This is a genomic window from Nocardia colli (assembly GCF_008704205.1).
Taxonomy (GTDB): domain Bacteria; phylum Actinomycetota; class Actinomycetes; order Mycobacteriales; family Mycobacteriaceae; genus Nocardia; species Nocardia colli.
The window spans coordinates 281,700-337,751 of sequence record NZ_VXLC01000001.1 but is presented as its reverse complement, the minus strand read 5'-3'; the positions used below and the strand labels follow the sequence as shown (position 1 = coordinate 337,751).

General features: G+C 67.6%; 56 protein-coding genes and 1 riboswitch (2 of these 57 running past the window's edge). Of the genes, 33 read left to right on the top strand and 23 right to left on the bottom strand.

What is annotated here, in order from left to right; all coding sequences use genetic code 11:
* From F3087_RS01700 to F3087_RS01675, 6 genes are all read left to right on the top strand, one after another.
* Positions 1-44, top strand: the end of a protein-coding gene (locus F3087_RS01700; protein ID WP_150399971.1) for a GlsB/YeaQ/YmgE family stress response membrane protein. Its footprint begins 229 nt before the window's first position; the window shows 44 of its 273 coding nt (coding positions 230-273); its start codon lies beyond the left edge, outside the window; it ends in the stop codon at positions 42-44.
* Positions 45-146: 102 nt separating this feature from the next.
* Positions 147-881, top strand: a complete 735-nt coding sequence (locus tag F3087_RS01695) for a phosphatidylserine decarboxylase (protein WP_150399970.1) — start codon at positions 147-149, stop codon at positions 879-881.
* Entirely contained in the window at positions 881-1,783 is a 903-nt protein-coding gene (locus F3087_RS01690) for a CDP-alcohol phosphatidyltransferase family protein (RefSeq protein WP_150400844.1), read from the top strand. The genes F3087_RS01695 and F3087_RS01690 overlap by 1 nt, the downstream gene beginning before the upstream one ends.
* 63 nt (positions 1,784-1,846) lie before the next feature.
* Positions 1,847-2,926: an RNA polymerase sigma-70 factor gene (locus tag F3087_RS01685; RefSeq protein WP_150399969.1), complete on the top strand. Its 1,080-nt coding sequence runs from the start codon at positions 1,847-1,849 to the stop codon at positions 2,924-2,926.
* Positions 2,927-3,020: 94 nt separating this feature from the next.
* Positions 3,021-4,109, top strand: coding sequence for an NAD(P)/FAD-dependent oxidoreductase (locus F3087_RS01680; RefSeq protein WP_150399968.1), 1,089 nt, complete (start codon positions 3,021-3,023; stop codon positions 4,107-4,109).
* Positions 4,110-4,163: 54 nt separating this feature from the next.
* Positions 4,164-4,892: a Clp protease N-terminal domain-containing protein gene (locus F3087_RS01675; RefSeq protein ID WP_150399967.1), complete on the top strand. Its 729-nt coding sequence runs from the start codon at positions 4,164-4,166 to the stop codon at positions 4,890-4,892.
* A 159-nt stretch (positions 4,893-5,051) separates the two neighbouring features.
* Here the strand turns inward: F3087_RS01675 and F3087_RS01670 are convergent, their stop codons facing one another.
* Both F3087_RS01670 and F3087_RS01665 read right to left on the bottom strand, forming a co-directional pair.
* On the bottom strand, positions 5,052-5,726 hold the full coding sequence (locus tag F3087_RS01670; protein ID WP_150399966.1) for a suppressor of fused domain protein: 675 nt from the start codon (positions 5,724-5,726) through the stop codon (positions 5,052-5,054).
* Between the two features lie 68 nt (positions 5,727-5,794).
* Positions 5,795-7,852, bottom strand: coding sequence for an NAD(+) synthase (locus F3087_RS01665; RefSeq protein ID WP_150399965.1), 2,058 nt, complete (start codon positions 7,850-7,852; stop codon positions 5,795-5,797).
* 159 nt (positions 7,853-8,011) lie between these two features.
* On the opposite strand from F3087_RS01665, the gene F3087_RS01660 reads away from it, so the two are divergent.
* A complete protein-coding gene (locus F3087_RS01660; RefSeq protein ID WP_223884768.1) occupies positions 8,012-8,233 on the top strand; it encodes a hypothetical protein in 222 nt (73 codons plus the stop codon).
* A 208-nt stretch (positions 8,234-8,441) separates the two neighbouring features.
* Complete coding sequence (groL, locus tag F3087_RS01655) at positions 8,442-10,067, top strand: chaperonin GroEL (protein WP_150399964.1); 1,626 nt, start codon at positions 8,442-8,444, stop codon at positions 10,065-10,067.
* Positions 10,068-10,220: 153 nt separating this feature from the next.
* Here groL and F3087_RS01650 read toward each other — a convergent pair whose 3' ends face one another.
* Positions 10,221-11,240: an SMP-30/gluconolactonase/LRE family protein gene (locus tag F3087_RS01650; RefSeq protein WP_150399963.1), complete on the bottom strand. Its 1,020-nt coding sequence runs from the start codon at positions 11,238-11,240 to the stop codon at positions 10,221-10,223.
* Positions 11,241-11,364: 124 nt separating this feature from the next.
* On the opposite strand from F3087_RS01650, the gene F3087_RS01645 reads away from it, so the two are divergent.
* From F3087_RS01645 to F3087_RS01600, 10 genes are all read left to right on the top strand, one after another.
* Entirely contained in the window at positions 11,365-11,829 is a 465-nt protein-coding gene (locus F3087_RS01645; protein ID WP_191093733.1) for a MarR family winged helix-turn-helix transcriptional regulator, read from the top strand.
* A 156-nt stretch (positions 11,830-11,985) separates the two neighbouring features.
* Positions 11,986-12,101, top strand: a riboswitch (SAM riboswitch).
* 157 nt (positions 12,102-12,258) lie between these two features.
* Positions 12,259-13,410, top strand: a complete 1,152-nt coding sequence (locus F3087_RS01640; RefSeq protein ID WP_150399962.1) for an ABC transporter substrate-binding protein — start codon at positions 12,259-12,261, stop codon at positions 13,408-13,410.
* Positions 13,410-15,245, top strand: coding sequence for an ABC transporter permease (locus F3087_RS01635; RefSeq protein WP_150399961.1), 1,836 nt, complete (start codon positions 13,410-13,412; stop codon positions 15,243-15,245). The genes F3087_RS01640 and F3087_RS01635 overlap by 1 nt, the downstream gene beginning before the upstream one ends.
* A complete protein-coding gene (locus tag F3087_RS01630; protein WP_150399960.1) occupies positions 15,226-16,119 on the top strand; it encodes an ABC transporter ATP-binding protein in 894 nt (297 codons plus the stop codon). The genes F3087_RS01635 and F3087_RS01630 overlap by 20 nt, the downstream gene beginning before the upstream one ends.
* Positions 16,106-16,852, top strand: coding sequence for an ABC transporter ATP-binding protein (locus F3087_RS01625; protein WP_150399959.1), 747 nt, complete (start codon positions 16,106-16,108; stop codon positions 16,850-16,852). The genes F3087_RS01630 and F3087_RS01625 overlap by 14 nt, the downstream gene beginning before the upstream one ends.
* On the top strand, positions 16,849-17,853 hold the full coding sequence (locus F3087_RS01620; protein WP_150399958.1) for a putative FMN-dependent luciferase-like monooxygenase: 1,005 nt from the start codon (positions 16,849-16,851) through the stop codon (positions 17,851-17,853). The genes F3087_RS01625 and F3087_RS01620 overlap by 4 nt, the downstream gene beginning before the upstream one ends.
* 5 nt (positions 17,854-17,858) lie before the next feature.
* Entirely contained in the window at positions 17,859-18,314 is a 456-nt protein-coding gene (locus F3087_RS01615) for a CMD domain protein (RefSeq protein ID WP_150399957.1), read from the top strand.
* Complete coding sequence (locus F3087_RS01610; RefSeq protein WP_150399956.1) at positions 18,307-18,903, top strand: alkylhydroperoxidase domain protein; 597 nt, start codon at positions 18,307-18,309, stop codon at positions 18,901-18,903. Before F3087_RS01615 ends, F3087_RS01610 begins: the two co-directional genes overlap by 8 nt.
* Before the next feature lie 442 nt (positions 18,904-19,345).
* Positions 19,346-19,978, top strand: a complete 633-nt coding sequence (locus F3087_RS01605) for a TetR/AcrR family transcriptional regulator (RefSeq protein WP_223884767.1) — start codon at positions 19,346-19,348, stop codon at positions 19,976-19,978.
* A gap of 50 nt (positions 19,979-20,028) precedes the next feature.
* A complete protein-coding gene (locus F3087_RS01600) occupies positions 20,029-20,889 on the top strand; it encodes an alpha/beta hydrolase family protein (RefSeq protein ID WP_150399955.1) in 861 nt (286 codons plus the stop codon).
* Here the strand turns inward: F3087_RS01600 and F3087_RS45800 are convergent.
* From F3087_RS45800 to F3087_RS01585, 3 genes are all read right to left on the bottom strand, one after another.
* Positions 20,886-21,533: a TetR/AcrR family transcriptional regulator C-terminal domain-containing protein gene (locus F3087_RS45800; protein WP_191093732.1), complete on the bottom strand. Its 648-nt coding sequence runs from the start codon at positions 21,531-21,533 to the stop codon at positions 20,886-20,888. The genes F3087_RS01600 and F3087_RS45800 overlap by 4 nt on opposite strands.
* 77 nt (positions 21,534-21,610) lie before the next feature.
* Positions 21,611-23,668: a prolyl oligopeptidase family serine peptidase gene (locus tag F3087_RS01590; RefSeq protein WP_150399953.1), complete on the bottom strand. Its 2,058-nt coding sequence runs from the start codon at positions 23,666-23,668 to the stop codon at positions 21,611-21,613.
* A gap of 41 nt (positions 23,669-23,709) precedes the next feature.
* On the bottom strand, positions 23,710-24,255 hold the full coding sequence (locus F3087_RS01585; RefSeq protein ID WP_150399952.1) for an AMIN-like domain-containing (lipo)protein: 546 nt from the start codon (positions 24,253-24,255) through the stop codon (positions 23,710-23,712).
* Positions 24,256-24,385: 130 nt separating this feature from the next.
* Between F3087_RS01585 and F3087_RS01580 the strand changes: the two genes are divergently transcribed.
* Positions 24,386-25,360, top strand: coding sequence for a dipeptidase (locus F3087_RS01580; RefSeq protein ID WP_150399951.1), 975 nt, complete (start codon positions 24,386-24,388; stop codon positions 25,358-25,360).
* On the opposite strand, the gene F3087_RS01575 is transcribed toward F3087_RS01580, so the two are convergent.
* The 3 genes from F3087_RS01575 to F3087_RS01565 form a co-directional block, all read right to left on the bottom strand.
* Complete coding sequence (locus F3087_RS01575) at positions 25,357-25,695, bottom strand: MmcQ/YjbR family DNA-binding protein (protein WP_150399950.1); 339 nt, start codon at positions 25,693-25,695, stop codon at positions 25,357-25,359. The genes F3087_RS01580 and F3087_RS01575 overlap by 4 nt on opposite strands.
* A 92-nt stretch (positions 25,696-25,787) precedes the next feature.
* The gene (locus tag F3087_RS01570) at positions 25,788-26,828 is read right to left on the bottom strand and encodes an NADP-dependent oxidoreductase (protein WP_150399949.1); all 1,041 of its coding nucleotides are present in this window, start codon (positions 26,826-26,828) and stop codon (positions 25,788-25,790) included.
* A gap of 236 nt (positions 26,829-27,064) precedes the next feature.
* The gene (locus tag F3087_RS01565; protein ID WP_150399948.1) at positions 27,065-28,111 is read right to left on the bottom strand and encodes an AraC family transcriptional regulator; all 1,047 of its coding nucleotides are present in this window, start codon (positions 28,109-28,111) and stop codon (positions 27,065-27,067) included.
* 144 nt (positions 28,112-28,255) lie between these two features.
* Between F3087_RS01565 and lpdA the strand changes: the two genes are divergently transcribed.
* Positions 28,256-29,659, top strand: a complete 1,404-nt coding sequence (gene lpdA / locus F3087_RS01560; protein ID WP_150399947.1) for a dihydrolipoyl dehydrogenase — start codon at positions 28,256-28,258, stop codon at positions 29,657-29,659.
* Positions 29,660-29,764: 105 nt separating this feature from the next.
* Positions 29,765-30,469 (top strand): polysaccharide deacetylase family protein, encoded by a 705-nt coding sequence (locus tag F3087_RS01555; protein WP_150399946.1) that lies wholly within the window; start codon positions 29,765-29,767, stop codon positions 30,467-30,469.
* Here F3087_RS01555 and F3087_RS01550 read toward each other — a convergent pair whose 3' ends face one another.
* Together F3087_RS01550 and F3087_RS01545 are read right to left on the bottom strand one after the other, a co-directional pair.
* Positions 30,470-30,886, bottom strand: coding sequence for a PPOX class F420-dependent oxidoreductase (locus F3087_RS01550; protein ID WP_150399945.1), 417 nt, complete (start codon positions 30,884-30,886; stop codon positions 30,470-30,472).
* Positions 30,887-30,932: 46 nt separating this feature from the next.
* Positions 30,933-31,331 carry a winged helix-turn-helix transcriptional regulator gene (locus F3087_RS01545; RefSeq protein ID WP_150399944.1) on the bottom strand — a complete coding sequence of 133 codons (399 nt, stop codon included), beginning with the start codon at positions 31,329-31,331 and terminating at the stop codon, positions 30,933-30,935.
* A gap of 99 nt (positions 31,332-31,430) precedes the next feature.
* Between F3087_RS01545 and F3087_RS01540 the strand changes: the two genes are divergently transcribed.
* A complete protein-coding gene (locus F3087_RS01540) occupies positions 31,431-32,282 on the top strand; it encodes an SDR family oxidoreductase (protein WP_150399943.1) in 852 nt (283 codons plus the stop codon).
* 73 nt (positions 32,283-32,355) lie between these two features.
* On the opposite strand, the gene F3087_RS01535 is transcribed toward F3087_RS01540, so the two are convergent.
* Positions 32,356-32,733 carry a VOC family protein gene (locus tag F3087_RS01535; protein ID WP_150399942.1) on the bottom strand — a complete coding sequence of 126 codons (378 nt, stop codon included), beginning with the start codon at positions 32,731-32,733 and terminating at the stop codon, positions 32,356-32,358.
* Positions 32,734-32,861: 128 nt separating this feature from the next.
* Here F3087_RS01535 and F3087_RS01530 point away from each other — a divergent pair, with 128 nt between their 5' ends.
* Complete coding sequence (locus tag F3087_RS01530) at positions 32,862-33,671, top strand: TetR/AcrR family transcriptional regulator C-terminal domain-containing protein (protein WP_150399941.1); 810 nt, start codon at positions 32,862-32,864, stop codon at positions 33,669-33,671.
* 21 nt (positions 33,672-33,692) lie between these two features.
* Here the strand turns inward: F3087_RS01530 and F3087_RS01525 are convergent, their stop codons facing one another.
* Positions 33,693-34,226 (bottom strand): carboxymuconolactone decarboxylase family protein, encoded by a 534-nt coding sequence (locus F3087_RS01525; RefSeq protein WP_150400841.1) that lies wholly within the window; start codon positions 34,224-34,226, stop codon positions 33,693-33,695.
* 193 nt (positions 34,227-34,419) lie between these two features.
* On the opposite strand from F3087_RS01525, the gene F3087_RS01520 reads away from it, so the two are divergent.
* Positions 34,420-35,292, top strand: coding sequence for an NERD domain-containing protein (locus F3087_RS01520; protein WP_150399940.1), 873 nt, complete (start codon positions 34,420-34,422; stop codon positions 35,290-35,292).
* 3 nt (positions 35,293-35,295) lie between these two features.
* Here the strand turns inward: F3087_RS01520 and F3087_RS01515 are convergent, their stop codons facing one another.
* The 6 genes from F3087_RS01515 to urtA all read right to left on the bottom strand — a co-directional run bounded on the left by F3087_RS01515 (position 35,296) and on the right by urtA (position 40,867).
* A complete protein-coding gene (locus F3087_RS01515) occupies positions 35,296-36,000 on the bottom strand; it encodes a GntR family transcriptional regulator (protein WP_150399939.1) in 705 nt (234 codons plus the stop codon).
* A gap of 10 nt (positions 36,001-36,010) precedes the next feature.
* Positions 36,011-36,703 carry an urea ABC transporter ATP-binding subunit UrtE gene (gene urtE / locus F3087_RS01510; RefSeq protein WP_150399938.1) on the bottom strand — a complete coding sequence of 231 codons (693 nt, stop codon included), beginning with the start codon at positions 36,701-36,703 and terminating at the stop codon, positions 36,011-36,013.
* The gene (gene urtD, locus F3087_RS01505) at positions 36,703-37,530 is read right to left on the bottom strand and encodes an urea ABC transporter ATP-binding protein UrtD (RefSeq protein ID WP_150399937.1); all 828 of its coding nucleotides are present in this window, start codon (positions 37,528-37,530) and stop codon (positions 36,703-36,705) included. The genes urtE and urtD overlap by 1 nt, the downstream gene beginning before the upstream one ends.
* Entirely contained in the window at positions 37,527-38,675 is a 1,149-nt protein-coding gene (urtC, locus tag F3087_RS01500; RefSeq protein ID WP_150399936.1) for an urea ABC transporter permease subunit UrtC, read from the bottom strand. Before urtC ends, urtD begins: the two co-directional genes overlap by 4 nt.
* Complete coding sequence (urtB, locus tag F3087_RS01495; RefSeq protein WP_150399935.1) at positions 38,672-39,556, bottom strand: urea ABC transporter permease subunit UrtB; 885 nt, start codon at positions 39,554-39,556, stop codon at positions 38,672-38,674. Before urtB ends, urtC begins: the two co-directional genes overlap by 4 nt.
* 72 nt (positions 39,557-39,628) lie before the next feature.
* On the bottom strand, positions 39,629-40,867 hold the full coding sequence (gene urtA, locus F3087_RS01490; RefSeq protein ID WP_150400840.1) for an urea ABC transporter substrate-binding protein: 1,239 nt from the start codon (positions 40,865-40,867) through the stop codon (positions 39,629-39,631).
* Positions 40,868-41,236: 369 nt separating this feature from the next.
* Between urtA and F3087_RS01485 the strand changes: the two genes are divergently transcribed.
* Positions 41,237-43,063, top strand: a complete 1,827-nt coding sequence (locus F3087_RS01485) for an acyl-CoA dehydrogenase (protein WP_150399934.1) — start codon at positions 41,237-41,239, stop codon at positions 43,061-43,063.
* Between the two features lie 11 nt (positions 43,064-43,074).
* Here the strand turns inward: F3087_RS01485 and F3087_RS01480 are convergent, their stop codons facing one another.
* A complete protein-coding gene (locus F3087_RS01480; protein ID WP_223884765.1) occupies positions 43,075-43,920 on the bottom strand; it encodes a TetR/AcrR family transcriptional regulator in 846 nt (281 codons plus the stop codon).
* Positions 43,921-43,995: 75 nt separating this feature from the next.
* Here F3087_RS01480 and F3087_RS01475 point away from each other — a divergent pair, with 75 nt between their 5' ends.
* Positions 43,996-45,231 (top strand): MFS transporter, encoded by a 1,236-nt coding sequence (locus F3087_RS01475; protein WP_150399933.1) that lies wholly within the window; start codon positions 43,996-43,998, stop codon positions 45,229-45,231.
* A gap of 85 nt (positions 45,232-45,316) precedes the next feature.
* Here the strand turns inward: F3087_RS01475 and ramB are convergent, their stop codons facing one another.
* Positions 45,317-46,723: an acetate metabolism transcriptional regulator RamB gene (gene ramB / locus F3087_RS01470; protein WP_150399932.1), complete on the bottom strand. Its 1,407-nt coding sequence runs from the start codon at positions 46,721-46,723 to the stop codon at positions 45,317-45,319.
* A gap of 93 nt (positions 46,724-46,816) precedes the next feature.
* On the opposite strand from ramB, the gene F3087_RS01465 reads away from it, so the two are divergent.
* The 6 genes from F3087_RS01465 to F3087_RS01440 all read left to right on the top strand — a co-directional run bounded on the left by F3087_RS01465 (position 46,817) and on the right by F3087_RS01440 (position 52,114).
* A complete protein-coding gene (locus tag F3087_RS01465) occupies positions 46,817-48,328 on the top strand; it encodes an ATP-dependent DNA ligase (RefSeq protein ID WP_150399931.1) in 1,512 nt (503 codons plus the stop codon).
* Between the two features lie 197 nt (positions 48,329-48,525).
* Positions 48,526-49,761, top strand: coding sequence for a lipase family protein (locus F3087_RS01460; protein WP_150400838.1), 1,236 nt, complete (start codon positions 48,526-48,528; stop codon positions 49,759-49,761).
* Between the two features lie 112 nt (positions 49,762-49,873).
* Complete coding sequence (locus F3087_RS01455; RefSeq protein ID WP_223884764.1) at positions 49,874-51,139, top strand: inorganic phosphate transporter; 1,266 nt, start codon at positions 49,874-49,876, stop codon at positions 51,137-51,139.
* Between the two features lie 11 nt (positions 51,140-51,150).
* A complete protein-coding gene (locus F3087_RS01450) occupies positions 51,151-51,435 on the top strand; it encodes a hypothetical protein (protein ID WP_150399930.1) in 285 nt (94 codons plus the stop codon).
* Positions 51,436-51,445: 10 nt separating this feature from the next.
* Positions 51,446-51,781 carry a DUF3349 domain-containing protein gene (locus F3087_RS01445; protein ID WP_150399929.1) on the top strand — a complete coding sequence of 112 codons (336 nt, stop codon included), beginning with the start codon at positions 51,446-51,448 and terminating at the stop codon, positions 51,779-51,781.
* An 18-nt stretch (positions 51,782-51,799) separates the two neighbouring features.
* On the top strand, positions 51,800-52,114 hold the full coding sequence (locus F3087_RS01440; protein ID WP_150399928.1) for a DUF3349 domain-containing protein: 315 nt from the start codon (positions 51,800-51,802) through the stop codon (positions 52,112-52,114).
* 467 nt (positions 52,115-52,581) lie between these two features.
* Here F3087_RS01440 and F3087_RS01435 read toward each other — a convergent pair whose 3' ends face one another.
* Positions 52,582-52,932 (bottom strand): DUF4254 domain-containing protein, encoded by a 351-nt coding sequence (locus F3087_RS01435; RefSeq protein WP_223884763.1) that lies wholly within the window; start codon positions 52,930-52,932, stop codon positions 52,582-52,584.
* A 607-nt stretch (positions 52,933-53,539) separates the two neighbouring features.
* On the opposite strand from F3087_RS01435, the gene F3087_RS01430 reads away from it, so the two are divergent.
* The gene (locus F3087_RS01430; protein WP_150399926.1) at positions 53,540-54,400 is read left to right on the top strand and encodes a helix-turn-helix domain-containing protein; all 861 of its coding nucleotides are present in this window, start codon (positions 53,540-53,542) and stop codon (positions 54,398-54,400) included.
* Positions 54,401-55,369: 969 nt separating this feature from the next.
* Here F3087_RS01430 and F3087_RS01425 read toward each other — a convergent pair.
* Positions 55,370-56,052, bottom strand: the 3' portion of a protein-coding gene (locus F3087_RS01425) for an endonuclease domain-containing protein (protein ID WP_150399925.1). Its footprint extends 184 nt past the window's final position; only the last 683 of its 867 coding nucleotides appear in the window; the start codon falls outside the window, past its right edge — the gene reads right to left on this strand; its stop codon occupies positions 55,370-55,372.

Sequence of the window (56,052 nt, the reverse complement as noted above, 5' to 3'; positions counted from 1 at the left end):
TGTTCCTGGTCGGTCTGGTGACGGGCCGTCGAGTCCGAAGCTGACGACACCGTGCCACAGGCTCCTTTCCCGTAAGGTGTGAACGCTTGCGCCGGTCCGCTCGTTGACGGCGCGATCCGACTGCATCTAGCACGAAAGAGGAGCCTGTGGCCCGCCGTCCCACGCCGCCCGGAACGCCTGACCGCACCGGAGTCGGCCACGTCGCCGACCTGGTTCGCAACGCGATCCCCCCGCTGCACCCCGCCGGGCTTCCGTTCGTCGCCGCACCCCTGGCGGTCGCCGTGCTCGGCGGCAAGCGCAAGTGGGTCCGCCGGACGGGCCTGCTGGCCGCCGCCGCGTGCGCGACCTTCTTCCGGCACCCGAACCGGGTGCCGCCGAACCGGCCCGGCGCCGTGGTCGCGCCCGCCGACGGCGAGGTCGCCCTCGTCGACACCGCCGCGCCCCCTGCGGAATTGGGCCTCGGCGACCAGCCGCTGCCCCGGGTGAGCATCTTCCTGTCCGTACTCGACGTGCACGTGCAGCGCACGCCGGTCTCCGGCATCGTGCGCTCGGTCCAGCATCAGCCGGGCCAGTTCCGGTCCGCGGATCTGCCCGAGGCCAGCGCGGTGAACGAGCGCAACACCATGGTGCTGGACACCCCGGCCGGCGATCAGCTGATCGTGGTGCAGATCGCGGGCCTGCTCGCCCGGCGCATCGTGTGCGACGCCCAGGTCGGCGACGTGCTGAGCATCGGTGACACCTACGGCCTGATCCGCTTCGGCTCCCGGGTGGACACCTACTTCCCGGCGGGCACCGAGCTACTCGTCGAACCGGGACAGCGCACCATCGGCGGCGAGACCGTCCTGGCGGTGCTCGGGTCCACCCAATCCGTCGTTTCATGATGGAGGCGGCTGCTCCGACCCAGGGACGGCGGCGCCGCTCCATTCGGCTGCTGCCGAGCGTGGTGACCATCCTCGCGCTGTGCTCCGGACTGTCCGCGGTGAAGTTCGGCCTGGACAACCGGCTCGATCTCGCGCTGGCGATGATCGGCGCCGCGGCCGTGCTGGACACCCTCGACGGCCGGCTGGCCCGAATGCTGGACGCCACCAGCAAGATCGGCGCGGAGCTGGATTCGCTCTCCGACGCCATCTCGTTCGGCGTCGCGCCCGCGCTCGTGCTCTATGTGACGCTGCTGCACTCGGAGACCGCGGGCTGGATCATCGCGCTGCTGTTCGCGGTGAGCATCGTGCTGCGGCTGGCCAGGTTCAACACCCTGCTGGACGACGACACCCGGCCGGAATGGTCGCGCGAGTACTTCGTCGGGGTGCCCGCGCCCGCGGCGGCGCTCATCGCGATGGCGCCGGTCGCGTTGTTCGTGCTGTTCGGCGACGGCTGGTGGGTCGGCTTCTACGCGGTCGCCGCGTGGACCGTGCTCGCGGCCGCGCTGGCGGTCAGCACCGTGCCGACGCTGGCGATGAAGTCGGTCTCGGTGGCGCCGCAGGCGGCGGCCGGGCTGCTGGTGCTCGTCGCGCTGGCCGCGGCGCTGCTGGTCACCTATCCGACCGTGCTGCTGCTGATCTTGATCGCGCTGTACCTGGTGCACATTCCGTTCGCCTGGCATTCCCAGCGCTGGGTCGCCGCGCGCCCGGAGACCTGGACGCACAAGCCGGCCGAGCGGCGCGCGCAGCGCCGGGCGCAGCGGCGGCCGGTGATCCGCCGCCCGGCCATCCGCGGCTCCACCGCGCGACTGCGTTTGCGCAGGCCAGGCGGCAAGCGGCGGGACAGCAACGACCTGTCCCGCTGAAGCTTGTTTCCTACTGGGATTTCTTAAGGTCTTGGAAAGCCAAGGCGACAAAGCTCTCGGAGCATGGGCACTCTGGCGGCAGTGGGTGGCTTCGACTTCGGTGGGTGGGGGATCGGTGGCTTCGGCGCTACCCGATTCGGCCTGAAGCGATTGCTCGGTATCGCGGATTCCGCGCGCGATGAACATGGTCGGCTGTCCGACCGTGCGAGCGGTACGGTCATATCCGGCGGGCGGGCGCGGAAGAAGGTAGTGGTGGAGCCGGACGGGTTGGGCGTATTCGTGACGCATCGTCCCCGGCTGTTCGCACTCGCCTACCGGATGCTCGGATCGGCCGGGGAAGCCGAAGACGCCGTGCAGGAGACCTATCTGCGCTGGGCCGCCGCCGATCGGACCCGGATCCGGTCCGCCGAGGCCTGGCTGACCACCGTGCTGGTGAATCTGTGCCGCACCTGGCTGGTTTCGGCGCGGGCGCGCCGGGAGACCTATGCCGGGCCGTGGCTGCCCGAGCCGGTGTCCACCGAACGCGGCGAGCTCGGTCCGCTGGAGACCGTCGAGGAACGCGAGCTGGTGTCGTTCGCGCTGCTGACCGCGCTGGAACGACTGTCGCCGGTCGAGCGGGCGGTGTTCGTGCTGCGCGAGGCGTTCGGTTACGCGCACCGCGAGATCGCCGACATGCTCACCATCAGCGAGGCCAACTCGCAGCAGGTCTACCGCCGGGCCGGGGTGCGGGTGCGCGAAGGCCGGGCGCGCTTCGACATTCCGAGCGAGTACGCCGGCGAACTGATCAAGCGGTTTCTGAAGGCGGCACGGACCGGGGACATCGAGTCGCTGGAGCAGCTGCTGACCGCCGACGTGGTCTCGATCGCGGACGGGGGCGAGCAGGTCAACGCGGCCCGGCGCCCGGTGGTCGGGGCGAAGAAGGTCGCGCGGTACCTGTCCGGGCTGTTCCGCTGGGAGGTGCCCGGCATGGAGATCCTCATCGAGCAGGTCAACGGCGCGCCCGCCGCGGTGGCCAGGGTCGACGGCATGCCGGTCGCGGTGGTCGCGGTGGAGCTGGTCGACGGCGCGGTCGCGACGTTGCGGCTGGTCGTGAACCCGGAGAAACTGGCCTATTTCGCCAGGTCGGCGGTGCCTTCCCCGTAGCCGCGAGCAACCGTGACGTGGTTCACGGCCGCCGATTGTCAGGAATGGCGGGGCTGTTCGGTCTGAAGGGTGTCGACCGAAAAGGAGCCACATCATGACCGGACAGCATCGGATCGTCGTTCTCGGCGCCGGATACGCGGGCCTGGCGGCAGCGGGTCGCCTCGCGAGCAAGGCGCGCGGGGCCGAGATCACCGTCGTCGACGCGCGCGATCGCTTCGTCGAACGGGTACGGCTGCATCAACAGGCGGCCGGGCAGCGGATTTCGGCCTGGGATCTGCGGGAGCTGCTGGAAAGCAAGAAGATTCGCTTCGTCCGCGCTCGCGCGACGGAGATCGACACCGTGGGCAAGCGGGTATTGCTCGACACCGCAACGGATCTCGAATACGACACCCTGGTGTACGCGTTGGGCAGCGTTGCCGATCCGAACAGCGTGCCGGGCGTGGCCGAGCATGCCTACTCGGTGTCGACATCCGACGACGCGGATCGCTTCGAGTTACCCAAGGGTGCCGTCGCGATCGTCGGCGCCGGCGCGACCGGGATCGAGCTGGCCGCGGAACTCGCTGAATCGCAACCTGATTCGCGGGTGGTGCTGCTCAGTCCGGACGAGCCGGGTTCGTGGCTTTCCGGGCGGGCGCAGGCGCACATTCGCCGCGTGCTCGAGGAACTCGGTGTCGAGATCCGCGCGGATGCCAAGGTCATCGAGGTGACCGCGGATGGAGTCCGGCTGGCCGACGGTTCGCTGCTCGAGGCCGCCGCGACCGTGTGGACCGCAGGCTTTGCCGTACCGGATCTCGCTGCGCGAGCGGGCCTTTCGGTCGACGGCACGGGCCGGGTGCTGACCGACGCGTCGCTGCGATCGGTTTCGCACCCGGACGTCTACGCCGCCGGCGACAGCGCCGTGATCGCCGGTCCCGGCGGCCGGGAGCTGCGCATGGCCTGCGCGACCGCGCTACCCACCGGCAAGTACGCGGCCGACGCCGTGGCTGCCCGGCTGCGCGGCGCCGAACCAGGGGAGCTGCGGTTCCGCTATGTCCTCCAGTGCCTGAGCCTCGGCCGGCGCGATGGCCTGATTCAGGTTCTGCGCGCGGATGATTCGCCGGGACGCATCGTGCTGACCGGCCGGACCGCGGCCTGGGTGAAGGAGCTGATCGTGCGCGGCGCGGGGTGGGCGGCCCGCCCCTGACATTGCCGTCAACCCAGGGTTGACGCCGGTAAATCGTCAACCTATCGTTGACGCATGACGATTCCCTACCGCCTCGACGATCTGATCGACGGCATCAAGAAGGCCCGCCCCGACAACGTGCTCGACCAGCTGTCCGACGCAGTGGTCACCGGAAATCACCTCGGCGAACTGGCCGATCATCTGATCGGCCACTTCGTCGACCAGGCCCGCCGGGCCGGCGCCTCGTGGACCGACATCGGCGCCAGCATGGGCGTCACCAAGCAGGCCGCGCAGAAGCGGTTCGTGCCGAAGGGACCCGGCGGCGTGGCCGAAGCCGCCGTGATGGATCCCAACGCGGGCTTCGCCCGGTTCACCGACCGGGCACGGTCGGTCATCGTGGCCGCGCAGGAATCCGCGCGCACCACGAACCATCAGGAGATCAAGACCCCGCACCTGGTGCTCGGCCTGCTCGCCGAACCCAACGGCATCGGCGCGAAAGAGATCCTCACCAGCGGCATCACCCTGGACGCGGTGCGCGCCGCCGCGCTCGCCGCGCTCCCGACCGGCGAAGGTGATGTGCCCCCGCTCATTCCGTTCGATCCGGAGGCCAAGAAGGTCCTCGAACTGACCTTCCGCGAGGCACTTCGCCTGGGCCACAACTACGTCGGCACCGAGCACATCCTGCTCGCGCTGCTCGAGCAGGAGAACGGCAACGGCCTGCTCACCGGGCTCGGCATGGACAAGGCGAAGACCGAGGCGCACATCGTCGAACTGCTCGCCGCATTCGTCGCCGACAAGCAGTGATGCGTGCGCGGGTGATGTCCGTTCGCGGACGGATTCGCCGCGCGCGCTATGGATTTCGCGCGGCCAATGCCGCACGGATACGCCGGCGGCGGATGCTCCGCGCCCTGATCGGACGGCAGGCCGGGCAACGCCCGCTCGACCTGCCGCGGGCCGCCTGAACTAGGCGCGCCCGCGCAGCCCGCCACCCCAACGCGGCCACTGCGCTTGGGGTTTCGGCTCGGAGACCAACGGGGCCCGCTCGATATCGGTGACGTACAGCGGCAGCTGTGGCGCCAGTTCTTCCAGCAACGCCAGCGTCTTTCCGCCCTGCGCCGCCCGGTACTCGAGCAGAGTCAGCCCGACCAGTTGCAGGAATCGCATACTCCCGTGCGGAGTTTCGATGGTGCCGAGTTCCGGGTCGACGGTGAAGCCGACGGCCTGGATGGTGCAGTTCGGCCGGTCGGCGGCGATCGGTCCGTTCGACTTGATCGTGTGCCCGGGCTCGAACCACTTGCCGGACTGGAACACATAGCGGGCGAGATTCTGCAGAAAGTTCACCGGCCACACCGGCGGCTCGGTGTCGGCGGGCTCGCGGACCAGCCGGAAGGTGAACTCGAAGCCCCAGCCGGACTCGTCGGGGTTGTCCCACTCCTTCTCATAGAGCTCGGTCATGCCGTAACTGATGTAGTGCCAGTGCGGTACCGGCTCGGTGCGTGAGTACGCGCTGATCCCGTCGAGCGGGTCGGCCCCGCCGAGCGACCAGGGGTGATCGGTGGCCCAATGGAAAGGTTCGAGCTCGCCGTACCACGGCCGCAGCGCGTCGTCGATGGCGGTCCAGCCGGGTGCTTCACTCACCAGATCACCTTAGGCAGGTCCGGTACCCCCTCGCCGCGCGAGTCGGATTGCCTTGGCGGACAGCCGGGTCAGTCCGCCGGCACGTTGCGGGCGAGTTCGTCCAGCCAGGCCGCGGCCGACGCGTCGCTCGGTGCGCGCCAATCACCGCGCGGCGAGAGCGAGCCGCCGGAACCGACCTTCGGCGCGTTGGGCAGCGTCGAGCGTTTGAACTGGCTGGTCTGGATGAACCGGCGCAGGAACTCCGCCAGCCAGTGCTTGATCGTGGCGAGGTCGTAGGCGTTGCGCTGGTCGGCGGGAATCAGCTCCGGCCAGTCCCCGCGGCTCGGGTCCGACCACGCGTGCCTGGCCAGATAGGCGATGCGACTGGGGAGGTAGCCGAACCGCAGCAGATAGTAGAGGTGGAAATCCTGGAGTTCGTACGGCCCGACGGTGGCCTCGGAACTCTGGCTGGGCGCGGACGAATCGGTGTCCGGCACCAACTCCGGCGAGATCTCGGTGCGCAGGATCGACGCCAGCACCTCGCCCGCGGCGGGCCCGAACTGCGCGGTCTCCACCGACCAGGCGATCAGATACTTGATCAGCGTCTTCGGCACCGACGCGTTCACGCTGTAGTGCGCCATGTGGTCGCCGACGCCGAAAGTGCACCAGCCCAGGGCGAGTTCGCTGAGATCGCCGGTGCCGATGACGAGCGCGTTGTGCTGGTTGGCCAGCCGGAACAGGTGCGAGGTGCGCTCGCCCGCCTGCACGTTCTCGTAGGTGATGTCGTACTGCGGCGTGCCGTCGGCGGCCGGATGGCCGAGGTCGCGCAGCATCTGGGTGGCCGACGGGCGGATGTCGATCTCCTGCGCGCTCACCCCGAGCGCGTCCATCAGCCGGTGCGCGTCGGTGCGGGTCCTGGTGCTGGTCGCGAACCCGGGCATGGTGTACGCCAGCACATTTGCGCGCGGCAGCCCGAGCCGGTCCATCGTTTCCGCGGCGACGATCAAGGCCAGCGTGGAATCCAGCCCGCCGGAAACGCCGATGACCACCCGCTCGATCCCGGTGGCCCGCATCCGCGTGCTCAGCCCCTCCACCTGGATGTGCCGCACCTCGGCGCAACGCTCGTTGCGCACCGCGGAATCGGCGGGAACGTAAGGGAAGCGCTCGATTTCGCGCCGGAGATCGACAACGCCCGCCGGAATCGGCAGTTCCACCTCGATCCGGCGCAGCCGCGCCAGCCGATCCCGGTGGTCGTGCACATTGTCAGCAAAGCTGGTGGTGCGCAGCCGATCCGCGGCCAGCCGGCGCAGGTCGAGGTCGGCGGTGACCAGTTGCGGATGGTCGGCGAAGCGTTCGCCCTCGGCGAGCAGATCGCCGTTCTCGCAGACCAGCGCCTGTCCGTCCCAGGCCAGGTCGGTCGTCGATTCCCCGTGTCCCGCAGCCGAATACAGGTAGGCCGCGAGGTAGCGCGCCGAATGCGACGTGCACAGCGCCCGGCGATAGTCGGCCTTGCCGATGACGATATTGCTCGCCGACAGGTTGACCAGCACCGTTGCCCCGGCCAGCGCGGCATAACCGCTGGGCGGCAACGGAACCCACCCGTCCTCGCAGATCTCCAGATGGAACACGAACCCGTCGAGATTGCTCGCCGTGAACAGCAGATCGGCGCCGAACGGCACCCGCTGCCCGGCGATCGTGACGTGCGTTTCCAGGTTCTCCCTGGCCGCCGCGAACTGGCGCTTTTCGTAGAACTCCCGATAGTTCGGCAGATAGCTCTTCGGCACCGCCCCGAGCACCACGCCCCGGCAGACCGCGACGGCGCAGTTGAACAGCCGTCCCTGGGTCCGCACCGGCGCGCCGACGACCAGCACCGTATCGATATCGGCGCTCGCCGCGACCACCTGCGCCAGCGCCGTCTGCACCGCGTCGTCCAGCGCGTCCTGATGGAACAGGTCGTCGGCGGTGTAGCAGGAAAGTCCCAGTTCAGGGAACACGGTCAGGACGACCGAGTCGGCGGCTGCCTGCCGGGCGAGCAGCAGCGTCTGCTCGACGTTGTATGCCGGGTCGGCGACCCGCACGCGCGGCACGGCCACCGCCACCCGCGCGAAGTCGTGCCGGTAGAGCGAGCCGAAGGGCAGTTCACGCACTGCCGTCCCCCTTCGCCGAGGCTGCGGAGTTGATCATGATTTCCCCTCCGGAACCTACCCTCGATGGTTGCCCGCTAAGCTATAGCAATGGCGGATGAAACGGATTCCGACCTAATCGCGGGGGAACGACGCGCCGATCTGCTGCGTGCGCTTTCTTATGTGTCCACAGAGTCACAGCCGGACGGCAGCTACGTCGTCAACGGCGACCTTCCCCCCGAGGTGGCGCCCCCATTTATTCGGGCGATCATGCGGGTCGAAGCGGAGTTGTTGTTGCACGATGCCGAGCTGGTGACCGTGGAGGGCGGCGAGCCCCGATCTCCGGAGGAACGGCGGACCGACGCGTTCGTCGCATTGGTCCTGCGCGTCGACGATCGGGCCTAGGGCCGGACCTTGCACTCGGCACCCCCGAGTGCTAGAAATGGCTTTGGCACTCTGTACCTGTGAGTGCCAGGTCGGGACGGTGAGACCGGGTTCCATCGACACCCTCGGTCGTCCGTCGCGGGCACCGAACCTGGCCAGCGTAATGGGGCGATCCAACCTGCGGTCGTCCTGTGTGTCAGCCATACACATGGAGGATCTCAACAACGCCATGGCCAAGACAATTGCGTACGACGAAGAGGCCCGTCGCGGTCTCGAGCGGGGCCTCAACGCCCTCGCTGACGCGGTCAAGGTGACGCTGGGGCCGAAGGGTCGCAACGTTGTCCTGGAGAAGAAGTGGGGCGCCCCCACGATCACCAACGATGGTGTTTCCATCGCCAAGGAGATCGAGCTGGAGGACCCGTACGAGAAGATCGGCGCCGAGCTGGTCAAGGAAGTCGCCAAGAAGACGGACGACGTCGCGGGCGACGGCACCACCACCGCCACCGTGCTCGCCCAGGCGCTCGTGCGTGAGGGCCTGCGTAACGTCGCGGCCGGCGCGAACCCCCTCGGCCTGAAGCGCGGCATCGAGAAGGCCGTCGAGGCCGTCACCGCCAAGCTGCTCGACACCGCCAAGGAGATCGACACCAAGGAGCAGATCGCTGCTACCGCTGGTATCTCCGCCGGCGACTCGTCCATCGGTGAGCTCATCGCCGAGGCCATGGACAAGGTCGGCAAGGAAGGTGTCATCACCGTCGAGGAGAGCAACACCTTCGGGCTCCAGCTGGAGCTGACCGAGGGCATGCGCTTCGACAAGGGCTACATCTCGGGTTACTTCGTCACCGACCCGGAGCGTCAGGAAGCGGTCCTCGAGGATCCGTACATCCTGCTGGTCGGCTCGAAGATCTCGACCGTCAAGGACCTGCTGCCGCTGCTGGAGAAGGTCATCCAGGCCGGTAAGCCGCTGCTGATCATCGCCGAGGACGTCGAGGGCGAAGCCCTGTCGACCCTGGTGGTCAACAAGATCCGTGGCACCTTCAAGTCCGTCGCCGTCAAGGCGCCGGGCTTCGGTGACCGCCGCAAGGCGCAGCTCGCCGACATCGCCATCCTCACCGGTGGCGAGGTCATCAGCGAAGAGGTCGGCCTCTCCCTGGAGACCGCCGGTGTCGAGCTGCTCGGCCAGGCGCGCAAGGTCGTCATCACCAAGGACGAGACCACCATCGTCGAGGGCGCGGGCGACGCGGAGGCCATCAAGGGCCGCGTGCAGCAGATCCGTGCCGAGATCGAGAACTCGGACTCGGACTACGACCGGGAGAAGCTGCAGGAGCGTCTGGCCAAGCTGGCCGGCGGTGTTGCGGTGATCAAGGCCGGCGCCGCGACCGAGGTCGAGCTCAAGGAGCGCAAGCACCGCATCGAAGATGCCGTGCGTAACGCGAAGGCTGCCGTCGAAGAGGGCATCGTCGCCGGTGGTGGCGTTGCGCTGCTGCAGTCGGCGCCCGCGCTGGACGACCTGAAGCTCGAGGGTGACGAGGCGACCGGTGCCAACATCGTGCGCGTCGCGCTGTCGGCTCCGCTGAAGCAGATCGCCTTCAACGCCGGCCTCGAGCCGGGCGTTGTCGCCGAGAAGGTTTCCAACCTGCCCGCAGGCCACGGCCTCAATGCCGACTCCGGCGTGTACGAGGACCTGCTCGCGGCCGGTGTCGCCGACCCGGTGAAGGTCACCCGCTCCGCGCTGCAGAACGCGGCGTCCATCGCGGCTCTGTTCCTCACCACCGAGGCCGTCGTCGCCGACAAGCCGGAGAAGTCCGCCGCACCTGCCGGCGACCCGACCGGTGGCATGGGCGGCATGGACTTCTGAGTCCAGCCACCCGGCAACACTTCTAAAAACCGAAAGCCGGTCCACCCTCGGGTGGACCGGCTTTCGGCTGTCTGCGGAGTCCCTTCCGCTTGCTTCGAATCCGACTGTACAGGTTAGGCTAACCTATCTACAAGTCTGGTTCAGGAACGGCGCTCAGATGCCTTCGACGGCGACGATGGTGAACGGTTTCGGGGTGCCCGGTCCCATCGGCCCGCCCTTGTCGAATTGTGAAGCGACGACCAGGTTCTGGTTGTTGCTGTGCACGGAAGTGGTTGGCAGGCCCAGGGATTCGTCGGTGATGCGCTGATCCATGGTCGCGGTGACGCCGTCCTCGCCGATGCTCCAGCGGGCGATGGCGTTGTCGGTGTTCTGCACCACCCACAGGGTGTTGTCCCGCAGTTCCAGTCCGTCGCCGTGAATCAGGTTGCCGCCGTTCAGGTTCACCTTGCGGATCGGGTCGGCGGCGTTCGGGGTGAGGGCGATGCGGAACAACTCGCCCGCGTTCATGTCGACGACCAGCAGGTAGCGACCGGCGGCGTCGGCCACGATGCCGTTCAGGGTGAAGGCGTCGGCCGCGTGCGGCGCGACCACCGAGGCCAGGTCGAAGGCTGTGGTCAGCTCGGCCCGTCCGCCGTGCGCCGCGGCGTCGGCCACCTGTGCGGCGGTGACGCGGTAGACGATATTCCGGCTGGAGTCGGTCAGGTATGCGGTGCCATCCGGCGTGATGGCGATGTCGTTGACGAAGCGCGGCGCGGGGCCGGGCACCTCGAACCGGGCGATCAACGCGCGAGTCGCGATGTCGTACACCGCAACTCCGGCGGTCGAGTCGGTCACCCACAGCCGCCCCGCCGGATCGACCCGCAGGCCGTTGGCGGTCTTGCGGCCGTCGGCGCCGGCCGGCAGGAAGACCTCGGCCTGCTTGGTCCCCGGCGTCGCCCGGTAGACGGCCCCGGTGGCGTACGAGCCGACGTAGGTGTCGCCGGTCCGCGGGTCGGCGGCGATGCCCTCGGGATAGACGCCGTCGCCCGGCAGGTCGTAGGCGGTGCTGATCCGCACGGACTGCGCGGCCGGAGCCGGTTGCGCGGTGGTCTCGGTGGTGCTGCTGGCCGCGGCTGCGGTGCAGGTCAGCGCGATCGCGATGGTCGCCATGCGGCGGCGCGGTGCGTGGGACATGGTCGTGCCTCTCATCAGGTCTACCGCTTAGATGTGCTCACATCTAAGAATGAATACGAAGATAGATTAGAGTTCTAACATCAGTCAATAGTCTTACGTTCGATCGGGCAGATACCATGCGGTAATGACGTCCTTGCACTCCTCCGAGCGCGTCGGCTCGTACGTGAAGCGCGCCGAGCAGGCGCTGCAAACGGCGAAACATGCCGCGCTGAAGCCCGCGGGCGTCACCGTTCCGCAGTACGCCGCACTGCTGTTCCTCGACGAGAACCCGGGCATCTCGGCCGCCGCGCTCGCTCGCCTCTGCGGCGTGACGCCGCCGACGATGAACGCGCTGCTGACCAACCTGCAGGAGCGCGGTCTCATCGAGCGCACCCCGCACGCCTGGCACAAGAACATCCTCGAAACCCGCCTCACCGAGGCCGGCGCCGCCGTGATGCGGGACGCCGACGCCCGCGCGGTCCGGGTGGAGCAGGCGGTGGCGGAGGGGTTCACCGACGCCGAACGCGCCACGCTCGAGCAACTGCTCACCCGCTGCGCGGAGCTCTACGACGCCGTCCGTCCCGAAACCCCGGCCGCCTCAAAGAAATAAGCCGATCGTCATTTCGGTCAACCTGATCGAAATAGCGATGCCATTGCGCGGTGGGGGAAATGCCCAGTTCGGCGCCGTCGGCCCGGCGCGATAGGGGTGTAGGCCGGCCCGGATCGGTACGGAACCGCAGGTCCAGCCTGTTACGGTCTTCTCTACGGTCACGAGTATCAGCGTTGTGAGCCCCGGCTCGCTGATCGGCAACCCTCGCTCGCGGTGGGGTGCCCCGGGTGACGACCAGGCGACTATTCAGCGGAATAGCGCAAGCGCCGAAGATTGGGAAAGACACTATGCACCAGTGCTGTACGCGTAATCGTCGATAACTCTGCGCTTTGGGGGAATTCGCGCGTTCGACGATTCGGCCGTGCCACAAACGGTGTCTTCGATGTGCCGGAATGATCCGGCGGTTTTGATGTTAGGAAGCAACGAGTAATGAGTAAGTCCACGTCCCGCCGACGGCTCCTCGCGGGTGTCATCGTATTGTCCGCGACGATCGGCCTCGCCACCGCGTGCAGTGATCGGGGCGGCAGCGAATCCTCCGGCGACACCGTGTATTTCGGTGTGTCGGGCCCGCGGACCGGCACCTCCGCCGAATACGGCAGGCTGTGGCAGCAGGGCTTCGACCTGGCTCTGGATCAGATCAACGCGGCCGGCGGCATCAACGGCAAGAAGGTCGCGCTGAAGTGGGAGGATTCGCAGTCCGACCCGAAGCAGACCGTGCCGATCGCGACCAAGTTCGTGGACGACAAGTCGATCATCGCCGAGCTCGGCGACTTCTCCTCGCCCGCCTCGATCGCCGCGTCACCGATCTACAACCGGGGCAAGCTGGTTCAGTACGGCTTCACCAACTCGGCGGTGGAATTCACCAAGGGCGGCGACTATTCGTGGAGCCCGTCGATCACCCTCGACGTGTTCCAGGAGCGCAACACCGAGTGGGTGCTGAAGAAGGCCAAGAAGGTCTCCGTCGTCTACCTCGAAACCGACTGGGGCAAGCAGGCTTTCCAGTACTTCGACAAGTTCGCCAAGCAGAAGGGCATCGAGATCGCCTACTCCTCGGCGATCCTGCCCGACTCCACCGACGTCAAGCCGATCCTGATCAAGGCGCGCGAGGCGAACCCGGAGGCCGTGGTGCACCTGGGCTACGGGCCCGATGGCGCGCTGGTGGCCAAGCAGCTGCGCGACGTCGGCTTCACCGGACCGTATTTCGGCGGCCAGAACACCCCGCAGTTCATCGCGCTGGCCGGCGCCGCGGCCGACGGTGACATCGTCAACGGCATCTTCAGCCCGGCCGACCCGGACCCGAAGATCCAGGACTTCGTCGCCAAGTTCCGCGCGAAGTTCAACACCGACCCCGGCGACTTCAATGTCTACGCCTACGACGCGCTGAATGTCGTTGTGCAGGCGGCGAAGAAGGGCGGAGCCACCCGCGCCGGCGTGCTGGAAGGCTTGAAGAAGGAAACCCAGTTCTACGGAATCGGCCTCGGCACCTTCGCTTTCGACCAGCAGACCCGGCGCCCGCAGGGCGTCACCCCGCGTGAGCTGGTGCTGAAGAACGGTCAGTTCGTGCCGACCGGCAACCGCTGATGTTCGACACCTTGGTCGCGGGCCTGGTGCACGGCAACGCGTACGCGCTGCTGGCCGTGGGCATCACGCTGATCTTCGGCGTCACCAATGTGATCAACTTCGCGCACGGCGCGGTCTTCGCGCTCGGGTCGATCCTCGGCTGGTGGCTGATCGCCGAGCAGGGTGCGCCGCTGTGGCTGGCCATCGTGCTCGTCGTCGCGGTGACCAGCCTGGTGGGCATCGCCATCGACGTCATCGCGGTGCATCCGCTGCGCAAGGCGCCTGCGATCGCCGCGTTGCTGGCCACCGTGGCGGCCGGGTTGATCATCGAGAACCTGGTCCAGATCGTCTTCGGGCCGGACACCCGTCCGTTCCCACAGGTGTTGCCCACCAACAACTTCCAGCTCGGCGGCGTCCGCTTCGGCACCTCCGACCTGGTGATGTTCGCGATCACGCTGACCGTGATGCTCGGCCTGGCCGGGTTCCTGCGGTTCAGCAGATACGGCCTGGCCATCCGCGCCACCGCGCAGGACCCGGACGCCGCCGCACAGATGGGCATCGGCGTGGCGCGCATCCAGGTGCTGGCGTTCGCGATCGCGTCCGGGCTCGGTGGTCTCGCGGGAATCTTTGTGGGGCTGTACAACTCGAACATCTCCCCGACCAGCGGCACGCTCGCCGGGCTGACCGGTTTCGTGGCGGCCACCATCGGCGGCCTCGGTTCCATCCCTGGTGCGGTGATCGGCGGGCTGCTGCTCGGCCTGGTCGAGGCGTACGGCATCTACATCTTCGGCGACGGCTACCGCGACCTGATCACCTTCGGCGTGCTCGTCGCGTTCCTGGTGCTGCGGCCGGGCGGCCTGCTCGCCAAGGTGCCCTCGATCGCCGCCGAGCCGCTCACCGGGACGTTCCTGGCCGCAGGCCGGCATCTGCGAGTGCGCTGGTGGCATGCCGTCCTGGTGTTCGCCGCGGCCGGCATCGCAGTCCCGTTGGTGGCCAGCAATTACGCCATCGTGGTCGGCACCCAGATCATCGCCTACGCCATCGTCGCGGTCTCGATGACGCTGGTCGCGGGCAACGCCGGGCAGCTGGTGATCGGCCAGGCCGGTCCGATCGCGATCGGCGCGTACACCTCGGCCATCCTGACGATCAACCATGGCTGGCCGTTCCTCGCCGCCGTGCTCGCGGCCGGAGTCGTTGCCGCCGTGCTGTCGTCGATCCTGGCCGCGCCGCTGTGGAACCTGAACGGGCACTACGTCGCGATCGCCACCCTCGGCATCGGGATCGTGACGGTCGCGGTGATCCGCAACTGGGAATCGCTGACCCGCGGCAGTTACGGCATCTTCGGCATTCCGGTGCCTACCGTCTTCGGTCACGAATTCGCCGACGGCACCGAGGTTTTCCTGCTCGACCTGGTGTTCCTGGCGATCACCCTGGCGGTGGTCGTCGGCATCCAGCGCTCCCGGCTGGGCACCGCGCTGCGGGCGGTCGGCGCGGACGAGATCGCCGCGCGCTCATCGGGTGTGCCGGTGCGCGACTACAAGGCGCTGGCCTTCGCGATCAGCGCGCTGTTCTCGGGTATCGCCGGCGCGCTGCTGGCGCATCAGTACAGCTATATCGATCCGACGGTGTTCAACCTGTCCATGTCGCTGCTGATCGTGACCATCCTGGTGCTCGGCGGCACCGGCTCGCCGTACGGCGCGGTGCTCGGTTCGGTGGTGCTGATCGGGGTGCCGGAGGCGTTGCGGCTCGCGCCCGAGGCCCGAATCCTGTTGTACGGCGTGGCATTGCTGCTGATCATCCGGTTCCGGCCGCAAGGCCTTCTCGTGAGGAGCGATCGTGTCCGCGCCACCGCCTGAACCGGTGCTCTCGGTCACCGGACTGCGCAAGTCGTTCGGCGGCGTGCACGCGGTGGCCGGCCTCGACTTGTCCGTCGCCGCCGGCGAATTCGTGTCGATCATCGGGCCGAACGGTTCCGGCAAGACCACGACCGTCAACCTGATCTCCGGCGTGCTGCGCCCGGACCTGGGCGAAATCCTGGTCCGTGGTCAGAAACTCCGGCAGGGCAGTCAAGAGGCCGCGGCGGCCGCGGGTATCGCCCGCACCTTCCAGAACGGCCGGGTGTTCGGCAACCTGACGGTCCGGGAGAACGTCGAGGTCGGCCTGCACACGACGGTGCGCGCCGCGCGTCCGCTGCAACGGCTTTCGCGCTATCCGATCGTGCGCTGGCTCCCGCTGCTCGCGGAGCTGTTCCTCGCCCTGGCGCCGACACCGGCGGTGCGCGCCGAGCGGCGCCGGACCGCAGCACTGGTCGACGCCCAGCTGGCCCGATTCCCCGAACGCCTGGTCCCGCGCGCCGGCGACAACGCCTACACCCTGTCCTACGCGAACCGCCGCCGCACCGAGATCGCCAGGGCGCTGGCGCTGCGGCCGCTCGTGCTGCTGCTCGACGAACCCGCCGCCGGCATGAATCAGACCGAAACCGCCGAGGTGGGAAGGCAATTGGCCGAGTTGAAGGCGGCCGGGCAGACCATCGTGCTGGTCGAGCACAAGCTGGAGCTGGTGAACACGCTGTCCGACCGGGTACTCGTGCTCGACGAGGGCCGGATCATCGCCGAGGGCACGCCCGCCGAGGTGCAGCAGGACGAGCGGGTGATCGAGGCGTATCTCGGTCGCCGGCGCGCCCGCGCCGTGCCGGACGAAGGGAAGGTGAACGCCGGTGCCGATCGATGACACGGCCACCCCGATCCTCGAATTCGACGATGTCACCGTGCATTACGGACCGTCGAAGGCGTTAGACAAGATATCCCTCGTGGTTCGACCCGGCGAGATCGTTTCGCTGTTGGGCGGCAACGCATCCGGCAAGTCGACCACGATGAAGACCGCGCTCGGCCTGCTCCGCCCGAGTTCGGGCACGATCCGCATCGACGGCGACGACGTGACCGGTAAGCCGCCGTCCGCCCGGATCGCGGCCGGCCTGGCCTCGGTGCCGGAGGCCAGGCGGGTCTTCCCGGCCATGACCGTCGAGGAGAACCTGCACGTCGGCGGCTATATCCGCAAAGAACGCCGGGCCGTACTCGCGTCCCGCGCCGCCGAACTCTACGAGCACTTTCCACGCCTGCGCGAGCGCCGCCATCAGCACGCGGGCACGTTGTCCGGCGGCGAACAGCAGATGCTGGCCTTCGCCAGGGCGCTGATGAGCAAGCCGCGATTGATCTGCATGGACGAGCCGACCATGGGCCTCTCGCCGCTGTTCGTCGATCGGGTGCTCGACGAGATCGCCCGGCTCAACCGGGAATTGGGGCTGGCCATCCTGATCGTCGAGCAACAGGCCGAACTCGCGCTGTCGATCGCGCACACCGGAAACGTGTTGCGCGGCGGTGCGATCGTGTTGCGCGGCACCGCCGACGAACTGCTGGACAATCCGGCCGTCCGCGACGCCTACCTCGGAAAGGTGACCACATGACGAAACGTCTCGGCCTGTTCACCCGCCTGGTCCGCCACGACGACACCCAGACCGCGGCGGAGGTCTATCGAGACGCCCTCGAACAGATCGACCTCGCCGAACGGCTCGGCTACGACGTCGCCTGGGTGGCACAGCATCACGTCGATCCCGCCGAGGGCGGGCTGCCGTCGCCATTCGTGTTCCTCGCGCACGCCGCCGCGCGCGCCACCCGGATCCGGCTCGGTACCGCGATCGTGACGCTCGGCTTGGAGGACCCGATCCGGGTCGCCGAGGATGCCGCCGTGCTGGACACCCTCTCCGGCGGCCGGCTCGAATTGGGTTTCGGCAGTGGCGGTTCCAAGAGTTCGTTCGATCTGTTCGGTGTGCCCGGCGATGACCGGCAGCGGGTGTACGCCGCGAAGCTGGCCTCGGTCACCGCGGCGCTGAACGGCGACGAGCTGACCCCGGGCAGGCGACTGCATCCACCGGCCGGGCAGCTGCGCGAACGCGTCTGGCAGGCAACGTTTTCCGCTTCGGGTGCCGAGCGGGCCGGTCGAGCGGGAGCGGGTTTGCTGCTCTCCCGCACCCAACCCCGGGATCCCGCGGCCCCGCAGGCGCGCCTCGACGAGATCCAGCGCCCGCTGATCGACGCCTACCTGGACGCGCTGCCGTCCGATGTCGAACCGCGAATCGGCGCGTCCCGCAGCGTATTCGTGGCCGACGACCGCGACGAAGCGCTGCGGCACGCGCATCGCGGCGCACTGCGTTTCCTCGACCACCTGCGCGACGCGGGCATCCCCGAGGTCGCCGAAACCGTGGACGACGTGCTGCGCGACTCCTACATCGGCACCCCCGACGACGTGGCCGGGCAGCTCACCGCCGATCTCGCCGCCGCGCATGCCGACGACCTCATCGTCCAGATCCATCCCATCGATCCGGACCGGCAGGCCACCCTGCGGTCGATCGAGCTCATCGCCACAAAGGTTGCGCCGCAACTGGGTTGGCACGTCAGCGAGAGGTGAACCCCGTGACCGACGTCATCGATGCGGTGCTCGGCGGCGAACGCGCCGCCGCCGTGCGCGCCGTCCGGCAGGCCAGGCCCGCCGTGGTCGAACACACCCAGGGCGTGCACGACGCGCTGTTCGACGGCCCCGGTGGCCGGGCCTTCGGCCGGGCCCGGCTGGCGGCGATCGCGGCCGACATCGCCACCAGGTCCGACGCGAAAGAGCTTGCGGCACACTACAACGAGCTGGCGGGCGAGGCGGCGGACGCGGCGGGCGACCCGGTGCTCGCCGCCGCACTGGCGCACGCCGCGCTGCTCACCACCGCGCCGGCGACGGCCACGCACGCGCATATCGACGCGCTGTACGCGGCGGGTCTCACCGAACGGGGCGTGGTCACGGTGACGCAGCTGGTCGGTTTCGTGCACTACCAGATCCGGCTGCTGGCCGGTCTCGAGCTGATCGGAGATGCCCATGAGTGAAGTACGCGACGTCGAATCAGCCTGGCAGCCGCGCGGTTTCACGCAGGAGACGCTCGACTGGGTGCCGTGGGTGGAGCCGATCACCCTGGCCGACGCGGATGAGCGGCAGCGTCCGCTGCTGGAGGGGCAGCGCGGCGAGAGCCCCTATTTCCGGCTGCTGGCCCGCAACGCGGAGGTGCTGGCCCAGCGCAGCGCCAACGACAAGGAAATCTTCTACGGCCGCGACGGATTGTCCAGGGCCGAACGGGAACTCGCCGCCACGGTCACCTCGCGGCACAACGGCTGCGTGTACTGCGCCTCGGTGCACTCCCGGTTCACCACGCAGCTGTCCAAGCGCGGCGCGGACGTGCAGCGCCTGCTCGACGAGGGCAATGCCGTCCGGATCGACGAACGCTGGGACGCCGTCATCGATTTCGTCACCGCGCTGGCCGCTCAGCCGCCGCGGGCCGACCCGGAACACGTCGCCCGGCTGCGCGCTCTCGGCTACACCGAGACCGAGATCCACGACCTCGTGCTGTCCACCGCCTCGTTCTCCTGGGCCAACCGGATGATGCTCAGCCTCGGCGAGCCCGAACTGCCCGCGGACTGATCAACTGCGCCAAGGAAGTAGGCAGACGGCCGTCCATGTCCTTTATTCGACGGCCTATTCGCCCACTGTCCAGCGGTCCGCGAACTCCCTTGGCGGACAGGACGAATCAGACGTAACCAGCGGTCCAGTTCGGTTGAAAATTATTCTACGAATTCCCGTCAAAATCGCGTACCGGTAGTACTGTCAGTCGGTATCGTCCGTTTCGGCAAACTGTCAGTGACAATGGATTTGCCCGGTACGAACCGTAACTCGCGACGGTTTCGACCCCTATCGGTCGACCATACGAACCTGCGGTCAGCGCGATGCGAGGTAACACTCATTGCCGTTCGTCGAGTCGGTAACAACTCTGCCAACTTTCGGCAAACGCCTGGTCAGTTGCGGGTTGATACCAAGGCCCCGATCCATGTCAGGGGCTTCTCGGGCTTCTGTATTGTCTGGCCCAATGTCACAGGATGCGAATACGGGTCGAATGTATGCCGGGCAACCCGTCGAGGACCGGCAACGTCAGCGGCGTGCGCGTTTTCTGGAATCGGGCCTGACGGTCTTCGCGCGCGACGGTTACGCCAATAGTTCGGTCGGCGCCATCTGTAAGGACGCCGGTCTCTCCTCACGACAGTTCTACGAGGAGTTCACCGGCCGCGAGTCCCTACTACTAGAGCTCTACGAGCAGATCGATCGCGAGTCGCGCGACGCGGTCGCCAAAGCCCTGGAAAGCAAGGCCGAGGCGGGCGTGCTCGAGATCATCGACGCGTCCGTGCGCGCCTATGTCGAATCCATCGGATCGGATCCGCGCAAGGCGCGCGTTGCCCTGGTCGAGGTGGTCGGGGCGGGCCCGAAGGTGGAGAAGTTCCGGCTCGAGTTGCGCCGGATCTGGGGTTCGCTGCTCACCGGGGTCGCGGAGGACGCGGCCATGCAGGGCGAGATCCCGACCGGCGACTACGAGATGCGCGTGCTCGCGGTGATCGGCGCGGTCAACTATGTCGTGGATTCCTGGAGCGGATCGGACCCGCGGCCGCCACTCGACGAGGTGATCCGGGTGCTGAGCAGGGTGATCATGGGGGCGGTCGGGGCCTGACCGGCGAGCGGCCGGGGCACGGTACGCGGGCGAACGGTAGCGTGCCCAGGATGGAGACGGTTCCGATCCAGATGCCCGACGGCAGCACCGTTCCGGTGCGGCTGATCCCGGCCAGTGGCACGCATCGGCATCCGGTCACGCCGGACGCGCCGCGCCCGGTGCTGGTGATCGTGCCCGGGCTCGGCGTACCCGCCGGGTACTACGAGCTGTTCGCCACCAAGTTGGCGGCGCGCGGGTTCGATATGGCGATCGGCGAGCTGCGCGGCAACGGCGACAGCACGCCGAAACCCAGCGCCGCCAGCACCTTCGGCTACCACGAGCTGGTCTCGGTCGACTTCCCGGCGATCTTCTCGGTGGTGCGCGACCGGTTCCCGGCCAGCACGCCGTATCTGCTCGGGCACAGCATGGGCGGCCAGTTCTCCGTCATGTACGCCGCGCGCATCCGCGGCCGGCTCGGCGGGCTTATCCTGGTTGCCTCCGGAACGCCGTATTACCGTGGCTACCCGGGACTTTCGAGTCCGGGGATCCTGGTCGGCACGGCGGCCGCGTCGCTGACCGCGAGTCTGGCCGGCTTCTGGCCCGGCGACCGGATCCCGGCCGGCGGCTTCGGCCGCCAGTCCAAGGTGCTGATCGCGGACTGGGCGCGGCTGGCCCGCACCGGCCGGTTCCAGCCGGTCGGGGCGGACATCGACTACGAGGAGCGGATCTCCCGGCTCGAGTTGCCCGTCCTGTCCATCACCATGACCGCCGACGACCTGACCCCGCCCGGCTCTGCCGAACACCTACTGGAAAAGCTACCCAAGGCCGACATCACCACCTGGCATCAGCCGGAACCGTTGGGGCACAACGGCTGGATCCGCGAGCCAGGCACCACCCTCGACCAGATCGAGAAGTGGCTGCGCGACCGCTAACTGTGCCGCCCGAGGTCGAGATGCTTGCCGAAGCCGTCCAGCATCGCGTCCAGCCCGATGTCGAAATGATCTGTGTCGGTGAGCTGTTCGGGTCCGTCGGGGCGTTGCGCCGCCACCGCGGCGATGGCTTGACCGAGGATGTGCCCGATCGCGTACTCGCGCAGACAGCGGGTCAGCTGCGCCGCGACCGTCGCCGAAAAGCCCGCGCCCTGAAGGTGTTCCACCATCCAGCTACCGGTCTCGACGGCCAGCTCACTGCGCACCTGACGGGTCGCGAAGACCGGCACCGCGTTCGGGTGCTTGCGCAACGTGGAGCGCAGCCGATACGCGTAGGCGCGCATCAGATCGCGCCAAGGTTCCTGCCACGGCAGGGATTCCATGTCCAGTTCGGCGAACATCGCGGCCGCGATGCCGTCGAACAGCTCCTGCTGATCGGTGAAGTGCCGGTAGGCGGCCATCGGGTCGGCGCCGAGCGCGCCGCCGAGTTTGCGCATGGAGAATCCGTCGACACCGGTCCGATCGATGAGGCTCAGCGCTACCGCGGCGATATAGTCGCGGTTCAATGTGGTGCGATTCGTCGGCGCCGGACTCGCCCGCCGGGCGCGCCGCGCGCGCGTCACCTCGACGGTGTTGTCGGAATCCACGACGACTCTCCTCCCTGGTCCAGGTCTACGACGTAGACGATATCTACACCGTAGGCCCGGAACCCTGGAACCAGCGGTTATCCGCGCCGCTCGATCAGCATCTGGGTGAAGAACTCGTAGATCAATCCGGCCTGGAATGCCGACTGCTTGTTGTCCGCGGCGCCGCCGTGGCCGCCCTCGATGTTCTCGTGGTACCAGAACTCGTGGCCCTGCTCTTCCAGCAGCGCGGCCATCTTGCGGGCATGACCGGGGTGCACGCGGTCGTCGCGGGTGGAGGTGGTGAGCAGGATCGGCGGGTAGGCGACGTCGGCCTTCGCGTTCTGATACGGCGAGTACTTGCTGATGTACTCCCACTCTTCGGGCTTGTCCGGGTCGCCGTACTCGGCGATCCAGGACGCGCCGGCCAGCAGCAGGTGGTAGCGCTTCATGTCCAGCAGCGGCACCTGGCAGACGATGGCGCCGAACAGCTCCGGGTAGCGGGTCAGCATCACGCCCATGAGCAGGCCGCCGTTGCTGCCGCCCACCGCGCCGAGCTGATCGGCGGTGGTGATGCCGCGGGCGACCAGGTCCTTCGCGATCGCGGCGAAGTCCTCGTACACCTTGTGCCGGTTGGCCTTCTGCACCGAGGTGTGCCACTGCGGGCCGTATTCGCCGCCGCCGCGGATGTTGGTCATCACCCAGGTGCCGCCGCGTTCCAGCCAGCCCATGCCGGACGCGCCGCTGTAGGCGGGCGTGCGCGAGACCTCGAAGCCGCCGTAACCGGACATCACCGTCGGGCCGGGCGTGCCCTTGCGATCGCGATGCCGAATCACGAAGTACGGCACCAGCGTTGCGTCGTCGGAGGTGGCGAAGAACTGCTCGGTCTCGATGCCGTCGGCGTCGAAGAAGCCCGGTTCCTGCTTGAGCTGCTCGGTGTCGCCGCCGACCGAGCTGGCCAGCAGCGTGGCGGGCGTGGTGAATCCGCTTGTGGTGAGCATGAATTCGTCGCCGCCCTCGAGCGGGTCGAGGTTCATCACGCTGGTGGTGGCCATCGGCGGGGTGTCGGCCAGCGACTCGCGCCGCCAGCCGTCCGCGCTCGGCGTCACCACGTAGAGCTTGGTCTGCACGTCTTCCAGCGTGATCAGCAGCAGGTGGTTCTCGGTCCAGCCGTAGCCGTGCAGCGAGGTGTGCGCGTCCGGGGTGAAGATCACCTCGAATTCCCTTGCGCCGGAAAGGAACTTCTCGAAGTCGATGGCCAGTAGCGCGCCCGCCGGGTAGGCGTTGCCGCCGACCTCCCACGGCGACTTCAGCCGGACCAGCAGCCAATCCTTGTACCAGGACTCGCTGGCGTCGGTCGGCACGTCCAGATGCCGTAGCGTGCCGTCGGTTTCGAGCAGATAGACCTCTTCGTTGAAGAAGTCGGTGGCGCGGCCGATGTAGTGGCGCTCGTAGCCGGGGGTCCGGTCGTAGCCCGCGGAGACCGCGACGTCACCGGCCTCGCCTTCGAAAACGGTGACCGCGTCGGCCAATTCGGTGCCGCGCTGCCAGCGCTTGGCGATGCGCGGGTAACCGGAGTCGGTCAGCGAGCCGGGGCCGAAGTCGGTGCCGAGGTACACCGCATCGATGTCGATCCAGCGGATCTCGGACTTCGCCTCGGGCAGGAAGAACCCGCCGTCCGCCGGATCGATGAACTTCCTTGTCGCCATGTCGAACTCGCGCACCACCTTGGCGTCCGCACCGCCCCGGGACAGGCTGATCAGCGTGCGTGACTGGTCCGGGCGCAAGACCGCGGCGCCGCCCCACACCCAGTTCTCGTCCTCGGCGGTGGCCAGCGCGTCCAGGTCGATCAGCACGTCCCAGTCGGGGGACTCCTTGGCGTACTCGGCGAACGTGGTGCGCCGCCACAACCCGCGCGGATGCTCGGCGTCGCGCCAGAAGTTGTAGAGCCAACTGCCGCGCCGCCCGGGGTAGGCGATCTTGGTGTCGGTGTCGAGCATGTCCAGAATGCGCTGTTCGAGCTCGCGGAACCGGTCGGAGGCGGCGAATTGCTCGACGACCACGCTGTTGTGCGCGCGGGCCCAGTCGAGCGCCCGCTCGTCGGTCACTTCTTCGAGCCAGAGGTAAGGATCGGTCACATTCTGCTCAACGCCGCTCATGCTCACATTGTTGCCGACCAGCGCAAATCAGGGCGTGGGGGCTACCAGTAGTGCGCGACGTCCACCACGACGCGCGAACCGTTGCCCGGTCCGTCGAGGGTGAAGACGCGCATCGGCAACCGGCCGCGCACGCCGAGACCGACCGTGGTCTGTCCCTCGAACGATCCGGCCCAGGCGATCTGGCGGAAGGTCTGATACCCGCTGACGTCGACCAGCTCGGACCGGTTCCCCGGCTGGTAGGTCGCCTGCCCCGCGTCGTTGTACGCGGGCGCGTAAACGACGACCTGAAGGAACGCACCCCCGCGCAGCGGCACCGGCGCACCCGAAGCGTCCATCGACACCGCATCGACGTACCCGACGCGATAGCCCGCGGCCGGACCGGCGACATCGACGACCAGCCGATCGAAGCATTCGTGTTCGCCGGACCGGATACCGGTGATCGGCGCGGCGGTCATGGGCTTGCTCGTCTTGTCGAACGAACCCCACACCAATCCGCAATACGAGGGTGAAGCCGCGGCGGGCCCGGGAATGATCCAGAGGCCGGCCAGCGCGACGACGGAGGCAATGAGAACAATTACGCGACGCATGTCGCACCGCCTTCTGGCAGTAAGAATGAAGCACTTGGTGAATCGGGCGAATGGGACACGTCGTTACGGCGGAACGTGACTCGGCTCAGTAGGATCGCGGGTTCGAGGCCGATCCGACCAGGAGGTTTTCTTGCCGTCGTTTCTGTGGGAGCAGCACTGCTGTCTGCCGTTGGTGCCGTCGGCGCGGATCGCGGAGCTCACGCGTTATCCGCTCGGGTCCTATCTGTCGGTGAATGTCGGGTATTCGCCGCATTCGACCGAGGATTCGCTGAAGCTGATCCGGCAGTATCGCGCGGACGCGCTCGCCGACGGGCGATTTCGCCTGGTGCACAGCCACTCCGAGATCGGCGATCCGGAAACCATCGCGCTGGCCTTCGATTTGGAAGACTCGGGCCCGCTCGGTGGCGACCTGGACAATGTGGAGTTGTTCTACGAGTTGGGCGTTCGCTCCATGCTGCCGACCTACAACAGCGCGAACAAGGCGGGTTGCGGCTGCCTCGACGCCGACGACACCGGGCTCACCGGCTTCGGCCAGGACCTGGTGCGCAGGCTCAACGAGGTCGGCATGTTCGTCGACGGATCGCACTGCTCCCGGCGCACCGGGCTCGACCTGGCCACGCACACGCGGGTGCCGATGATCTACAGCCATTCCAATTTCGCCGCGCTGTGGGAGCATCCACGCAACATCACCGATGAACAGGCGAAAGCGTGTGCCGCCACCGGCGGGGTGGTCGGACTGAACGGCGTGGGTATCTTTTTGGGCCACAACGGAATCGATGACGCCGTCGCCCGCGTCGAGGCGATGGCGGATCATGTCGAATACGGCGCGGAGCTGGTCGGCATCGAGCACATCGGGATCGGCTCGGACTACTCGTTCGACGCCGAGGACTTCAACGGCATGCTCGCCGACCACCCGGAACTGTTCCCCGAGTCGTACACCAAATGGGGCCCGCTGCAATGGGTTCCACCGGAGGACCTGCTCGGGACGAGCCGGGTGCCCGGGCTCGACGAGGTGCTGGCGCGGCGCGGATTCAGCGCGGAGGATCGCGCCGCGGTGTTCGGCGGCAACTTCTCCCGCATCGCGCGGCAGGTCTGGCGCGACTAGCCGAGGTGTTCGGCGGCCACCCGCTTGGGCACACACATCCGCCACGCCTCGACGATCAGCTCGGTCAGCTCCGCCTCGTCGATGGCGTCCAGCCGTACTCGAACCCAGTTGTACCGCTCGTCCGCCGGCCTCGGCATCATGAACTTGTCCGGCTCGGCCTCGACCAGCGCCACCCGCTCGGCCTTGGGAAACGCGAAACCCATCCGGGTCTCGTCCGCGGACAGGGCCAGATAGACGATCCGGCCGATCCGGTATTTCACCCGGTCCCGGACCAGCGCCTCGGTCGTTCGCGGCAGGCTCATCGCGATCCGCCGCACGTCATCAGCTGTCACCACCCGCCGAGTATCGCGCGGGGGTACGACAACCGGCCGGGGCGGAAAACAGGTGTGGCGCGACCGAATCGGTCGCGCCACCCACCCGGGTCGGTTCAGCCGAGGCGGACCAGCATCTTGCCGGTGTTCGCGCCGGACAGCACGCCGAGGAACGCGGCAGGCGCCTGCTCGAGCCCCTCGTACACCGTCTCCGTGGTGCGGATCGTCCCGTCCGCCAGCCAGTCGGCCGCCTTGCCGATGTACTCGCCGAAGATCGGGAAGTAGCTGTTCACCAGCATCCCGCGCAGCGAAACCTCCCGCGTCGCGGCCTTGAACAGATCCGGGCCCGGCTCGGCGCTGTCCCCGTTGTAGCCGCTGATCGCCCCGACCAGCGCGATCCGGCCCTTCGGGCGGATGGCCTCGACCGCGACTCGCAGGTGCTCGCCGCCGACGCTGTCCAGGTAGACGTCGATGCCCGCGGGCGCGGCCGCGGCCAGCTGGCCGGCCAGGTCGCCCGCCCGGTAGTCGATGGCGGCGTCGAAGCCGAACTCGTCCAGCAGCAGCCGGGTCTTGGCCGGCCCGCCCGCCGAACCGATCACCTTCGCCGCGCCGAACGCCTTGGCCAGCTGCCCGGCGACGCTGCCAACCGCGCCTGCCGCCGCCGAAATGAACACGGTGTCACCGGGATTCACCCGCGCCACGTCGGTCAGCGCCGCGTAGGCGGTGAGGCCGGTGGTGCCGAGCGCGCCGAGGTAGTGGTGCGCCGCGGCGAGCGTGGTGTCGATCGGGGTGACCGCGGCCGCGTCGAGCACCGCGTACTCCCGCCAGCCGGCGAAATGGGAAACCGTGCTGCCGACCGCGATACCGTCCGCCCTGGACACGATCACCTCGCCGACCGCCGAACCCTCCAGCGCCTCGCCCAGCTGGAACGGCGCGATGTAGGACGGGCGATCGTCCATCCGTCCGCGCATGTACGGATCCACCGACATCCAGGTGTTGCGCACCAGGATCTGCCCGTCGGCCAGTTCCGCGAGCGGCCGCTCGACGAGGGCGAAGTGCGCGGCGGTCGGCGCGCCGGTCGGCCGCGCGGCCAGCTGGATTTCCCGCGTGGTCTGCGGCAGAACGACATTCGCGGTGGTGGTGGTCTGGATGCTCATTGCGCTGCCTCTTCTTCGGTGACTCTGCCGGACCCGGTCGATCCGGTACGGCCAACGCTATGAGCCCGAAACCCCGGTTCCCAGGTCCGCGAACGCCACCCCCCGGTCCAAACGCGACACGTCCACCCCGCCTCCGGAAGTCACCCCCCGCGCACGTTTTGGCAACCCGCGCACGGAATTTCCGGCCATTTCGAGCGCAGCCGCACATCTCGTGCGCGGCGACCGCTGCTGACGGATCAGCTGGTTCTCAGGCTGGCGGGGGAGGCGCCGGTCCAGCGGCGGACGGCTTTGCGCAGGGCGCGGTCGTCGGTGAAACCGAGGCGGTCGGCGATGGCGGCGGTGGTCAGATGCCCCTCGGTGAGAAGGGTTTTCGCCTGTTCATAGCGGACCAGGTCGTATTCGGCACGCCAGGTGGTGCCGTGTTCGGCAAGCTGTCGTTGCAGGGTGCGTGGGCTGACGGCCAGCCGGCGAGCAACGGTCGCCAGCGACGCGTCACCGCCGGCGAGTGCGGCCGCCAACGCGATGCGGAACGCCTCCAGCGGACCCGGGATCGGCTTGGCGGTGGCGAGCACCAGATCGGCGTGGCTGCGCAGCAGATCCGCCAGCATCGGATCGGCCCGGGGCAGCGCGGCGGCGGCGTCCGCGGCGGTGAAGGTGATCGTGTCGGCGGGCGCGTCGAACTCGATCCGGTCGGTCCCGAAGGCGTCGCGCAGCACGTCGTGATTGCCGGGCGCCGCACGACTGAACGCGACCCGCGCCGGGATCACCTGCCGGCCGGTGGCCTCGCGCGCACGCCGCAGGTAATACGCGAGCACGTACTCGTTGACCGCCGCCACGATCGCCGGATCGCCCGCCGTGGTCCGGAATCCGACGGTGAGCTCGTCGTCGTGCGTCAGATCGAAACCTTCGGCGGCCGCGGTGACCAACCGGTGATACGGCTGCGCACCGCGCAACGCGTCCGCCAGCGTCGGCCCGTTCGTGACGAGGTAGTCCCAGGTGGTCAGGGTCCCCAGCGGTGCGGCCTCGACTACCGCGAGCCCGGCTCCGGGCTCCGGCCGCGCCTGCGCGAGCAGACCCCACAGCTCGATCAGCGAGCTGAGCGGAACGCGGTTGAGCTCGCCGGCCAGGATCGCGTCGTCGGTCCCGTGGATCGTCGCGAGCCGATCGTCGCCGACCCCGAACCGCCGGGCGGTGTCGCGCACCAACCGGATCAGGTGCGTCGACGCGGTGTTGTCGATGGCCGCGCCGAGCCCCGCACCGCCCACCGATTCGCGCCCGACCACCGCCCAACCCTAGCCAGCCGAATTGTCTGATTCGCCACTCCGCCCGCCGCGCGAGCACCGAACTTGCGCCCAGGTGTGGCCCACGCCGCAGTGTTGTGGGGGACCGGTGGGCCAACTCGCAGCGACAGAGTTAGGCTCGGTGTCGTGACTTCCCATTACGACGTTGTCGTTCTCGGTGCCGGTCCTGGCGGTTACGTCGCCGCCATCCGTGCGGCACAGTTAGGCCTCCGTACCGCGATCGTCGAGCAAAAGTACTGGGGCGGTGTGTGCCTGAACGTCGGCTGCATCCCTTCCAAGGCGTTGCTGCGTAACGCTGAACTGGCGCACATCTTCACCAAGGAAGCCAAGACCTTCGGGATCTCGGGCGAGGTGAACTTCGACTTCGGTGTGGCGTTCGATCGCAGCCGCAAGGTGGCGGACGGCCGGGTCAAGGGCGTCCACTTCCTGATGAAGAAGAACAAGATCGACGAGTTCGACGGCAAGGGCACCTTCACCGACGCGAACACGCTGTCGGTCGAGCTGTCCAAGGGCGGCACCGAGACCGTCACCTTCGACAACGTGATCATCGCGACCGGCACCGTGACCAAGCTGCTGCCGGGCACCCAGCTCAGCGACAACGTGGTGACCTACGAGGAGCAGATCCTCACCCGCGACCTGCCCGGCTCGATCCTGATCGTCGGCGCGGGCGCCATCGGCATGGAGTTCGGCTACGTCCTGAAGAACTACGGCGTCGACGTGCGCATCGTGGAGTTCCTGGACCGGGCGCTGCCGAACGAAGACGTGGACGTCTCGAAAGAGATCACCAAGCAGTACAAGAAGCTCGGCATCACCATCTCCACCGGTGCCGCGGTGCAGTCCATCGAGGACGACGGTTCGAAGGTCACCGTCGCGATCAAGGACAACAAGTCCGGCAACGTGGAGACGGTCACCGTCGACAAGGTGCTGCAGGCCGTCGGCTTCGCGCCCCGCGTCGAGGGCTACGGCCTGGAGGCGGCCGGCGTCGAGCTCACCGACCGCGGCGCCATCGCGATCGACGACTACATGCGCACCAACGTGCCGCACATCTACGCCATCGGTGACGTCACCGCGAAGCTGCAGCTCGCGCACGTCGCGGAGGCGCAGGGCGTGGTCGCCGCCGAGACCATCGCCGGCGCGGACACGGTCACCCTGGGCGACTACCGGATGATGCCGCGCGCCACCTTCTGCCAGCCGCAGGTCGCCAGCTTCGGCCTGACCGAGCAGCAGGCCCGCGACGAAGGCTACGACGTGAAGGTCGCGACCTTCCCGTTCATGGCCAACGGCAAGGCGCACGGCCTCGGCGATCCGACCGGTTTCGTCAAGCTGGTCGCCGACGCCAAGTACGGCGAGCTGCTCGGCGGCCACCTGATCGGCCCGGACGTCTCGGAGCTGCTGCCCGAGCTCACCCTGGCGCAGAAGTGGGACCTCACCATCAACGAGCTGACCCGCAACGTGCACACCCACCCGACGCTCAGCGAAGCCCTGCAGGAGGCCTTCCACGGCCTCGCCGGGCACATGATCAACTTCTGAGCGCAGCCGCACAGCCGAACGGTGGCGCCCGGTCCGAAAGGTCCGGGCGCCACCGTTTTTCGTGGGCGGGGTCTGGTGGTCTCGCCACAGGTTTGCTAGACAGCGATGATGCGTAAGTGGCTGATCGGCGGGGCTCTGGTAGTTGTTGTGTTGCTGCTGGTGGCGGTCGGCGGGTACTACCTGATGAACTCGCGCACGTTCCAGCTGGCCGGACGGCTGGTGAACCGGGTCGACACCAGCGACAAGGTGGTGGCGCTGACCCTGGACGACGGGCCGACCGATCGCGCGCCCGGAGTGCTGAAAGTGCTTGCCGAGCAACAGATCAAGGCCACCTTCTACCTGGTCGGCAGTGATCTCGCGGCGCATCCCGAGTACGGCAGGGCGATCGCCGAGGCCGGGCACGAGATCGGCAACCACAGCTACAACCATCGCAGGATGGTCTTCAGTTCCGCGAGCACCGTCCGGGACGAGATCGAGCGCACCGACGCCGAAATCGTGAAAACCGGTTACTCGGGCCCGATTACGTTCCGCCCGCCCTACGGCAAGAAGCTCTGGTCGCTGCCCAAGTACCTGTCCGACCACGACCGCACCTCGGTGACCTGGGATGTCGAGCCCGACTCCGGCGCAACCCCGACCGCCGACGAGATCGCCGCGCAGGCGGTGCGCGAGACGCGGCCGGGCTCGATCATCCTGCTGCACGTCATGTACCAGTGGGCCGGACCCGCGCTGGCCGCCATCCCGCGCATCGTCAGCGAACTACAGGCCGAGGGCTACCGATTCGTCACCGTCTCGGAGCTGATGCGGCACTGATCAGAGCATCCCGTAGGCATGGGCCGGGGTGAGGATGGCCAAGGCGCGGCGGTCGGCGACCATGGCGCGGCGGTAGTCGTCCCAGTCCGGGTGTTCGCCGTTCGCGCTGCGGTAGTAATCGACGAGCGCTTCCACTGTTTCGTCGTGCGGATCCTCGGCCACCGGCGTGACCGACGCGATGGCCTCGATCACCGCGTAGGCGAAGAAGTCCTCGCGGGTGACATGGATGGCGGCCCACGGTTCGCGCACCAGGTTGTGGTACTTCGCGCGGTCTGCGGTGATCGAGATGCGGATGTTGCCGTCGCCGCCGATCACGTGCAGCACATTGGATTGTTGCGGGCGGCCGTTGCGGCGGATGGTGGTCAGCACGGACCGGCGATGGTCGCGGGCGAAGTCGACTGCTCGGGCGAGTTCCATGCTGCTATTCAACCGCTGGTGATCCCGGTCTCATCCCCGGGGCGGCTCACTCGCGGTGGTAGGCCGCTTGGGCTTCACGGACTTTCGGCATGTTCGTCTCGACCACCAGGACCAGGGCGTGCAGCTGGTCGGCGACCTGAGCGCCGAGTTCGGTCAGCGTGTATTCGACCCGCGGCGGGATGGTCTCGTGCACCTCGCGATGCACCATGCCGTCGCGTTCCAGGGCCTGCAGGGTCTGCGACAACATCCGCTCGCTGACGCCGTCGACCCGCCTGCGCAGTGCGCTGAACCGGTAGGACCCCTCGCGCAGCGCGACCAGGGCGAGGATGCCCCAGCGGCTGGCTATGTTCTGCAAAACCGGCCGTGACGTGCAATTTCTGGCGAAGACATCGGGCTCCAGCGACGGATCGTCCAGGTCGGGCGACGACGTGCGCTGCGTACTCATACATCCGATAGTACCCAACTTGACCAAAGTGGTGTATGAATGCATAGTACTTACTAATAGTTAGTGCTTAACGAACCGTACATACCCGTGGAGGTAGTTATGACCGTTGCCGTGACCGGTGCCAGCGGACAGCTGGGCCGTCTCGTCGTACAGGCGCTGCTGCGCGAGGGCGCCGCTCCGGTGGTCGCGATCGTGCGTGATCCGCAGAAGGTCGCCGATCTCGCCGAGCAGGGTGTGGACGTGCGTCAGGCGAGCTACGACGACGCCGAATCGCTGGATCGCGCGCTGGCCGGGGTCGACCGGGTGCTGCTGGTCTCCGGCAACGAATTCGGTGCCCGAGTGGCCCAGCACACCAACGTTATTCGCGCCGCCGAGCGTGCGGGCGTCGAATTGCTCGTCTACACCAGCATTCCGCAGGGTCCGCAGAACTCGATGATCCTGGCGCAGGAGCACATCGGCAGCGAGGCGGCGCTCGCCGATTCGACTGTGCCGCACGCGATTCTGCGCAACGGCTGGTACTGGGAGAACTACCTCGGCGGCCTCGCGCACGCCGTCGAATCCGGCGTGCTGAACGGCGCCGCGGGCGAGGGCCGGGTGGCCGGCGCGGCGCGCGCCGATTACGCCGACGCCGCCGCGAAGGTGCTCACCACCGACGGGCACGCCGGGCGGGTCTACGAACTGGGCGGCGACGAGCGCCTCACCTATGCCGAACTGGCCCAGGTGATTTCGTCGGTGGCCGGCAAGCCGGTCCGTTACCAGGACCTGCCGCAGGCCGATTACGCGGCCGCGCTCCAGCAGGCCGGACTGCCCGGCGACTACGCCAACGTGCTCGCCGACGCGGACGCCGGCATCCCGAAGGGCCTGCTCGACGTGACCAGCGGCGACCTGCAGAAGCTGCTCGGCCGTCCGTCCACCCCCGCCGCCGAGGTGTTCCGCGCGGCGTTGAGCTGAGCCGCACACCCGCTGATTTCCCGCATACCGAATCGCCGACGATTCGGTATGCGGGAAATCGGGTCCTATGCGGCTACACCCACTGCACCAGCTGCACGATGATCCCGTTCGGATCGCGCATCTGGAAGTAGCGCTCGCCCCACTCCTCGGTCTCGATCGGCGTGACGATCGGTACCCCCTCGCCTTGCAGCCGGGCGTACTGGTCGTCGATGTCCTCCACCACGAACACGACGAGCAGGCCCTCGCCCGCGCTACCTGCGGCGCTCTCCGGCTTGAACGACTTCAGCCCGGTGCGCAGGTAGATCACGTTGAGCCCGGCGTCCGGCCGGTCCAGCGAGATGAACCCGTCGGCCGACATCTTCTCGACGAAGCCCAGGTGATCGATCAGGAACTTCGCCGACGCCAGCGGATCGGGGACGTTGAGCGAGATGGCGGAAGCGGTGATGTTCATAGGCCCTCCTCGGAGCTCGGAATTAACTCTATACTTAGTACGCTGTACTTTGTAGAAGAATTCCCGGGCGGCCGCACTATGACCTGCGTCACGCCGATACGATCGGGACGACCAGGCGAGGAGGCAGGGTGGACGACGATTCGGCGCAGCGCTCCGGCGAACAGCCGGCGCAGCGACGCGACAAGCAGGACCGCAGCAGCGCAGGCGATCCCGTTCGCACACTGGAGTTGCTGTGGCGGATTCCGGGCAGCCCCGCGCGTGGACCGAAGCAGCGCAGCAGCGTGGACGCCGTGGTCGCGGCCGCCATCGAGATCGCCGACACCGACGGTATCGCCGCGCTCACCATGCGTGCGGTCGCCACCCGGCTCGGCCTGACCCCCATGGCCACCTACACCTACGTGCCGGGCAAGGCCGAACTGATCGACCTGATGGTGGACAAGGTCTACCGCGACATGGACCGCGCGGACCTGTCCGATCTACCCTGGCGCGATCGGGTCGGGCGGATCGCGGCCGAGAACCGCGCCATGCTCACCCGCCACCCGTGGGTCGCCTACCTGCCGACCACCCGCCCGCCGCTCGGGCCGGGCATGGCCGCCAAATACGACCACGAACTCCGCGCCTTCGACGAACTCGGCCTGGATGACATCACGATGGACGCGTCGCTCACCTACGTCCTCGGCTTCGTCACCTCGGTCGCCCGCATCGCCATCGACACCGCGCGCGCCGCCGCGGACAGCGCGATGTCCGATCACCAATGGTGGGAGCGTGCGGCGCCGCTGCTGGAACAGGTCTTCGACGCGGAGCGGTTCCCGGTTGCGGTCCGGGTCGGATCGGCCGCGGGCCAGACCCACGACTCCGCCTACAGCTCCGGCCACGCCTACGAATTCGGCCTGGCCCGGGTGCTCGACGGCCTGGCTCGGCTCATCGAAAAGCGCTGAGCAGCAGCCGGTCTCGCGGTGCTAGATCCCGTCGCGCTCGATCCGCAGCGCGGTGATGGTGGACGCCAGCCCCTCGTACTGATTCACCAGCAGCACGATCTCGATCAGGCTGCGCTCGTCGTAGTGCTCGGCCAGCGCCGCCCAGTGCGCGTCATCCAGGTCGCGGGTCTGCACGAGCTGATCGACCGCCGCGATCAGCGCCCGGTGTTTGTCCGTCCACCCGGGTGCCTCCGGCCCGGTGCGCAGCCGTTCGAGGATCTCCGCGGTCACCCCGGCCCGCTTGCCGAGCCGAATGTGGTGGTCCATCTCGTACTCGCAACCGCTCAGGTGCGCGACCCGGATGATGACCAGCTCCGACTCGTGCCGCGGCAGCCGGCCGCCGGGCATGAGCTTGCCCGAATAGTGCAGCCAGCCACGGAACAATCCCTTGGTGCGCCCGAGCGTGCTGAACAGATGCGCGTCATCGGTGCCCGCGGCCTTGGAAAGCACCTGCCAGACAACCCAGTTGATCGGGCCCAGCTCCCGCAGGCGTCCGGGCGAGATGCGTGGTCGCAGCGCTGAAACCATGCTTGGTCTGCTCCTCTGCGTGAGGGGGTGAGCGGCCGGGCGGTACCGGGCCGAGCCGTCAGCCTACCGGCGAGTACTTCCCGGATCGAGGGCTGTCGTCAATTGCCCGCGCACCCTGGGGATTACCCCGTTACGATCGAACTGCCCGTCCTGACGACGCGGAGAGGCGGACGAGCTCGACATGCTGGTGAGGGTCAAGCCCGGGGCACAACTCTCGGGTGCTGAACAAGAGTTCGTCGAATGCCTGCGTTCCTATCCGTCGGCGGCCCTCGCCATGATCGACGTGCCGGTCGGCGACCGGCGCATCGATGCGGTGATCTGGACGCCGCGCGGGCTGACGGTGCTCGAGGTCAAGGGCTTCCGGCGCAGGCAGAGCGGCATTCTGAGCATCGCCGCGGACGGTCCGTGGAAGATCAGCGATGCCGACGCGGACCTGGACGAGCCGTCCGGCAGCCCGTCGGATCGGCTGGAACACGGCATCTCGGCGGTGAAGACCGCGCTCGAGCGGGCGCTGATCGACCCGGGGCACGTGTGCGGCGCCGTCGCGCTGATCCCGTTCCGCGGCGCGGTGGTGCGGCCGTCGCGCACCAACCTGCGACCGGGGCTGGACGTCGTCGTCGGTAACGTCGCCGACGCCACCGAGCTGCGCATCTATCTCGAGAGCTTCTCCGCCGGACCACGGAAGTGGACCGCCGACCGGGTGATCGGGGACTGCAACGCGCTCGGCCTCGCCGAACTGACGCCGTCCCGCGCGGACCTGGTCGGCGCCGGGTTCGAGCAGGTGGCGCAGGAGTCGCCGAGCGTCATCGCGCGCCCGCCCAAACCGCGCGTCGAACCGACCCCGGGTGTCGCGACGAAGAAGCACTCGTACGCGGGGTGGGCCGTGGTCGCGCTCGCCGTCGTCGGGATGATCGCGGTGATCGGGGTGATCGCGAACTCGCTGGTGCACGACTCCTCGCATCCGACGCCGCAGCAAACCAGCACGACCAGCCCGACCCCCTCGCCGCCCGCCTACCAGCCGAAGCAGTGCTGGCCGTTCCAACAGGACTGCTGAGGTTCAATCGCGCACGGCCCGAGCCAGTTTCGTGAGTTCGAGCGCGCGCTGGGCACGGGCCAGGACATGCGCGCGGGAGATGTCGATGTGCGTGATGAGGGTGTGCAGCGCGCCTTTCACGTTGCCGGACAGGAGTTGTTCGGCGATCGCGATGTGCTCGGCGGTCATGGTGGCGATGCGATCCGGGGTCGGCACGTCCAGGGTGCGGACCGGGCGCACCCGGCTGTGCACCGCGGTAAGCGCTTCTGCCAGTGCGGTATTGCCGGCTGCGGTCAGCAAGGTCGTGTGGAACCGCTCGTCGGCGACCAGCGCGGGACCGGGTTCCGGTGGGTTGTCGCGCAAGGTGCGCCAGGTGTCCAGCTCGGCCCGGATCAGGTCGAGATCGTGTGCGGGCCGTGCTGTTTCGGGCGCATCGGTACTCACCCGCTGAATGCCTCTGGCCTCCAAGACGATTCGCAGCTCGTAGAGATGGTCGAGTTCGTCGAGTCGCGGCCGGTACGGATAGAGACCGTCGGATCGTCGCTCGATCAGCCCATCGGCCTGTAATCGAGCGAGCGCCTCGCGGACCGGGGTGCGCGACACCCCGTAGATCTCCGCGAGCCGTTCCTCGCCGAGCCGTTCGGTCGGCACGAAGATGCCGGTGGCCAGATCCCGGCGTAGCGAGTGATACACGCGCTCGCTCAACGGGATCCGCCCCCGGCGCGGCATGGTGGTCAGCTCAGATCGCCATCGCCGAGCGGACCGCGGTCTCCGCACCCGCGCCGCCCTCGCCGGTGGAGGTGACCCGGCCGGACGCCAGGATGTAATAGCGCTGCGCCGCCTGCAGCGCGAAGCCGATGTGCTGCTCCACCAACAGCACGCTCAACCCGCCGCGCTGAGTCAAATCGATGATGGTGCGCTCGATTTCGGCGACCACCGACGGCTGGATGCCCTCGGTCGGTTCGTCGAGGATGAGCAGCTTCGGCTCGGTGATCAGCGCCCGGGCGATCGCCAGTTGCTGGCGCTGCCCGCCGGAGAGCAGACCGGCCTTGCGGCCCAGCAGTTCTCGCAGCGCGGGGAACAGATCCAGGGATTCGTCGATCAGCGCCTTGCCGCGCTTGCGCCCGTCCGCCACCACCTGCAGGTTCTCCGCGGTGGTCAGCTGCGGGAAACTCTGTTGTCCCTGCGGCACATACGCGAGACCGCGCCGCACCCGCCGCGACGGCGACAGCTTGGTGATCGGCTCCCCGTCGAACTCGATCTGCCCCGACTTGGTGCCGATCAACCCGACCGCGGTGCGCAACAGCGTGGTCTTGCCCGCGCCGTTGTGCCCCATGATGGCGACCACGCTGTCGTCCGGAACCGTCACCGACACACCGTGAATCACCTCGGTGCGGCCGTAACCGGAGTGGATATCGATGAGCTCGAGCATCAGACGGACTCCTTCACGGTTGTTTCGTCTTCGAGGGCCGTGCCGATCGCCGCGGCCGTGCCGAGGTAGACCTCCTGCACCTTCGGATCCGCCTGCACCTGTTCGACGGTGCCCTCGCTCAGCACCTTGCCGCCGGCCAGCACGGTCACCGAGCTGGCGAACGAACGCATGAAGTCCATGTCGTGCTCGACCACGACGACGATGCGTTCGCCGCCGATGCGGCGCAACAGGTTTCCGGTCTCCTCGCGTTCTTCGGCGCTCATGCCGGCCACCGGCTCGTCGAGCAGCAGCACCGACGCGTTCTGCACCAGCAGCATGCCGATCTCCAGCCACTGCTTCTGGCCGTGTGCGAGCACCCCGGCGGGCTTGTCCCGCAGATCGCCGAGACCGGTGATCTCCAGCGCCTCCTCGATGCCGGGCAGCACCGATTTACGCCGGCGCAGCATGGTGAGTGCCGACCGTCCGGCACCGGCGGCGATGTCGAGATTCTGCAGGACGCTGAGCTGTTCGAAGACGCTCGCCGTCTGGAACGTGCGGCCGATGCCGAGCCGGGCGATCTGGTGCACCTTCTTGCCGAGCAGTTCGACGCCGGTCTTCTGCGCCGATCCGCTGGCCGGGACCAAGCCGGTGATCGCGTCGATGAGCGTCGTCTTCCCGGCGCCGTTCGGGCCGATCAGAAAGCGCAGATCGCCTTGCAGCACGGTGATGTCGACCTCGGTCACCGCCTTGAAGCCGTCGAAACTCACGCTGAGACCGCGCATTTCGAGGTACTCGCTCGACATTCCGGCATTGCCGCCGAGTTTCGGCTCTGGTGTGGTCGTGCTCATCGGGATTCCACCTTCTCCGGCTCGATCTCGGGCTGCGGTTCGACCACGACCGACGCGGGCGCGGTCGGCGTGGCACGACGGAATCTGCTGTCCAGGAAGCCCTTCAACATCGGCCACACGCCCGCCAGCCCGGCCGGGATGAAGCCGATCACCACGATGAACAGCACGCCTTGCAGATAGGTCCAGCCGGACGGGAACTCCTCGGAGAACGCCGTCTGCGCCCAGGCCACGCCGATCGCGCCCAGCACCGGGCCGAGCAGGGTGGTCCGGCCGCCGATCGCGACGCCGATGAGGAACGCGATGGACGGCACCACGCCGATGTCGGCGGGGGAGATGATGCCGACGATCGGGGTGAACAACGCGCCGGCGATGCCCGCGAAGAACGCCGCGACCACGTAGGCGATGATCTTGACGTTGGCCGGGTCGTACCCGAGGAAGCGCACCCGCTCCTCCTGATCCCGCACCGCCACCAGCAATTCGCCGTACCGGCTGCGCATCAGCTGGCGCACCAGCGCGACCACCACCAGCAGCGTGCCCGCCGCGATGAAGAACAGCATCTTCCGGTTCGCCGGATCGGACAGCTTGAACCCGAAGAAGGCGCGGAAGTCCGACAGCCCGGTGAAACCGCCGATGGCCTGCTGACCGGTCAGCAGGATGGCCAGCGCCGCCGCCAGCGCCTGACTGAGGATGGCGAAATAAGCGCCCTTGACCCGCCGCTTGAACACCCCGTACCCGAGCACCGCCGCGACCAGCGCGGGCAGCACCAGAATCCCGAGCAGCGCCACCGGCCCGGACGCGAAAGGCCGCCAGAACGAGGGCAATTCGCGAATCCCGGAGATCTCCATGAACTCCGGCACATCATTCCCGAGCCGCGCCGCATCGGCCATCTGCAGATGCATCGCCATGATGTAAGCGCCGATCCCGAAGAACACCCCCTGCCCCAGCGTCAGCATTCCGCCACGCCCCCAAGCCAATCCGATGCCCACCGCGACGATCGCGAAGCACAGGAACTTGGCCAGCAGGTTCAGCCGGAAGTCGCTGAGCGCGGCCGGCGCGACCGCGAACAACAGGATCGCGGCGACGCCGAAACCGCCCAGCGCGGTCAGGGTCGAGTGTGCGCGCCACCGTTCTACCAGCGTGGTCATGCCAAACTCCTTGTGCGAACGGTGAACAGGCCCTGCGGGCGAACCTGCAGGAAGATGACGATCACGACGAACACGATGACCTTCGCGATCGAGGCGGTGGTCGAGTATTCGATGTAGGAGTTGAGCAGGCCGAGCGCGAACGCCGCGATCACCGTGCCCTTGATCTGGCCGAGGCCGCCGATCACCACCACGAGGAAGGCGTCGATCAGATAGCTCTGCCCGATGGTCGGGCTGGTCGAGCCGATCAGCGTGAGCGCGACCCCGGCCACGCCGGCCAGGCCCGAGCCGATGAAGAACGTGCTGATGTCGGTGAAACGACTTGATACTCCGCTGGTTTCAGCGAGCCCCCGGTTCTGCACGACGGCCCGGATGCGCCGCCCCATGGGCGTCGTCTTCATCACCGTGGCCAGCGTGATCACCGCGGCCACCGCGAGCACCAGGATGAAGATCCGGCTCTTCGGCACCACCGCGCCCAGGATGGTGACGCCGCCGCTGAGCCATTCCGGCGCAACAACATTCTTCGCCGGTGCGCCGAAAATATCCCGGGCCAGCTGTTGCAACACCAGCCCGACACCGAAGGTGACCAGCAGGGTGTCCAGCGGCCGGTCGTACATCCAGCGGATCAACCCCATCTCCAGCGCCGCGCCGAGCAGGCCACCCACCAGGAAACCGATCAGCAACGACACCACCAGCGAGACACCCGCCGACGAAATGAACTTCTGCACAACATAAGTCGTGTAGCACCCGGCCATGATGAACTCGCCGTGCGCCATATTGATCACGCCCATCTGACCGAAGGTCAACGACAGGCCGAGCGCGGCGAGCAACAGAATTGATCCCAGACTCAACCCGGTGAAGAGCTGGCCGATCACGACGTCCATACGGACTCCTCGGATATCGGGCCGGTGTGGGGTGGCCGGGAAATCCCGGCCACCCCACACCGATCGGGCGAATTACTTGAGGCCCTTGGCCCATTCGTAGGACTTGAGGTACGGGTCCGGCGTGACCGCCTTGCCCGAGTCCCACACCGTGTAGATGAGCCCGTCCGGCCGGATCTCACCGATCCGCGCGGTCTTGGTGATGTGATGGTTCGACCCGTCGACGGTCACCAGACCCTCGGGCGCCTCGAACGTCACGCCATCGGCCGCGGCCTGAATGTCGGCCACCGCGAACGACTTTGCCTTCTCCACCGTGTTCTTCCACAGGTAGACCGAGGCGTACGCGGCCTCCATCGGATCCGAGGTCGGCTTGTCCGCGCCGAACGCGGCCTTGTAGTCGGCGACGAACTTCTTGTTCACCGGGGTGTCCACGGTCTGGTAGTAATTCCACGCGGTCAGCTGCCCGGCGATGTTCTGCGCGCCGATGCCCGCGACCTCTTCCTCCGCGATGGACACCGAAACCACCGGCATCTCAGCGGCTTTCAGGCCGGCATTGGTGTACTCACGGAAGAACGCCACGTTCGAGTCGCCGTTGAGCGTGTTGAAGACCGCGCCCGCCTTGGCGGTGCGCACCTTGTTCACGATGGTGGAGAAGTCGGTCGAGCCGAGCGGGGTGTAGTCCTCGCCCTTGATCTCGATGCCGTTGGCCTTCGCGTACGCCTTGATCTCGCGGTTGGCGGTCTGCGGGAAGACGTAGTCGGAGCCGACCAGGTAGAGGGACGTGATGCCCTTCTGCTTCAGGTAATCCAGCGCCGGAATGATCTGCTGGTTGGTGGTCGCGCCGGTGTAGAAGATGTTCTTGCTGTCCTCCAGGCCCTCGTACTGCACCGGGTAGTAGAGCAGCGAGTTCAGGCTCTCGAACTTCGGCTTCATCGCCTTGCGGCTCGACGAGGTCCAGCCGCCGAACACCGCCGCGACGCAGTCGGAGCTGATCAGCTTCTCGGCCTTCTCCGCGAAGGTCTTCGGGTCCGACGCGCCGTCCTCGAGCACCAGCTCGATCTTCTTGCCGAGCACCCCGCCCGCGGCGTTGATCTGATCGACCGCCAGCTTGGTCGAGTTGGCCACGGTGACCTCGGAAATGGCCATCGTGCCGGACAGCGAGTGCAGCGATCCGACCTTGATCGAGTCCTTCGACGTGTCCACGCAGGAGGTGGCGTTCGAGCCGGTGGTCGTTGCGTCGTCCTTGGCGCCGCAGGCGGTCAGCAACAAACCGGCGAGCGCTACTGCGGTGGGTACCGCCATCACCTTGACCATGCGCCGGGAGCGGTGTCGATGGATGGCACGGGAATCTGACATGGGGCGGGACCCTTCTCACTTCATCAGGTAATTCGGCGGCACGACGTGCACCGCGGCGAACACCTCCGCCTTTGCCCCGGTCAAAGCTGTCGACCGGGATGTATACAGGCGGTGTATTCGTGGTGCGAACGTTAGACAGAAGTTGTTGCGCCGGAATATCTCTCGGTGACGAGTCCGTTGCCTGTGTTTCGGCCGTGTGAACCTTTGCGGTTACCGGCTGGTGAACCTCGGTGAGGTGGCGGCGAGCCTACGGTTGCGTAGCGTCGCCGCGGTACGGCAGGCTGCGTTTGTACATCGTCAAAACGGCCGAAACCTGGGAGGACCGTCGTGGGTCACTACAAGGCGAACGTGCGTGACATCGAATTCAACCTCTTCGAGGTGTTCGGGCTGGACAAGCTGCTCGACACGGGCGCCTACGGTGATCTCGACTCCGATACCGTGCGCGAGATCCTGGCCGAGGTGAAGCGGCTGGCCGAGGGGCCGATCGCGGAGTCCTTCGCCGCGGCCGATCGCGATCCGGTGGCGTTCGTGCCGGACACCTTCTCGGTCACGGTGCCGGACGCGCTGCGCAAGACCATCACGGCGGTGCACGACGCCGACTGGAGCAGGCTCGGGCTGCCGGAGGGCATGGGCGGCACGCCCGCGCCCGCCGCGGTGGTGTGGGCGGTCCAGGAGATGATCATGTGCGCCAATCCGGCGGCGAGCTTCTTCAACATGGGCCCGGTGATGGCCGCGGTGCTCTACAACGTCGGCAACGAGCAGCAGAAGCACTGGGCCACCGAGGGATACGAACGCGGCTGGCAGGGCACCATGGTGCTGACCGAGCCGGACGCCGGCTCCGATGTCGGCGCAGGCCGCACCAAGGCGGTCGAACAGCCCGACGGCACCTGGCACATCGAGGGCATCAAGCGCTTCATCTCCGGCGGCGACGTCGGCGACACCGCGGAAAACATGTTCCACCTGGTGCTCGCCCGCCCCGAGGGCGCGGGCCCCGGCACCAAGGGCCTGTCGCTGTTCTACGTGCCGAAGTTCCTCTTCGATGCCGAGACGCTGGAGCTCGGCGCGCGCAACGGCGTGTTCGCGACCAATCTCGAGCACAAGATGGGCCTGAAGTCCTCGCCCACCTGTGAGCTGACCTTCGGCGGCGACGTGCCCGCGGTCGGCTGGCTGGTCGGCGACGTGCACAACGGCATCGCGCAGATGTTCCAGGTGATCGAGAACGCGCGCATGGTGGTCGGCATCAAGTCCACCGGCACGCTGTCCACCGGGTATCTGACCGCGCTCGACTACGCCAAGGAGCGGGTGCAGGGCGCCGATCTGACCCAGATGACCGACAAGGCCGCGCCGCGGGTGCCGATCACCCGGCATCCCGATGTGCGGCGCAGCCTGGCCTTGCAGAAGGCGTACGCCGAGGGCCTGCGCGCGGTGTATCTGTACACCGCGGCGCATCAGAATCCCGATGTGGCGCAGCTGGTTTCGGGTGCCGACGCCGATCTGGCGCACCGGGTCGACGATTTGCTGCTGCCGATCGTCAAGGGCGTCGGTTCGGAGCGGGCCTACGAGTACCTGACGGAATCGCTGCAAACACTGGGTGGTTCGGGTTATCTGCAGGACTACCCGATCGAGCAGTACATCCGGGACGCGAAGATCGACTCGCTGTACGAGGGCACGACCGCCATCCAGGCGCAGGACTTCTTCTTCCGCAAGATCATTCGGGACAAGGGGGTGGCGATCGGGCACGTCACCGGGCAGATCGCCGCGTTCCTGGACACCAAGAGCGGGCGCTTCGAGACCGAACGTGAGCTGCTGCGTACGGCTTTGGGCGAGGTGCAGGCCATGGCGGCGACCTTGACCGGCTATCTGATGGCGGGCCAGCAGGATCCGGCCGAGCTGTACAAGGTCGGCCTCGGTTCGGTGCGCTTCCTGCTCTCGGTCGGCGACCTGCTCATCGGCTGGCGGTTGCTGGTGCAGGCGGAGATCGCGGCCGCCGCGCTGGCCGCCGACGCACCGGCGAAGGAACGGCCGTTCTATACCGGAAAGGTCGCTGCCGCAAGCTTCTTCGCGAAGAACGTGCTGCCGCAGCTGACCGCGAACACGGCGATCATCGCCGCGATCGACAACGACATCATGAAGCTGGACGAAGCGGCTTTCTGAGCCGGGGGGAGCTAGTCGGCGAGCAGTTTGAGTACCACGGGGCGAGACAGCGTGCCCGAGACATCGCGGGCGAGCTGGTTGGCGCTGGTGCCTTCGGCGTGGGCCTCGCGCAGGGCGGCGGCGAGTTCGTCGCGGGCCGCGTCGGCTGCTGCCTGCGCGTCGCGGAGGCGTTGCGCGGCCCTGTCGACCGCGGTACCGGGGTCGACAAGCCCAGTGGTCAATGCATTGACCGGTTCGGCTGCTTGCGTCGGCGACGACCCGCGCCGCTGGTAGGCCTGCGGCAGATTCGCCATCGCCGCCTTGGCGAATTCCTGCATGAACTCGCGGGTCGCGGCCTTGTCCTCGGCGGCGTTGCCGAGCAGCAGCCGGGTGGTCTGCGGTACGGCCAGACTCCAGTTGGACATGCCGCACAGCGCGAGCAGCAATCGCCCGGCGTACTGCGCGTCGATGCCGAATTGTTCGATGGCCCGGTCGAATTTCTGCTCGTAGTGCTGGGCGCGCCAGCCGTCGATGTCGTGCGCGTCGACGCCGCGGTGCAGGCCCTCCCACAGCAGCAGGCGCAGCAGTTGCGGGTGGTTGTTGTGGTAGTCGAACAGCTTGCCGATGTAGCGGCCCGGATCGGTCTCGGTCAACGGCTGGACCACGTCCAGGAACTCGCGCATGGTGTCGATCAGGATGACGTCGAACAGCTTGTCCTTGCTGCCGAACAGGCCGTAGATGCGTTCCTTGTTCACCCCGGCGGCCTCGGCGATGCGGTCGACCCGCGCGCCGGCCAGGCCGTATTCGGCGAATTCGTCCCGCGCGGCACGCAAGAGCGCCTGCTTGGTCGCGTCGCTGCGTTTGATCGTGGCCGTCATGGTCGAGATTTTACCATCTGTTTAAACCAACTATTTGGTTGACAATCGATCTCTCCCGGTCCTACTGTCGTCCTCATGGCTACGCCGACACTTCCGCTCACGACCGGTACTCCGGCCGCCGCGCCCGCCCTGGGCGTCCCCTCGCGCGCCCACACCGCGCGTACCGTGCCCGTCTTCGTGCTGGCCGCACTGCTCGCGACCGGCCAGATGTATGTGCCGATTCCCCTGTTCGCGGCCATGAAATCGGACTGGAACGTCGGCTCGGGCGTGATGACCTGGATCATCAGCGCGTTCGCCTTCGGCTACGCGGGCGGGTTCGTGCTGTTCGGCCCGCTGTCGGACCGCTACGGACACCGCCGGGTGCTGATGACCGGCATGCTCGTCGCCGCGGTGGTCACCCTGTTGACCGGTCTGGCGTTCAGCGCGCCGATCGCGGTCGCCCTGCGGATTGTGCAGGGCCTCGTCGTCGGTTCCATTCCGCCCGCGATCATGGCCTATGTCGCCACCCGGATCACGCCCGCACACCGGGCCGTGGCGACCATGTCGGTGGCCACCTCGTTCCTGGCCGCGACGGTGATCGCGCAGATCGTCTCGCAGGCGGTGGTCGCTTCGTTCCCGTGGCGCACCATGTTCATCGGTTCCGCGATCGTCTTCGCGGTGCTCGCGGTCGTGCTGCGCCGGGTGATGCTCGAGGACGTCCCGACCGGGCGTGATCTGCCGCTGCGGCACAGCTACGCCGCGATTCCCGCGGTGCTGCGCATCCGCCCGCTGCTGCCGATGCTGGTCGCGGGTTCGATGAGCATGGCGGTCATGGTCGGCGTCTACACCGGTCTCGAACTCACCGGCGTGGTCAAGGGTTCCGGCGAACTGCTCGCCCTGCGGGCGGGCGCGCTCCCGGTGATGGTGGCGCTGCCGCTGCTGGCCATCCCGCTGGCCCGGTTGACCAAGCACTACCAGATCATGCTCGGCGTCCTGGTCGCCGCGGCGGCGATGGTGGCGGCCACCTTCGAGGGCTCGCACCTGGCGGTTCTGACCATCCTGCTCGCGGTGCTGGTCGGCGGCCTCGGCGTGATCGGTCCCGCCGTCCTGCAGAGCGCGGGCGAACTCGGCGGCGAATCCCGCGCCGCCGCAATGTCGGTCGCGATGTTCAGCTTCTACGTGGGTGCCACGGTGGGCCCGCTGGTCGCGGCAGCCGCTGCCCCGCACGGCTTCTCGGCTCTGGCCTGGACGCTGGCCGCGCTGCTGGTCCTCGCGCTGGCCATGACCCTGGTCGGTCTGCGGGTTCAGCGGCGGGCACTGGCCCTCGCGTAGCGGCCGCACCCGCTCAACGGCGAAGGCCGACATCGCGATCCGGCGATGTCGGCCTTTTGCCTGTTGTCCCGCAACAGCTTCGGGACTACTTCAGCACGTACGGCGAGACCGAGCTGCGGTGCTCGCTGATATCGAGAACCTTGCCGAGGGGCGGGAACGCCCGCTGCGGGCAGTTGAGTCGTTCGCAGACCCGGCACCCGGCCCCGATGGGCGTGGGCTGGACCTCGTCGAGATCGATACCGTCGGCGTAGATCACCCGGCCGGCGTGCCGGAGCTCGCAACCGAGGCCGATGGCGAAGGTCTTGCTCGGCTGGCCATAGCGGGTGGCGCGGCGCTCCACGGTGCGGGCGACCCACAGGTACTTGCGTCCGTCGGGCATCTGGGCGATCTGCGTCATGATCTTGCCGGGGTAGGCGAAGGTCTCGTAGACGTTCCACAGCGGACAGGTGCCGCCGCTGGCGGAGAAGTGGAAACCGGTGGCGGACTGGCGTTTCGACATGTTCCCTGCCCGGTCCACCCGGACGAAGGAGAACGGCACGCCGCGCAGCTTGGGTCGCTGCAAGGTCGAAAGCCGATGGCAGATGGTCTCGTAACTCTGGGTGAAGAATGCCGAGAGCCGCTCGATGTCGTAGCGGAAGTCCTCGGCCACCTCGTGAAAGTGCGTGTAGGGCAGCACGGTTGCCGCTGCGAAGTAGTTCGCCAGGCCGAGCATGGCCAGCTTGCGGGTGTCCTCGGAGGCGAAATTGCCCTCCTCGACCAGCTTTTCGAGCAGCTCGCCGCATTCGAAGTAGGCGAGCTCGGCGGCGAGCTTGAAGGTGCGCTGACCACCGGAGAGGTGCGGTGCGATCTCCAGTCGCTGGGTGTCCTCGTCGTAGCGGTGCAGCACGCCCTCGCCGAGGTCGATGCGCTCCACGATCCGCACGTCGTGCGCGCGCAGGATCCGCGCCACCTCGCTGTTCACGTCGCCGCCGTGGAATCGGATGCGCGCGGTGAGTTCCTCTGCGGCGGTGTCCAATTCGTGGATGTAGTTCTGCCGCTGATAGAAGAAGTCGCGCACCTCCTCGTGCGGCTTGCTGATCGCCGCGCTGCCCGAACCGTCGGCGAAGCGGTCCTCGGTGGCCGCGGCCAGCTGGGCCGAGGTGTTGCGGTAGCGGTTGTGCATGTTGACCAGCGCGCGCGCCATGCTCGGGTGCGCGGACACCATGTCCGCGATCTCCTGGGTATCGGCCTCGATGCCCAGCTCCTGGTCCATCACGACCTCTTGGAGTTCGGCGATGAGCCGGGTGTCGTCCTGGGAGGAGAAGAAGGTCGCGTCGACCCCGAACACCTCACTGATCCGCAGCAGCACCGCAACGGTGAGCGGGCGCACGTCGTGTTCGATCTGATTGAGGTAGCTCGCCGAGATCTCCAGCTTCTGGGCGAGTGAGACCTGGCTCAGCCCCCGTTCGGTCCGCAGCTGACGAAGCCGCGCCCCGACGTAAGTCTTGGCCATGCGTCCAGTTTATGGGCGTTTTCGCAACCGTGCCAATGGGTAATTAGCAGTTCTGCTGAGCTTTGTGTCACAGGTAGACGTTACCGTCGACGCGTGTTGTTCTCGCATGTCGTCCAGGCTTCGGAGACGGTTCGCGCGACCAGGTCACGCAAGACGAAGATCGCCACCTTCGCCGAGCTGTTGACCGCCGCCGCGCCGGACGAACTCGTGCCGGTCGTCGCCTGGGCATCCGGTGAGCTACGGCAGGGCCGGATCGGCGCCGGCTGGCGCACCCTCGCTGCCGTGGACACTACCCCGGCACCCGTTGCGACGCTGACGGTTTCGGCGGTCGACTCCGCACTGACCGAACTGGGCGAGACCTCCGGCACCGGTTCGACGGCCCGGCGCAAGGCGTTGCTCGCCACGCTGTGGACCGCCGCGACCGCGGACGAACAGGCCTTTCTGTTGCGTCTGCTGACCGGTGAACTGCGGCAGGGGGCGCTCACCGCGATCGTCATGGAGGCCGTCGCGGTGGCCGCCGACGTGCCCGCCGACCTGGTGCGCCGGGCCTACATGCTGTCCGGGCGGCTGCCGGTGACCGCGATCGCCGCGCTGACCGGCGGCGTCGCGGCGCTCGCCGAGTTCAGGCTGGAGGTGGGCCGGCCGATCCAGCCGATGCTCGCCTCGCCCGGCGCGACGCTGGACGAGGCGCTCACCGAGTTCGACGGGGACGTGAGCGTCGAGATCAAGATGGACGGCGCCCGGATCCAGGTGCATCGCGACGGCCCGCGGGTGTGGGTGTTCACCAGGACGCTGCGCGATATCACCGCGAGCGTGCCGGAACTGGTCGAGCTGGTCGCCGGGCTCGACTGCACCAGCGTGGTGCTCGACGGGGAAACCCTGGCGCTCACCGATGCCGGACGGCCGCGCCCGTTCCAGGAGACGATGAGCCGCTTCGCCGAGGTGAGTTCCACCCGGGAACTGTTGCTACATCCGTATTTCTTCGACTGCCTACACCTGGACGGCGTGGACCTGCTCGACGCCCCGCTGTCCGAACGCCGCGCCGCGCTCACGAAAGTGGCAGCTGCCCAGAGCATTCCGGCCCTGATCCGCCCGGACGAGGAAGCCGCCGCCGAATACTTCGACGGTGCGCTCGCCGCGGGCCACGAGGGGGTGATGATCAAGTCGCTGTCCGCGCCCTACGCGGCGGGCCGGCGCGGCCGGTCCTGGCAGAAGATCAAACCGACGCACACCCTCGACCTGCTGGTCCTCGGAGCCGAATGGGGTTACGGCCGCCGCACCGGCTACCTGTCCAACCTGCACCTCGGCGCCCGCGACCCGGAAACCGGCGAGCCGGTCATGGTCGGTAAGACCTTCAAGGGTCTCACCGACGCGCTACTGCACTGGCAGACAGCCGAATTCCCGCGCCACGAACGCGCGCGTGACGAGCAGACCGTCTACCTGTGGCCGGAACTCGTCGTCGAGATCGCCCTCGACGGCGTGCAGGTCAGCCCGCGCTACCCCGGCGGCGTCGCGCTGCGCTTCGCCCGCGTGGTCCGCTACCGGCCCGACAAGGAACCGCGCGAAGCCGACACCATCGACGCAGTCCGCGCTCTCCTCCCTTAGCCGTTCCCGAGCTTCGCCGCCGCGTCCGGTTGCCGGCGACTCGCGGCAGTCTGGGCGATGTCCAGCGGTAGCGGGCCTGCGGTGCGACGATTGTCGTGCCACTGCAAGTCAGGGCTCCTCAGGGGTGAAGGGGCGAGCCAGACTGCACTGGGTTCGGCAGGCATCTGCTTCGGGATCGGGGAAGACGGTTGGGTTCAATGGTGTGGCGGCTGCGCGCGATGGCGCTGGCCGCGGTCGTGGCGGTCAGCGCGGTGCTCGGCACCTTGGCGCACGCGAATCCGATCGACGACCTGCTCTTCCCGTCCCGCGAGATCGCCGACGCCATGCCGACGCCGCTGGGTGACCCGTTCTACACGCCGCCGGCCGGCTTCGAAACCCTGCCTCCGGGAACGGTTCTCGCCTCGCGTCCCGGCGGTACCGGCGTCACCGGGGTGCCGTTGATCTCGACCGAGCTGCTGATCCGGTCGAACGATGCCAAGGGCAAGCCCGTCCCGGTGGTCGCCACGCTGCTCATGCCGGCCACGCCGTGGACCGGTGCGGGACCGCGTCCGCTGGTGGCCTTGAATCCGGCGATCGACTCGCTCGGGAACCAGTGCGCGCCGTCCTATGAGCTGCGCATGGTGTCGAGCAAGCTGTGGATGGCGCAGATCCCGCTGACCAAGGGTTTCGCGGTGCTGGTGCCGGATCATCAAGGGCCACGTCAGGCGTACGCGGCCGGACTGATGGCGGGCCACGCGGTACTCGATTCGATTCGGGCCACTGTTCGGACCCCGGAACTCGGTTTGCAGCCCGAAGCGCCGACCGCGATCACCGGTTATTCCGGTGGCGCCATCGCCTCGGCCTGGGCCGCGCAGCTGGCGCCGCAGTACGCGCCGGAATTGAATCTCGTCGGTGTCGCCTTCGGCGGCGTGCCCGCCGATTTCGAGATGCTGCTGCACACCATGAACGGCAAGCCCTTCGCCTCCGGCATCTTTCTCGCCGCTACCTTGGGCATGGCGCGGGAGTATCCGGAGATGCTCGGCCTGATGAACGACAACGGCTGGCGGCTCGCGCGCATCGGCAAAGACTTCTGCATGGCGCACGAGGAGACCGTCGGGATCGTCGCGCCGATTCCGGTGCAGGCGCTGACCGACGTGCCCGCGCCGACCGAGCTGCCGATGATTCGGGACATTTTGGCGGAGAACCGGCTCGGTGCGCTGCCGCCGACCATCCCGGTGTTCATGTACCACGGCCTGAACGAATGGTGGGTGCCGCTGGCCGGCGCCGAGAACCTCTATCAGGACTGGTGCCGAGGCGGTACCCAGGTAGATTTTCAGGTATATCTCGGTGAACATTTCATCGTCAGCACCAGCGGAATTCCGGGTTCCTACGCCTGGATCGAAGATCGATTTGCCGGTAAACCGGTGCCGCAGGGCTGCACTCGATTCGGCTGATAGATGACCGATCCGGGCCGATAGAGGACAGGGTCCAACTTAACGCATCGGCGACGCGCGGTGAACCGCAACCACCTGGCAATCCTATTGACCTGTGCCGCACACTGGACACGTGACCGTCGAATTATTGGTTCTCCTGATCGTCATCGTCACGGCACTCGCATTCGATTTCACCAACGGCTTCCATGACACCGCGAACGCCATGGCGACCTCCATCGCCACCGGCGCGCTGCGGCCACGGGTCGCGGTGGCGCTATCGGCGGTGCTGAATCTGGTCGGCGCATTTCTCTCCGTCGCCGTGGCCGCCACCGTGGCCAAGGGCATCGTCCGGCTGGACGCGGTGCAGGGCCACGACCTGTTGATCATCGTGTTCGCCGGTCTGGTCGGCGGCATCCTCTGGAACTTGCTCACCTGGCTGTTCGGCCTGCCGTCGAGTTCCTCGCACGCACTGTTCGGCGGCCTGATCGGCGCCACCCTGGCCGCGCTCGGCTTCAGCGGCGTGATCTGGGCGGCCGGCTCGGACGGCGTGCTGACCAAGATCATCCTGCCCGCCGTGCTCGCCCCGATCGTGGCGGCGCTGGTGTCGGCGCTGGGCACCTGGCTGGTCTACCGGATCACCAAGAAGTCCGATCCGGAGAAGGTGGAGACCGGCTTCCGCTGGGGTCAGATCGGCTCGGCCTCGCTGGTCTCGCTGGCGCACGGCACCAACGACGCGCAGAAGACCATGGGCGTCATCTTCCTGGCCCTGGTCGCGCACGGCACGCTCACCAAGAACGCCGAGATGCCGATCTGGGTGATGGCCGCGTGTGCGATCGCCATCGCCGCGGGCACCTACCTCGGCGGCTGGCGGATCATCCGTACCCTCGGCAAGGGCCTGGTGGAGATCGAATCGCCGCAGGGCCTGGCGGCCGAAACCGCGTCGGCGGCCATCATTCTCAGCTCCGCGCACTTCGGGCTGCCGCTGTCCACCACGCAGACCGCGACCGGTTCCATTCTCGGCACCGGGCTCGGCAAGGGCGCCGAGGTGCGCTGGGGCGTGATGGGCCGCATGGTCGTCGCCTGGATGCTCACCCTGCCGCTCGCCGGTCTGGCCGGCGCGGCCTGCTGGGCGATCGCGCACTTCATCGGCGGTCTGCCGGGTGTGCTCGTGGTGTTCGCGATCCTGCTCGGGCTGTCCGGGCTGATGTATGCGCGGTCGCGGCGGGATCCGGTCGACACCAACAATGTCAACGAATGGCCGGACGACACGCCGGGTGGCCCGGACGCGGTTGTTAAGCCGGACAGCGCGGCGCGCGCCGATGGTGCAGAATCCGGCACACCGGACAGCGCGGGCGTGACCGCGGAGCCGGGGCAGTCGACCCGGTCGGCGCAGGTTTAGGAGGAGTAGACGTGCATACGCTCATCACGAATCTGAACGCGCTGTGGAAGGTCATGCTCGCCGGGCTGGTGCTCGGCGCCGGGCTGCCCCTGGTGTTCGCGGTCGGCGTCCGGTTCTGGTCCACGGGCGACTCCGTGACCGCGGACGGCCGCGTCACCCAGCGCAACTACCCCGCGCTCGCCGTCGCGGTATTGTGCTTCGGGCTGATCATCGCGGCGATCGTGACCGGGATCCTGTACACGGCAAAGGCTTTCATCGCCGCCAGGTTCGGCATTCACCTGTTCGGACAGTCCTGAAGGGCGCAATGTGACCGATCAAGCGAAATCCGCAGAGCTCCGGCCCAACGTCCTGGGCCGGATCATCGGCTGGCTGCGCGCCGGCTACCCGCAGGGCATCCCGCATTCGGATTATGTGGCGCTGTTCGCGGTGCTGCACCGGCACCTCACCGATTTCGAGGTGGTCGCGATCGCCGAGGAGCTGGCGGCGGAGAACCCGGACAGCGCGATCACCCGCACCGAGATCGAGGACGCCATCGCGCGGGTCGCGAAGGAGCAGCCGGCCGACACCGACGTCGCCAGGGTGGCCTCCCACCTCGCGGCCGGCGGCTGGCCACTGGCCACCCCACCGGCCGACGTCGACTAGCCCGAGACGCGTTCACCGATGCCCCCCTTCTTGAACGCCATCATCGACTGGCTGCGGGCCGGATATCCGGACGGTGTCCCGGAATCCGACTACATCCCGCTGCTCGCCCTCCTGCGCCGCCGCCTCTCCGACGACGAGGTCCGCCAAATCGCCGCCGAACTAGCCGCCACCGGCGACCTCCCCGCCGACAAAACCGACATCCAAGTAATGATCACCAAGATCACCAACGAAATGCCCTCGGAGACAGACGTTCTCCGCGTACAAACGCGCCTGGAAGCCCACGCCTGGCCCCAGGACGGCCCGTCCCCGGAAGACCCAGCAGCGGACGCCTGAACGGGACATGATTGCGCAGAAGTGCGAGTGGGCCCACCATGGTGTCCCGTTCGCTGATGGTCTGCCTCGTCGACGGGACCTGGCTGCGGCGAAAGTCGAGTGGCGGCGCTGTGGTGTCCCGTTCGGCCAGCGGTGGGTGGGTGAGCGGGACATGGTTGTGGCGAAGTGCGAGTGGCCTTTGGTGGTTTCCCGTTCGAGGAATGGTGGATGTCTGACTGGACGGTTGCCGTGATTGAGCACGGTTACATCGAAAGTACCTGGGCCCCATTGGTGTCCCGCTCGGTGATGGTCTGCCCCGACCGGTGCCGGATCGGTGACCAGCGGGACATGGTTGCGGCGAAAGTCGAGTGGCGGCGCTGTGGTGTCCCGTTCGGCCAGCGGTGGGCGGGTGGGCGGGACATGGCTGCGGTGAAGGGGCGAGCTGCCCTGGTCGATGGCTCTGTTGGTGAAAGGCGTGGGTGGGTTGTTTATGGGAGTGGGTTGTAGGTTCGGGGGTGGGTGAGGGTGGGGAGGCGGCGGAAGCCGGCGGAGACTTCGAAGGCTAGGTCGTGGTAGCCGGTGGCGAGTTCGGCGAGGCGTTCCCAGGCGTCGTGTATGGCCCATTCCGGTGTGCTGGAAAGGGATTCGTTGGCGGTGACGGAGAACTGGGCTAGTCGGTCGATCACCATGCCGACTGTCTCGGTGTGTAGGTGCGCGCTGTCGTGGGGTGGTGGGACTTCGGTGGTGACCCAGCGGTCGATGGCGAGTACCAGGCGGGCGCGGTGTGCGTCTATGTCGGCGGCTGCGCCGGGTTCGGTGTGGGCACGGCGCTCATGCAATCCGGCTAGTAGATGGGCGGATTCGAGTAGTGGGTGGCCGGTGTTCGGCGCTGTTCGGCAGGCTTCTAGGACCATGGCTTTGGGCGGAAGCGGTTCCAAGGTGGTAACCCCCTGACGTGAATATTGTTACTGGGCAACAGGTATGGATCTATTGACCTTTGCGGGATGGCTTCTCGGTCGAGTCGGCGATCACATCAGCCCGGATTCCGTTGTCTTCCATGGTCTTCGGCGAGCGACCCGCCTGATCGGCTCGAAGAGCGTCAGTTCCGCTTCTGCCGCTTGGGCGGTCGCCGTCGCTCGTTCTCGTCGGCATCCGATCGTGTAGATACGGCACCGCCAAGCATCGCCACTGACTCGTCGGGTTCGATGCACCGTCCGGTCGCTGGTCATCCAGGCCTTCTTGGCGACAGACATCGACATGCGAAACCCCCTCGCTCCCACCGTGTGAGCCCGACTCGGGTCCGCATGTGATGCGTGACGCACACGAAGTTAAGGTCATATCTATCGATAAGTCAAGTTGACCTATCGCTCGACACGACCGTGGCGTACTCTGACGGAAGTTCGGTCGACTCCACGCATTACAGAGCTGGAAGGACACCCTCGAGCTATGGCTCCACTCTCGCCTACGGTCGCTCGCTGGGAGCTCATGCTCCGAATTCGCCGCCGCCGCACCGAGTTCGATGTCAGCGCCTCGGTCGTCGCCAAGGAACTCGGCTTCACCCTCTCCTATTGGTCGAAGGTGGAGAAGGAACGAATCCTGGCCGAGGACAAGCTGAAGAAGCTGATGGCCCTATTCGAGTTCGACCAGGCCGAACGTGCAGAGATGCTGCGCTTACGCGAGATCGCCAAGCAGCGTGGATGGTGGTCGAGTTATGCGGATCTGCTAACGGACAGCCTCGTGCGGTTGTACGGCCTCGAACTCGGCGCGCAGAAGGTACGGACCTACGACAGCGTCCTGATTCCGGCCCTGTTGCAGACCGCCGACTACGCGCGTGCGTTGCTGCTCAGCGATGTTGCGCGAATCCGGCAGGTGGATATCGATCGCCTGGTGCAGGTGCGCCTCCGCCGGCAGCAGCGATTGATCGCCGAGGATCCGTTGCACCTCACGGCAGTTGTCAACGAGGCAGCGCTGACCCAGCAGATCGGTGGTCGCGAAATCCGGCAAGGGCAGCTGTGCCATCTCGCCGCCATGGTCGAGCAGCATCCGGACACGATCGATATCCGGGTCATTCCCTTCGAGGCCGCCGGCGGCGGGCTACTCGGCGGCGCAACGTTCCACCTGCTCAGCTTCGACAACACCCTCTTGCCGGACATCGCCTGGACCGAAACCCTGATCTACCAGGCCCTCATCGAAGACACGGAACCGGTGCGGCATCTCGATACCTTGTTTGCCAACACCATGGCCGACAGCGCACTGCCACAAGCAGAGTCACTCGCGCTGATCGAGCAGAAAATAGCCGCTGGGTAAGCTCCGCCGGCTACGCGCAGCGAGACGCCCCCGCACAAGCGTCCCGATCGTCCGCAAGGTTCCCAGCTGACTCCCAGCTGAAACGGGGCCACCATACAGCCACATCAACCAAGCTGAGTGCTGTCGGATTCACCCGAACACCCGACCACTCACCTGGTGGGCCACTGCCCGGCCCACCACCCCGCCGGCCGGCGGCGCCGGTCCCTCGCCCGCGCCGCCGGCCGCCCACCCCAACGCAACCGCGCCAATCTCCAATCACCCCCTCCACCATGCCCCGCTCGCCGCTGGCCCCGTCCCGAACGGGACGTGACAGAGCGGAAGTGCAAGTAATTCCGCCACCACGTCCCGTTCACCGCCCGCCCCGTACCGAGCGAAACTGGCCGCGCCGAAGCGCGAGTAGCTCCGTCACCATGTCCCGTACACCATCCAGCCCAGCGTCGAGCGGGACATGGTGGAGCGAAAGTGCGAGAAACTCCGCCGCCATGTCCCGAACACCGTCCGCCCCTGCGTCGAGTGGGACGTGGCAGAGGGGACGCGCAAGTATGTCCCGTTCGCTGTCCGGCCCCGCGTGTAGTGGGAGATGGCGGAGGGAAAGTGCGAGTAGCCCCCCGTCATGTCCCGTTTGCTGCCCGGCTTCGAGTCGAATGAGTTGTGGCGGAGGGGAGTTCGAGTAGTTCCGTCACCAATGCCCATGGGCACGTCGAGTAAGACGTGGCCAAGCGGACGTGCGAGTAACCCCTCCACCGTGTCCCGCCCACCCCCGCGTCGAGCGGGACAGAGCGGAGCGGAAGTGCGAGTAACGGCGTCACCATGTCCCGTTTGCTGCCCGGCTTCGCGTTGAGTGGGACGTGGCGGAGTGGAAGTGCGAGTAGCTCCGCCGCCATGTCCCGTTGCTGTCCGGGGGCTTCGAGCGGGACTTGGTCGGAGGGGGTCGAGTCGCTGAGGCACTGTGTCCTGTGGGAAGGGGGTTCAGAGGGGTGCGCCGTGGGCGAGGAGAGCTTGGCGGGTTCGGGTCAGGACTTTCTGTGGGTGGTCGGTGAGGAGGGTGGCGCTTACTCGGATAAGGATCCAGCCGAGGGATTCCAGGGTGGCGGTGCGGTCTATGTCCTTCGTTCGCTGGGCGGGGTCTGTCCAGTGCTGTTCTCCGTCGTATTCGACGCCGACTTGCCAACGGCGCCAACCCATGTCGAGGCGAGCCAGGCATCTGCCGCGGTGATTGCGCACCTGGATCTGCGTCTCGGGGGTGGGTAGGCCCGCGCGGTGAAGGAGCAGACGGGTGCGGCTTTCCTGGATCGATTCGGCTCCACCGTCTATGTAGGGCAGGACTTTTCGGAGACTTCGGCAGCCTCGGACACCGGGATGCCGGTCGACGAGCTGCTCGATGGATCCCACCTCCAAGCCGGTCGCGTTACAGAGCGCGTCGACCACTTCGACTGCCTCGGCAGCGTCGAGGCGGCGACCTAGATCGAATGCGGTGCGAGCTGTTGTGGTGCAACGGAAGCCGTCGATCGAGCACACCTCGGTGTCGGGGATGACGTCGCGATACACCCGCAGATTTCGAGGTGCCCGAACATGTCCAGGCAGCGTGATCTCCGCGGGCTTGCTGTCGAGCCATAGCGTGCCGTGCATCGCCGCCGCCGAGAATCCGGTCA

Excerpts from the sequence above, each read along its gene's own strand:
- F3087_RS01540 (WP_150399943.1), top strand. The coding sequence starts at position 31,431 with ATGACCGTTGCCGTGACCGGTGCCAGCGGACAGCTGGGCCGTCTCGTC.
- F3087_RS01640 (WP_150399962.1), top strand. The coding sequence starts at position 12,259 with ATGAGTAAGTCCACGTCCCGCCGACGGCTCCTCGCGGGTGTCATCGTA.
- F3087_RS01460 (WP_150400838.1), top strand. The coding sequence starts at position 48,526 with ATGGTGTGGCGGCTGCGCGCGATGGCGCTGGCCGCGGTCGTGGCGGTC.
- urtD (WP_150399937.1), bottom strand. The coding sequence starts at position 37,530 with ATGAGCACGACCACACCAGAGCCGAAACTCGGCGGCAATGCCGGAATG.
- F3087_RS01430 (WP_150399926.1), top strand. The coding sequence starts at position 53,540 with ATGGCTCCACTCTCGCCTACGGTCGCTCGCTGGGAGCTCATGCTCCGA.
- F3087_RS01650 (WP_150399963.1), bottom strand. The coding sequence starts at position 11,240 with ATGTCCCACGCACCGCGCCGCCGCATGGCGACCATCGCGATCGCGCTG.
- F3087_RS01680 (WP_150399968.1), top strand. The coding sequence starts at position 3,021 with ATGACCGGACAGCATCGGATCGTCGTTCTCGGCGCCGGATACGCGGGC.
- F3087_RS01570 (WP_150399949.1), bottom strand. The coding sequence starts at position 26,828 with ATGAGCATCCAGACCACCACCACCGCGAATGTCGTTCTGCCGCAGACC.
- F3087_RS01590 (WP_150399953.1), bottom strand. The coding sequence starts at position 23,668 with ATGAGCGGCGTTGAGCAGAATGTGACCGATCCTTACCTCTGGCTCGAA.
- F3087_RS01515 (WP_150399939.1), bottom strand. The coding sequence starts at position 36,000 with ATGCCGCGCCGGGGGCGGATCCCGTTGAGCGAGCGCGTGTATCACTCG.
- F3087_RS01600 (WP_150399955.1), top strand. The coding sequence starts at position 20,029 with ATGGAGACGGTTCCGATCCAGATGCCCGACGGCAGCACCGTTCCGGTG.
- urtA (WP_150400840.1), bottom strand. The coding sequence starts at position 40,867 with ATGGTCAAGGTGATGGCGGTACCCACCGCAGTAGCGCTCGCCGGTTTG.
- F3087_RS01685 (WP_150399969.1), top strand. The coding sequence starts at position 1,847 with ATGGGCACTCTGGCGGCAGTGGGTGGCTTCGACTTCGGTGGGTGGGGG.
- ramB (WP_150399932.1), bottom strand. The coding sequence starts at position 46,723 with ATGGCCAAGACTTACGTCGGGGCGCGGCTTCGTCAGCTGCGGACCGAA.
- F3087_RS01585 (WP_150399952.1), bottom strand. The coding sequence starts at position 24,255 with ATGCGTCGCGTAATTGTTCTCATTGCCTCCGTCGTCGCGCTGGCCGGC.
- F3087_RS01555 (WP_150399946.1), top strand. The coding sequence starts at position 29,765 with ATGATGCGTAAGTGGCTGATCGGCGGGGCTCTGGTAGTTGTTGTGTTG.
- F3087_RS01635 (WP_150399961.1), top strand. The coding sequence starts at position 13,410 with ATGTTCGACACCTTGGTCGCGGGCCTGGTGCACGGCAACGCGTACGCG.
- F3087_RS01440 (WP_150399928.1), top strand. The coding sequence starts at position 51,800 with ATGCCCCCCTTCTTGAACGCCATCATCGACTGGCTGCGGGCCGGATAT.
- F3087_RS01675 (WP_150399967.1), top strand. The coding sequence starts at position 4,164 with ATGACGATTCCCTACCGCCTCGACGATCTGATCGACGGCATCAAGAAG.
- F3087_RS01690 (WP_150400844.1), top strand. The coding sequence starts at position 881 with ATGGAGGCGGCTGCTCCGACCCAGGGACGGCGGCGCCGCTCCATTCGG.
- F3087_RS01610 (WP_150399956.1), top strand. The coding sequence starts at position 18,307 with ATGAGTGAAGTACGCGACGTCGAATCAGCCTGGCAGCCGCGCGGTTTC.
- groL (WP_150399964.1), top strand. The coding sequence starts at position 8,442 with ATGGCCAAGACAATTGCGTACGACGAAGAGGCCCGTCGCGGTCTCGAG.
- urtB (WP_150399935.1), bottom strand. The coding sequence starts at position 39,556 with ATGGACGTCGTGATCGGCCAGCTCTTCACCGGGTTGAGTCTGGGATCA.
- F3087_RS01620 (WP_150399958.1), top strand. The coding sequence starts at position 16,849 with ATGACGAAACGTCTCGGCCTGTTCACCCGCCTGGTCCGCCACGACGAC.
- F3087_RS01480 (WP_223884765.1), bottom strand. The coding sequence starts at position 43,920 with ATGACGGCCACGATCAAACGCAGCGACGCGACCAAGCAGGCGCTCTTG.
- F3087_RS01645 (WP_191093733.1), top strand. The coding sequence starts at position 11,365 with ATGACGTCCTTGCACTCCTCCGAGCGCGTCGGCTCGTACGTGAAGCGC.
- F3087_RS01535 (WP_150399942.1), bottom strand. The coding sequence starts at position 32,733 with ATGAACATCACCGCTTCCGCCATCTCGCTCAACGTCCCCGATCCGCTG.
- F3087_RS01520 (WP_150399940.1), top strand. The coding sequence starts at position 34,420 with ATGCTGGTGAGGGTCAAGCCCGGGGCACAACTCTCGGGTGCTGAACAA.
- urtE (WP_150399938.1), bottom strand. The coding sequence starts at position 36,703 with ATGCTCGAGCTCATCGATATCCACTCCGGTTACGGCCGCACCGAGGTG.
- urtC (WP_150399936.1), bottom strand. The coding sequence starts at position 38,675 with ATGACCACGCTGGTAGAACGGTGGCGCGCACACTCGACCCTGACCGCG.
- F3087_RS01550 (WP_150399945.1), bottom strand. The coding sequence starts at position 30,886 with ATGGAACTCGCCCGAGCAGTCGACTTCGCCCGCGACCATCGCCGGTCC.
- F3087_RS01605 (WP_223884767.1), top strand. The coding sequence starts at position 19,346 with ATGTCACAGGATGCGAATACGGGTCGAATGTATGCCGGGCAACCCGTC.
- F3087_RS01475 (WP_150399933.1), top strand. The coding sequence starts at position 43,996 with ATGGCTACGCCGACACTTCCGCTCACGACCGGTACTCCGGCCGCCGCG.
- F3087_RS01545 (WP_150399944.1), bottom strand. The coding sequence starts at position 31,331 with ATGAGTACGCAGCGCACGTCGTCGCCCGACCTGGACGATCCGTCGCTG.